General features: G+C 44.6%; 51 protein-coding genes and 1 pseudogene. 19 read left to right on the top strand and 33 right to left on the bottom strand.

What is annotated here, in order from left to right; all coding sequences use genetic code 11:
• Nucleotides 1–7: 7 nt before the first annotated feature.
• A complete protein-coding gene (locus ACED46_RS12255) occupies nt 8–649 on the bottom strand; it encodes a hypothetical protein (protein WP_371721554.1) in 642 nt (213 codons plus the stop codon).
• Between the two features lie 346 nt (nt 650–995).
• Between ACED46_RS12255 and ACED46_RS12250 the strand changes: the two genes are divergently transcribed.
• The 4 genes from ACED46_RS12250 (at nt 996) to ACED46_RS12235 (ending at nt 5,616) form a co-directional block, all read left to right on the top strand.
• On the top strand, nt 996–1,952 hold the full coding sequence (locus ACED46_RS12250; protein WP_017067063.1) for an integron integrase: 957 nt from the start codon (nt 996–998) through the stop codon (nt 1,950–1,952).
• 109 nt (nt 1,953–2,061) lie between these two features.
• Nucleotides 2,062–2,961 carry a homocysteine S-methyltransferase family protein gene (locus ACED46_RS12245; RefSeq protein WP_371721552.1) on the top strand — a complete coding sequence of 300 codons (900 nt, stop codon included), beginning with the start codon at nt 2,062–2,064 and terminating at the stop codon, nt 2,959–2,961.
• A 113-nt stretch (nt 2,962–3,074) separates the two neighbouring features.
• The gene (locus ACED46_RS12240; protein ID WP_371721551.1) at nt 3,075–4,085 is read left to right on the top strand and encodes a Gfo/Idh/MocA family protein; all 1,011 of its coding nucleotides are present in this window, start codon (nt 3,075–3,077) and stop codon (nt 4,083–4,085) included.
• Between the two features lie 10 nt (nt 4,086–4,095).
• Complete coding sequence (locus ACED46_RS12235; RefSeq protein ID WP_371721550.1) at nt 4,096–5,616, top strand: SgrR family transcriptional regulator; 1,521 nt, start codon at nt 4,096–4,098, stop codon at nt 5,614–5,616.
• A gap of 96 nt (nt 5,617–5,712) precedes the next feature.
• Here ACED46_RS12235 and ACED46_RS12230 read toward each other — a convergent pair whose 3' ends face one another.
• From ACED46_RS12230 to ACED46_RS12215, 4 genes are all read right to left on the bottom strand, one after another.
• Complete coding sequence (locus ACED46_RS12230) at nt 5,713–6,807, bottom strand: HDOD domain-containing protein (protein WP_371721549.1); 1,095 nt, start codon at nt 6,805–6,807, stop codon at nt 5,713–5,715.
• Between the two features lie 234 nt (nt 6,808–7,041).
• On the bottom strand, nt 7,042–8,097 hold the full coding sequence (locus tag ACED46_RS12225) for an alcohol dehydrogenase family protein (RefSeq protein WP_371721548.1): 1,056 nt from the start codon (nt 8,095–8,097) through the stop codon (nt 7,042–7,044).
• Nucleotides 8,094–8,612, bottom strand: coding sequence for a TetR/AcrR family transcriptional regulator (locus ACED46_RS12220; RefSeq protein WP_371721547.1), 519 nt, complete (start codon nt 8,610–8,612; stop codon nt 8,094–8,096). Before ACED46_RS12220 ends, ACED46_RS12225 begins: the two co-directional genes overlap by 4 nt.
• Nucleotides 8,613–8,767: 155 nt before the next feature.
• Nucleotides 8,768–9,901: a multidrug effflux MFS transporter gene (locus ACED46_RS12215; RefSeq protein WP_371721545.1), complete on the bottom strand. Its 1,134-nt coding sequence runs from the start codon at nt 9,899–9,901 to the stop codon at nt 8,768–8,770.
• Between the two features lie 97 nt (nt 9,902–9,998).
• On the opposite strand from ACED46_RS12215, the gene ACED46_RS12210 reads away from it, so the two are divergent.
• Entirely contained in the window at nt 9,999–10,772 is a 774-nt protein-coding gene (locus ACED46_RS12210) for a helix-turn-helix domain-containing protein (protein WP_102394444.1), read from the top strand.
• Nucleotides 10,773–10,856: 84 nt separating this feature from the next.
• Here the strand turns inward: ACED46_RS12210 and ACED46_RS12205 are convergent, their stop codons facing one another.
• Both ACED46_RS12205 and ACED46_RS12200 read right to left on the bottom strand, forming a co-directional pair.
• On the bottom strand, nt 10,857–12,311 hold the full coding sequence (locus tag ACED46_RS12205) for a glutathione synthase (RefSeq protein ID WP_371721544.1): 1,455 nt from the start codon (nt 12,309–12,311) through the stop codon (nt 10,857–10,859).
• A 118-nt stretch (nt 12,312–12,429) separates the two neighbouring features.
• Complete coding sequence (locus tag ACED46_RS12200; protein ID WP_371721542.1) at nt 12,430–13,377, bottom strand: LysR substrate-binding domain-containing protein; 948 nt, start codon at nt 13,375–13,377, stop codon at nt 12,430–12,432.
• Nucleotides 13,378–13,497: 120 nt separating this feature from the next.
• Here ACED46_RS12200 and add point away from each other — a divergent pair, with 120 nt between their 5' ends.
• A complete protein-coding gene (gene add, locus ACED46_RS12195) occupies nt 13,498–14,496 on the top strand; it encodes an adenosine deaminase (protein ID WP_371721541.1) in 999 nt (332 codons plus the stop codon).
• A 118-nt stretch (nt 14,497–14,614) separates the two neighbouring features.
• Entirely contained in the window at nt 14,615–15,181 is a 567-nt protein-coding gene (locus ACED46_RS12190) for a sugar O-acetyltransferase (protein WP_102321248.1), read from the top strand.
• Nucleotides 15,182–15,409: 228 nt separating this feature from the next.
• Here the strand turns inward: ACED46_RS12190 and ACED46_RS12185 are convergent, their stop codons facing one another.
• A complete protein-coding gene (locus ACED46_RS12185) occupies nt 15,410–16,033 on the bottom strand; it encodes an HAD family hydrolase (protein ID WP_371721540.1) in 624 nt (207 codons plus the stop codon).
• A gap of 365 nt (nt 16,034–16,398) precedes the next feature.
• Between ACED46_RS12185 and ACED46_RS12180 the strand changes: the two genes are divergently transcribed.
• Nucleotides 16,399–17,106 carry a GntR family transcriptional regulator gene (locus tag ACED46_RS12180; protein ID WP_017061088.1) on the top strand — a complete coding sequence of 236 codons (708 nt, stop codon included), beginning with the start codon at nt 16,399–16,401 and terminating at the stop codon, nt 17,104–17,106.
• A 203-nt stretch (nt 17,107–17,309) separates the two neighbouring features.
• Here the strand turns inward: ACED46_RS12180 and ACED46_RS12175 are convergent, their stop codons facing one another.
• Nucleotides 17,310–18,509, bottom strand: coding sequence for an enolase C-terminal domain-like protein (locus tag ACED46_RS12175; RefSeq protein WP_004732372.1), 1,200 nt, complete (start codon nt 18,507–18,509; stop codon nt 17,310–17,312).
• Nucleotides 18,510–18,769: 260 nt separating this feature from the next.
• Between ACED46_RS12175 and ACED46_RS12170 the strand changes: the two genes are divergently transcribed.
• The 3 genes from ACED46_RS12170 (at nt 18,770) to ACED46_RS12160 (ending at nt 21,930) form a co-directional block, all read left to right on the top strand.
• Nucleotides 18,770–20,203, top strand: coding sequence for a PTS transporter subunit EIIC (locus tag ACED46_RS12170; protein WP_371721539.1), 1,434 nt, complete (start codon nt 18,770–18,772; stop codon nt 20,201–20,203).
• Between the two features lie 113 nt (nt 20,204–20,316).
• Nucleotides 20,317–21,285, top strand: a complete 969-nt coding sequence (locus ACED46_RS12165; RefSeq protein ID WP_371721538.1) for a sugar kinase — start codon at nt 20,317–20,319, stop codon at nt 21,283–21,285.
• Nucleotides 21,286–21,300: 15 nt separating this feature from the next.
• Nucleotides 21,301–21,930, top strand: a complete 630-nt coding sequence (locus ACED46_RS12160) for a bifunctional 4-hydroxy-2-oxoglutarate aldolase/2-dehydro-3-deoxy-phosphogluconate aldolase (protein WP_371721537.1) — start codon at nt 21,301–21,303, stop codon at nt 21,928–21,930.
• Between the two features lie 109 nt (nt 21,931–22,039).
• Here ACED46_RS12160 and melR read toward each other — a convergent pair whose 3' ends face one another.
• The gene (gene melR / locus ACED46_RS12155; RefSeq protein ID WP_371721536.1) at nt 22,040–23,044 is read right to left on the bottom strand and encodes a transcriptional regulator MelR; all 1,005 of its coding nucleotides are present in this window, start codon (nt 23,042–23,044) and stop codon (nt 22,040–22,042) included.
• Nucleotides 23,045–23,371: 327 nt separating this feature from the next.
• On the opposite strand from melR, the gene ACED46_RS12150 reads away from it, so the two are divergent.
• Both ACED46_RS12150 and melB read left to right on the top strand, forming a co-directional pair.
• Nucleotides 23,372–24,724, top strand: coding sequence for an alpha-glucosidase/alpha-galactosidase (locus ACED46_RS12150; protein WP_371721535.1), 1,353 nt, complete (start codon nt 23,372–23,374; stop codon nt 24,722–24,724).
• Between the two features lie 70 nt (nt 24,725–24,794).
• Nucleotides 24,795–26,222 (top strand): melibiose:sodium transporter MelB, encoded by a 1,428-nt coding sequence (melB, locus tag ACED46_RS12145; RefSeq protein WP_371721534.1) that lies wholly within the window; start codon nt 24,795–24,797, stop codon nt 26,220–26,222.
• Between the two features lie 201 nt (nt 26,223–26,423).
• Here melB and ACED46_RS12140 read toward each other — a convergent pair whose 3' ends face one another.
• On the bottom strand, nt 26,424–26,684 hold the full coding sequence (locus ACED46_RS12140; RefSeq protein ID WP_371721533.1) for a DUF5062 family protein: 261 nt from the start codon (nt 26,682–26,684) through the stop codon (nt 26,424–26,426).
• A 439-nt stretch (nt 26,685–27,123) separates the two neighbouring features.
• Here ACED46_RS12140 and ACED46_RS12135 point away from each other — a divergent pair, with 439 nt between their 5' ends.
• Complete coding sequence (locus tag ACED46_RS12135) at nt 27,124–27,348, top strand: hypothetical protein (protein WP_371721532.1); 225 nt, start codon at nt 27,124–27,126, stop codon at nt 27,346–27,348.
• A gap of 131 nt (nt 27,349–27,479) precedes the next feature.
• On the opposite strand, the gene ACED46_RS12130 is transcribed toward ACED46_RS12135, so the two are convergent.
• The 8 genes from ACED46_RS12130 to ACED46_RS12095 all read right to left on the bottom strand — a co-directional run bounded on the left by ACED46_RS12130 (nt 27,480) and on the right by ACED46_RS12095 (nt 34,495).
• Complete coding sequence (locus ACED46_RS12130) at nt 27,480–28,226, bottom strand: phosphatase (RefSeq protein WP_371721531.1); 747 nt, start codon at nt 28,224–28,226, stop codon at nt 27,480–27,482.
• A 15-nt stretch (nt 28,227–28,241) separates the two neighbouring features.
• A complete protein-coding gene (locus tag ACED46_RS12125) occupies nt 28,242–28,976 on the bottom strand; it encodes a nucleoside/nucleotide kinase family protein (RefSeq protein ID WP_017065845.1) in 735 nt (244 codons plus the stop codon).
• 10 nt (nt 28,977–28,986) lie between these two features.
• Complete coding sequence (locus ACED46_RS12120; protein ID WP_048609996.1) at nt 28,987–29,505, bottom strand: MltR family transcriptional regulator; 519 nt, start codon at nt 29,503–29,505, stop codon at nt 28,987–28,989.
• A gap of 52 nt (nt 29,506–29,557) precedes the next feature.
• Complete coding sequence (locus ACED46_RS12115; RefSeq protein ID WP_017065192.1) at nt 29,558–30,829, bottom strand: zinc-binding dehydrogenase; 1,272 nt, start codon at nt 30,827–30,829, stop codon at nt 29,558–29,560.
• A gap of 48 nt (nt 30,830–30,877) precedes the next feature.
• Entirely contained in the window at nt 30,878–32,284 is a 1,407-nt protein-coding gene (locus ACED46_RS12110) for a PTS mannitol transporter subunit IICB (protein WP_371721529.1), read from the bottom strand.
• Between the two features lie 29 nt (nt 32,285–32,313).
• Nucleotides 32,314–32,748, bottom strand: coding sequence for a PTS sugar transporter subunit IIA (locus tag ACED46_RS12105; RefSeq protein ID WP_371721528.1), 435 nt, complete (start codon nt 32,746–32,748; stop codon nt 32,314–32,316).
• Between the two features lie 539 nt (nt 32,749–33,287).
• Nucleotides 33,288–33,719 (bottom strand): GNAT family N-acetyltransferase, encoded by a 432-nt coding sequence (locus ACED46_RS12100; protein WP_102497200.1) that lies wholly within the window; start codon nt 33,717–33,719, stop codon nt 33,288–33,290.
• 119 nt (nt 33,720–33,838) lie between these two features.
• Nucleotides 33,839–34,495 (bottom strand): Qnr family pentapeptide repeat protein, encoded by a 657-nt coding sequence (locus ACED46_RS12095; RefSeq protein WP_108110772.1) that lies wholly within the window; start codon nt 34,493–34,495, stop codon nt 33,839–33,841.
• A 319-nt stretch (nt 34,496–34,814) separates the two neighbouring features.
• Between ACED46_RS12095 and ACED46_RS12090 the strand changes: the two genes are divergently transcribed.
• Nucleotides 34,815–35,405 carry a TetR/AcrR family transcriptional regulator gene (locus tag ACED46_RS12090; RefSeq protein WP_371721527.1) on the top strand — a complete coding sequence of 197 codons (591 nt, stop codon included), beginning with the start codon at nt 34,815–34,817 and terminating at the stop codon, nt 35,403–35,405.
• A 108-nt stretch (nt 35,406–35,513) separates the two neighbouring features.
• On the opposite strand, the gene ACED46_RS12085 is transcribed toward ACED46_RS12090, so the two are convergent.
• The 14 genes from ACED46_RS12085 to ACED46_RS12020 all read right to left on the bottom strand — a co-directional run bounded on the left by ACED46_RS12085 (nt 35,514) and on the right by ACED46_RS12020 (nt 52,625).
• The gene (locus ACED46_RS12085) at nt 35,514–36,761 is read right to left on the bottom strand and encodes an anaerobic sulfatase maturase (protein WP_371721526.1); all 1,248 of its coding nucleotides are present in this window, start codon (nt 36,759–36,761) and stop codon (nt 35,514–35,516) included.
• A 119-nt stretch (nt 36,762–36,880) separates the two neighbouring features.
• Complete coding sequence (locus tag ACED46_RS12080) at nt 36,881–38,626, bottom strand: arylsulfatase (protein ID WP_371721525.1); 1,746 nt, start codon at nt 38,624–38,626, stop codon at nt 36,881–36,883.
• Nucleotides 38,627–38,734: 108 nt separating this feature from the next.
• Nucleotides 38,735–39,166: a tetratricopeptide repeat protein gene (locus ACED46_RS12075; protein ID WP_371721524.1), complete on the bottom strand. Its 432-nt coding sequence runs from the start codon at nt 39,164–39,166 to the stop codon at nt 38,735–38,737.
• A gap of 194 nt (nt 39,167–39,360) precedes the next feature.
• Complete coding sequence (locus ACED46_RS12070) at nt 39,361–40,566, bottom strand: iron-containing alcohol dehydrogenase (protein WP_108193810.1); 1,206 nt, start codon at nt 40,564–40,566, stop codon at nt 39,361–39,363.
• Nucleotides 40,567–40,793: 227 nt separating this feature from the next.
• Nucleotides 40,794–41,237, bottom strand: coding sequence for a hypothetical protein (locus tag ACED46_RS12065; RefSeq protein ID WP_017095796.1), 444 nt, complete (start codon nt 41,235–41,237; stop codon nt 40,794–40,796).
• Between the two features lie 72 nt (nt 41,238–41,309).
• Nucleotides 41,310–42,725, bottom strand: coding sequence for a coniferyl aldehyde dehydrogenase (locus tag ACED46_RS12060; RefSeq protein WP_102496314.1), 1,416 nt, complete (start codon nt 42,723–42,725; stop codon nt 41,310–41,312).
• Nucleotides 42,726–43,001: 276 nt separating this feature from the next.
• On the bottom strand, nt 43,002–43,484 hold the full coding sequence (locus ACED46_RS12055; protein WP_004732429.1) for a MarR family winged helix-turn-helix transcriptional regulator: 483 nt from the start codon (nt 43,482–43,484) through the stop codon (nt 43,002–43,004).
• Between the two features lie 362 nt (nt 43,485–43,846).
• The gene (gene choV, locus ACED46_RS12050) at nt 43,847–45,061 is read right to left on the bottom strand and encodes a choline ABC transporter ATP-binding protein (protein ID WP_017081366.1); all 1,215 of its coding nucleotides are present in this window, start codon (nt 45,059–45,061) and stop codon (nt 43,847–43,849) included.
• A gap of 2 nt (nt 45,062–45,063) precedes the next feature.
• Nucleotides 45,064–45,906 (bottom strand): choline ABC transporter permease subunit, encoded by an 843-nt coding sequence (gene choW, locus ACED46_RS12045; protein WP_009845976.1) that lies wholly within the window; start codon nt 45,904–45,906, stop codon nt 45,064–45,066.
• A 95-nt stretch (nt 45,907–46,001) separates the two neighbouring features.
• Nucleotides 46,002–46,973, bottom strand: coding sequence for a choline ABC transporter substrate-binding protein (locus ACED46_RS12040; RefSeq protein ID WP_004732435.1), 972 nt, complete (start codon nt 46,971–46,973; stop codon nt 46,002–46,004).
• Nucleotides 46,974–47,118: 145 nt separating this feature from the next.
• Nucleotides 47,119–48,831, bottom strand: a complete 1,713-nt coding sequence (betA, locus tag ACED46_RS12035) for a choline dehydrogenase (RefSeq protein WP_371721523.1) — start codon at nt 48,829–48,831, stop codon at nt 47,119–47,121.
• A gap of 72 nt (nt 48,832–48,903) precedes the next feature.
• Nucleotides 48,904–50,364 carry a betaine-aldehyde dehydrogenase gene (betB, locus tag ACED46_RS12030; protein WP_371721522.1) on the bottom strand — a complete coding sequence of 487 codons (1,461 nt, stop codon included), beginning with the start codon at nt 50,362–50,364 and terminating at the stop codon, nt 48,904–48,906.
• A 130-nt stretch (nt 50,365–50,494) separates the two neighbouring features.
• Nucleotides 50,495–51,097 (bottom strand): transcriptional regulator BetI, encoded by a 603-nt coding sequence (betI, locus tag ACED46_RS12025; RefSeq protein ID WP_004732441.1) that lies wholly within the window; start codon nt 51,095–51,097, stop codon nt 50,495–50,497.
• Between the two features lie 430 nt (nt 51,098–51,527).
• Entirely contained in the window at nt 51,528–52,625 is a 1,098-nt protein-coding gene (locus ACED46_RS12020; protein WP_371721521.1) for an alpha/beta hydrolase, read from the bottom strand.
• Between the two features lie 288 nt (nt 52,626–52,913).
• Between ACED46_RS12020 and ACED46_RS12015 the strand changes: the two genes are divergently transcribed.
• The 4 genes and pseudogenes from ACED46_RS12015 to ACED46_RS12000 form a co-directional block, all read left to right on the top strand.
• The gene (locus tag ACED46_RS12015) at nt 52,914–53,618 is read left to right on the top strand and encodes a response regulator (protein ID WP_029235682.1); all 705 of its coding nucleotides are present in this window, start codon (nt 52,914–52,916) and stop codon (nt 53,616–53,618) included.
• A gap of 36 nt (nt 53,619–53,654) precedes the next feature.
• Nucleotides 53,655–54,974: a sensor histidine kinase gene (locus ACED46_RS12010; protein ID WP_371721520.1), complete on the top strand. Its 1,320-nt coding sequence runs from the start codon at nt 53,655–53,657 to the stop codon at nt 54,972–54,974.
• 100 nt (nt 54,975–55,074) lie between these two features.
• The gene (locus tag ACED46_RS12005) at nt 55,075–55,350 is read left to right on the top strand and encodes a hypothetical protein (RefSeq protein WP_017065177.1); all 276 of its coding nucleotides are present in this window, start codon (nt 55,075–55,077) and stop codon (nt 55,348–55,350) included.
• A 572-nt stretch (nt 55,351–55,922) separates the two neighbouring features.
• Nucleotides 55,923–57,617, top strand: a pseudogene (locus ACED46_RS12000) (M4 family metallopeptidase); the annotation flags it as partial.
• Nucleotides 57,618–57,671: the final 54 nt, after the last annotated feature.

Here is a 57,671-nt window from a genome sequence, read left to right as displayed (position 1 = left end):
TTATTTGTTAACTTGCTATCCACTGTAGTAGCACTGTAATTTGACTCGTGAAGAATGCTAACAACCCTACTATGGATTTAATGGACTCTTTTAAACCAAACACAGCCTCAATTACGGTAATGATTGTTAGTAACAAAATTAGATTATTTGTCCTAGTTTGAAGTAGCTGCTGCTGACTTTGACAATAATAATCTTGCCACCATTTGTTTTTCTCTTTGTATGGCTCATCAAAATCATGGTCTCTATGATGTTGATATGTAAGAATTACTTCCCCTTCTAGATCTGGTAGCAATGTACAATGAGTACCTATTGAGCCTTCGTGCCAAAAAGTGTAGCGGTCAAAATATAAGTCGAATTCTTCGCCTGGGTTCAGTGCTTTGATTTTTGGAGTCGATAGAGCTTTTTGCTCAAGACCTCCCATAAATCCATCGCCATTCGTAATTTTAAATTCCGAAATAGTAGCCCCAGAGAATGGCTCTGAACCAATATTTTTTATTCTTAAGCCGTACTCAAAGGGTTCGTTTTGAATAAGAAATGGATATTTTCTGGTATACCACTTTTTCTTAACTGGTTTGTGAATAAACTGGAGGCGTAAATCAACTTGCTTTTTAGGAAGCAGCTCCAGTTGTTCTTCTTGCTTATTATCCAAAGTTTTCTCCTAAGTTGAAGGCAAGTTAACATTTTAATATTGTGCAAGCACGAATCCATCCGCTTAACATATCAAAAAGGTCACTCATAACCAACTGAATGCTATGCATTTAATATAAAAGTGGGTCTAAACAATAAGTGTGAAAACGTGCAAGCACATATTGCCGACTATGTAACGCTCGGCCTCATTCTTAACCACCCATAAATCTGCAGTATAATCAATAATTTAAAATAAGCCTCTCGTTAAATTCGTGCTCAATCAGAGTTAAAAACCACTCTTTTTTAAGTCATTAATTATTCAACAAGCAATAAACTGTCTGTATGTACAGATTTTGTGAGGGGAATATATGGCGAGTCAATTCATGCAGGCAATTTGCGAACATATGACGATGCGAGGCTATAGTCGCAAGACAATCAAAGCCTACTGTTACTGGATAAAATACTTCATTCATTTTCATAAGCTTAAACACCCTGAACAGATGCATGCCGCTGAAGTTGTCTCCTTTCTTTCTCATTTAGCTAATCAACAAAAAGTAGCCATCAATACTCAAAAGGTAGCTCTCAATGCTCTAGCCTATTTATACAATCAATTTATTAAGCAACCTCTAGGAGACTTAGGGTTTAGCTATGCGACTCGGTCTCGAAAAATTCCTAGCGTACTCAATCATGCGGAAGCTATCTCGGTGATCAATGAAATAGATCCTAAATATCAACTGTTTTTTCGCTTGTTGTATGGTTCAGGTTTGAGAGTATCGGAATGCCTGAGGCTTCGAGTACAAGATATAGATCTAAAACAAGGGTCTCTCACTGTTCACAATGGGAAAGGAAATAAAGACCGAGTGACAATTTTAAGTTTTTCACTCACTGAAGCTATACAAGACAAAATTTCACAAGTTGCAGTTCTGCTCGCTAAAGATAACTTGAATGGGTTTGGGCCATCTTTGCCTCACCGATTAGGTAAAAAATACCCTAGTGCCTATCGACAACTTGCTTGGATGTACCTATTCCCATCAAAATCCGTCACTCAACACTCTGAGTCGGGGATCGTATGCCGACACCACCTACATGATTCGGTACTCCGAAAAACGCTGAAGAAGGCGACTAACTCTAATAAATTGCGCCACAAGCGAATTAGTTGTCATACTTTCAGGCACAGTTTTGCTACGCAACTTCTAAAGTCAGGCTCCGATATCAGAACGGTTCAAGAGCTACTGGGGCACAGTGATGTTAAGACAACTCAGATTTACACTCACGTTATTGGGCAACACTTTAGTGGCACGACTAGCCCGCTAGACGGCTTATAACGAAACTCCCTCATCGATAGTTGAACCTTGGCTTGATGGCTTCTGTCTGGCAAGGTTGTCTGATATGGTGACGGCAGAACTTCAGCAACTGTTTTAGATAGTATTAAATATGAAAACACTAACCATACTTGATGGCGGCATGGGCCGAGAACTCAAAGAAATTGGCGCGCCATTTTCTCAACCGCTTTGGAGTGCTCAAGCGCTGATTGAAGCACCCGAATTTGTTAGCCAAGCGCATCAAAACTTTGTCGATGCAGGTGCTGAAATCCTAATCACCAATAGCTACGCCTGTGTGCCTTTTCATTTGGGTGAAGAGCTGTTCGAGCAACGCGGTTTTGAACTAGCCACACTGTCTGGTGAGCTGGCTAAAGCAGTTGCAGACAATGCTACCCACACGGTGAAAGTAGCAGGCGCGATTCCACCGCCATTTGGCAGCTACCGACCAGACTTATTTAAGGTAGAAGAGGCGGCGCCAATCATCCAAACGCTTTACGATGCCCAGGCTCCAAACATCGATCTTTGGATCGCGGAAACCATCTGTAGCCTGCAAGAATTCGAATCCATTCATGCGGTTCTTAAGCAGTCAGATAAGCCGTGTTACTACGCGTTCAGTTTGGAAGACACCAAGGGTGATTCTGCCAATATTCGTTCTGGCGAGAGCGTAACAGACGCCATCAAACTTGCCTGCCAATCAAACGCGACAGGCATTATGTTTAACTGTTCAGTGCCTGAAGTGATGGATCAAGCCATTATCGATGCCAAGAAAGTGATCGATGAGCTAGGCAGTGATTTAGAAGTTGGTGTCTATGCCAACAACTTTGCGCCTATCAGCAGCGAACATAAAGCTAATGACATGTTTCAAGAAATGCGTGAACTGGATGGCCAAGGTTACTTAGCTTACGCAAAACGCTGGCATGCACTGGGCGCGAATATTATCGGTGGCTGTTGTGGCATCGGGCCAAAACACATTAAAGCCCTAGCCGATTGGAAACACTCAATACAGAGCTAATCCTGAGCTTCAACTAGAATAAAATAAATAGAGAACAGGTTGAGAAATCTGTTCTCTATTTGTATGTGACGTCTCTGAGTACACTGATACAAAACAACGATTTGGAGCAACAGATGAGCGACACGCAACGAAAAATTAAATGGGGTATCGCAGGGCTAGGCAATATCGCCAATCGATTCGCTACCGCAGTCACAGAGCATTGTCTGCATGGTGAATTGTATGCCGTTGCCGCAAGAGATCACTCACGCGCAGCCACGTTCGCCAACAAGTTTGCTTGCGACAAGGCGTATGGTTCTTATGAAGAGATGGCGAATGACCCAAGTGTTGAAGCGGTTTACATCGCTACGGTTCACCCATACCACCAGCCACTCGCCGAACTGTTTCTAAAGAACAATAAGCACGTATTGGTCGAGAAGCCGGCTTTTACCAACCTTGCTGACTGGCTTGAGATGAAAGCTCTCGCGAAGCAAAATGGCGTGATGCTGTTAGAAGCAATGAAAACCGTGGTGTTTCCCGCATATCGTGAGCTCCAATCATTCTTGGTCGATAACAACATTCAGATAGATTCAATCGAAGCCAGCTTTGGTAACCATCATGACTATGAGCCCGATTTGTTTATCTTCAATCCGGATTTGTCAGGCGGAGCAACATTCGATGTTGGGGTCTATGGGCTTTGGTTCTTTTACGATATGTGCCGAACGCTGGGTGTAAACCCTTCAAAACCTCAGGTAGAGATGTCGTGTCTTTATGAGGGAGCGAATGTTGATACCAATGCATGCTTTACATTCTCTGGTGATATAAGCGGTAAGATATCGGCATCAACAGTGCAAAACCTTCCCCGATCAGCACACTTGAGTGGACCTGAAACCAAAATCACCATTCACGAAAAATGGTGGAATCCGGCCTTTATTGAGATTGAACATCAAGGCAAAAAGTCGACCATTAACTACCGAGTGACAGGGAATGGATTCGAGTTTGAAATCGACCATTTTTCAGATTTGGTGCTTCAAGGCAAAACTGAATCGAATATCCTAAGCTCAGAGATAACCTCTCGAGTTCTCGGCACGATGGAAAAAGCACTGATTGACTCTGGCTGTCCACATTTAACTCAACCTCGTCGTTAGGAAAAGCAAATTGGGCAACCTTAAGCGCAAGCTTGAACTGTATGAAAAGATATTTCAGGCTTTTGGGCCTGGAGTATCACATTGTCAGGTCAACCAACTGGCCACACTGCTGCACGTGAGTGAACGTCATGTCCAGACCTTACTCAAAGCGATGACAGCGCAAGGCTGGATTGAGTGGCAAGCTAGCTCAGGCCGCAGCAAGAAGGCACAACTCACGTGTCTGGTTGAACCCATTGAGGCGTGTTACCAATACGCACAAACCCAAGCTGACGCAGGCAACATAGAACAGGTGTTTAGCACCTTGAGCTTCAACGGCCGCAATGCTGGCACTGAGTTGCAAGCCTTTCTAAGCAATACCAATCCGTCGACGCAGAATATCGCGTACATCCCGTTTCACCGAGAACTCGAAGCGCTTCACCCTCAACGCGTGCTTAGACGCACCGAACGTTTCTTAGTTATGCAAGTTTGCCAACGCCTAACCTCCGTTAAGCACAGCAAACTCAGCGGCGATCTGGCTTATCATTGGCAGCCTAATCAAGATGCGACACAGTGGCACTTTCAGATTCGCAATGGTGTTCACTTTCATAACGGAAGAACACTCGAACCTCAAGACATAGCACACAACCTTAACTCGCTCTGCCAAAGCAAAATATGGCGTCGCTGTTATCAGCATATTGATGAGGTCTCTGTCTCGGCAGGCAATGTGGTTGTCGTAAAGTTGAATCAACCTGATTGGCATTTACCGCGCCTACTTGCTAGGGCTGAAGCCTCCGTATTCGATCACTCATCACCGACTGATAGGCTGATTGGATCTGGCGCGTTCTCATTAGACATCTTCTCAAGCAAGATGTTGAGATTGAGCCGCAATAGCGCCTATTCACACAGCACGCCGATTCTGAATCGAGTCGAGTTGTGGGTCTATCCTGAATGGGCACAGAGCAAAGCCTGCGCTCAAAATCAGGTGTGCGTGAAACTGCCCGAGAAAACGACCAGCGTGCGTGGCGATGACCATTCTTCCCAACCGGATTTCGGCTCAACCTTCTTTAAGATTCAAAGCCCGATGTTGTCTTCAACCGTTCGTGAGTTCACCGTTGAAGACACCTCTGAATGCCAAGCCCTTTTCGATCAGTTGTCAGTGTCTGGCGACCACAAAACCAGCGTGGAATATGGGCACTACCTAACTCACTACCTAACTACCAAAGACGCCGCGCTATGCAGCATTATTGATGAGAACGACACCTTCACTTCGTGGTTAAGCTTTTTCACTCGCTTCCCGTTTGAGGAATTAACTTTACCTTCTGAGATGCTAGAGACAATCGAACAAGGCTTAGCCTCAATAACAAACCAGCCCAACTTTGAGTTAGCAATGAATGCACTGTTGGTGCTTCGGCATTGGTTGCATGAATCTGGAGTTGTGGTTGAGCTCAAGCAAGAGGCGTTCAACTTAGAGGTTTCTGAAAAGATACACGGCGCACAAGTAAATGGTTTCGGTTGGTGCGAACTCGACAAGCTGTGGATTAGCCATTTGTAAGCGTATTTCGTAGCTGAATGTATTTCACAACCTAGCCCAACCAAGCTGCAACCAATCATTATGTTCAGTCACAGCGTAGGTCGAATAGGCTAAGGGTTAGCTCACTAGCGATAATTCAGACTCTTTATAGATACGGTTAGCCACTTTGTATGCAGCCGGAGACATCAGTGTCTCTTTGCATCTACGCTTAAATTGCTCGACTTCAATCGTTTGTTCTTCCCGTAAATAGCACAATTCACTCAAGTAGTTAGCTTCAAACACAGCTTGACCAAGTGGTGTGCATTCGTATCGGCTAGACTCTTGGTAGCCAATCGCGGTCAACACTGATTCTGGCAGTTCCCAGAACTTAGCAATGGTGTAAGTCAGGCGAATGGAGTAGCTGTTCATCAGGCGCTTCAATGCTAACGAGTTAGGTGGAACAGAAGGATCAACATGCTTGAAGGCTTCTACCATCATCTGGAAAATGATCATCTTGCCTAAGTTGCGAATTAACCCAACAAAATACGCCGCTGCTTGCTCTTCTTGAGATGAAGAGTCTTTCATCAACTCCTTAGAAAACGACGCGGTTTGAACACTGTGATTCCAAATTTTCTCACCGAAGTGACGCCAGTAAATATTGTTCCCCGGCGTGAAGTTCTTCATGTAGCTATTCACCACCCCTTCAACGAGCCCTTGAGAACCCATATTTAAGAATGCTGTTTTTAGGTCGGTAACCTGTTTTTCATTGCGTTTGTAAAAGGCGCTATTTGCCAGTTTAATCACATCGGCAGCCATACTCGGCTCGCGCTCAATCACTCTTAACAGAGTATCGACATCAAACTCATCGCTCTGTAATTCGCCCATTAACGTGGTCACAGAGGCTGGCATCACTGGAAGTTCATTAAGCAAGGCTTTTGGAGAGCGAATCAAGCGTTCGATTTGGCAAGCGACAAAATCACTAAATGGGTCTGACTCCGTTCGAAGGCGAGACTCTCCAAACAAATAATCAAGGAACTCACCATCGTGAAGGCTAAGCGTCTTATCGACGATTAATGATGATGGCTGAGCGGACGACGGCGGAACAAAGATTGAAGACTGAACAGAATCAGTAGCAACGGTTTGTTGTTGCTCTTGTTGGGCAGGCTCTGCAGAGGGTTTGTTTTTTGAATAAACAAAAGGTGAGAATAGTGCCTGCAATACCCTTTTAAACATCAATACGGCTCCTAGATGAATACAACATAGATAGGGATATATAACGGCGGTGATTATCGCACAGTTAATTCATAAACCACACAATGATAAATGAATCATTAACTTTTCAACTGTATAGGATCTGTTACTCAACAGCCTGCGAGACTAGGCCTCCTGTATTCGCCAGAAACAAAAAAGCGAGCACATGATACTGGCTCGCTCTTACATAAATCTAAACCGTGAAGCTGACTAAAACTAGCGCTCTGCCACTTCCAACACGATCTTACCAACGTGTTTTTTCTTTAAAAACTCATCTTGCGCTTTATGAATATCGGCTAACGGATAAGACTCTGCGACGATGGCGCCAATCTGCTGCTTCTCAATACGGTTGACTAGGTTCTGGAATACTTGTGGTTCTAAAACTGTGCAACCAAAAAAGCTGAGATCTTTAAGATATAAAGTGCGAACATCAAGCTCAACCATAGCGCCACCAATCGCGCCTGATACGGCATAACGGCCATGTGGTTTCAGCACTTCAAGGAATTCCGGCCACTTATCACCGGCGACTAAATCGATAACCACATTCACGCTGCTTTCGCCTAGCGCGTTAACCAAATCTGCATCACGGGCAATCACTTCATCTGCGCCAAGTTCAAGTAACTGTTGGTTCTTGCTTGGGCTAGTGATGGCAATAACATACGCGCCGCGAGCTTTTGCTAGCTGAATAGCCGCAGAGCCCACACCGCCCGATGCACCTGAGATAAGCACGCGATCAGCTTCAGCCACGTTGGCGCGAGTCAGCATGTTTTCTGCGGTCGAATAAGAGCATGGGAAAGACGCCAGTTCAACATCCGACATTGTGCTGTTCACCGCGTAAGCGTGCTTAGCTGCTACTTTGGTGTATTCAGCAAAACCGCCATCGCACTCAGAGCCGAAATACCATGGCTGTGGTAGATCTCGCCCGTACACTTCGGTTAAACAAGGTTCAATCAGAACACGCTCACCAATACGATCAGCCGAGACTTCGTTACCAACAGCTACAATAAAACCGCACACATCGGCACCTTGGATGCGAGGGAATTTCAACGCTTCACCCGACCAACTGGCATCGTCTGAATCATCACTTTTTGCATACCAACCGATTCGCGTGTTGATGTCAGTATTATTAACGCCTGCTGCCATGACTTTGATCAGCACTTCATTAGGCTCAATTTTTGGAACAGCAATGTCTTCACGGTAGCCAAGCATTTCTGCCCCGCCGTGCCCTAGCATCTCTGCGCCTTTCATTGTTTTTGGTATCTCGAAATTCATACTGTTTCCTTGAGTAATTTTGTCACCATATTCTGTGCCGATGCCACTGCTTCTTCGCCTAAGACTGGCCACGCGCTTGATACGCCTTCATGAAGTAAAAACAGCGGTGTCGCGAGATCCTCTCGCAGGCTCTGCTTGCCTATTAGCAAACGAACTTGTTCTTTATGCTGTGTAACCGCTTGGCTGATAAGCTCATTATCGGGAAACGCGGCCATCGCATTCATCGACATGCACCCATGTGGCGCATACTCTTCTAACCATTGTTGGAGCTTGTTGAAGATATGAGTAACCGATGCGAGCCCCTTTTCAGGCGACGTTTCCAACAAGAAATCTAAGTAGCGTTGGTGTCGATATTCCAAGGCACCAACGATCATCGCTTCTTTTGAAGGGAAATGTTTATACAAGGTTCTTAGGCTTACATCGCACGCCGTTTTCAGCTGTGCAACGCTCGGATCAGCAAAACCTTGCTGGCTAAATGCCACCTCTAAGCTTGCTGCAATCTGTTCTCTCAACATAGTGCTCTCTCAATACCCGACAAAGGGTAGAATGATTGTTCTACCTACAGGGTAGAACGATCACTCTACCCCTGTCAATATCCAAATTTACAAACCAAGAAATGATAAATTCCGCGCCAAACAGGACACGGAATTTATCAATACAGATGAGAGACTTAGCGTTTAAGCTGGAGTCGACTGCGTATCGTCACCAGAACAGATAACGCGCCACAAAGTACCAACACTACACCTAGATCTTGGAGCATTCCCGCTAAAGCGAGCCCTGAGCCGATCAAGGTGTAATACATCAAACCAAACAGTGCGCCTGCACTTCCTGCTTGAGATTGGTAACGTACCAACGCTCGGCTCAATACATTGGGAATCGCAATGCCAAACGCCATAACCACCAACATCATTGGAAGCAAGAACCAGATCGTGTGTTGTGAAAAATACACACCCACCGCACCTAATGTTTGAAGCCCTGCTGCGATACCAATCAGAGACATTGAAGACACTTGTCTCTTCAACAATGTCTTGTTCACCAAGCTTCCCAACAGAGTCCCGAACCCAAGCACAATGCCGCTGTAGCCAAACTGCTCAACGCTAAATCCAAGTTGAATGAAGGCAAATGAACCCAATTGATAATAGGAAAATAGCGCAATATTGAACGACGCAACCAGCAACGCAGACATCCATATATCGCTATCTTTGATCATGTGAATACTGAGTGACTTTAACTGCAATGGCTGCTTAGATTGTTGCGTTTCAGGCAATGACCATAGGCTATGTGCCAACAACGCTAACACCATAATAAACAAGGCAATAAACACATATTGATGCCCGCCCGCTTGGCTTAATTGACCGCCAAGAAGCAGCCCGATGATTGGGCTAATCGACAGCCCCATTCCCATGTAACCAAACACCTTGGCCAGTTCAGCGCCGCTAAAAGCATCTCGCAGCATGGTTTGTGTCACAACCGAACCAACCGCAAGCCCGAAAGCGCCCATGGCTCTGGCTATCATCAACCAAACAAAGCTATTGGTTTGCATAGCAATGAGTGCTGAACAAGCGAATAACCCCAAGCCCAATAACATGGTTGGCCGGCGCCCCCATTTGTCTGCCAATATGCCCCATACCACCACACCGAGCGCAAACGCTGAGAAGTAGATCGAGAGGGTTTGCGCCGCTTGTGCGTAACTGACATCAAAGGATTTCGATATTGAATCCAGAGTCGGGCTATAGATGGTTTCTGCGATTTGAGGGAACATCAGCAATAGCACCATTTGCCATAAAGAAGGTTTTGTTTTCATCATTTTTCCAAGACCAGTGAACTTGACGAGGAGTCTAGGGGAAACTAACCTTGGCTCGTTAACAACATTAAAACCAAAAACAACAAGATTAGGACAAATGGCATTAATCAGCGAAACGATTGAGTTTGATGCAGACAGCTTACCTGCGCCCGTAATAGGGATTGCGGCAGAGCTAGGTCAGCATGATTCAGGAATACATCACCACGTAAAAGGACAGTTGCTGTATGCTCCGCAGGGTTGCATCACCTTGACCTTAAAAAACGCCATTTGCATTTTGCCGCCGACTAAAGCCGTGTGGATCCCGCCTTATACCAAACATCGCGCGCAGATGACCAATGTGGTTGCTTATCGGTCGCTCTATTTTGATAGCAGTATTTACACCTGCCCAGAAGCGATTGAAATTGTGGAAGTGAATGAGCTTTTAAAAGCCCTGATCAATAAGATGGCTTTCTGGGATTGGGATGTTGCCCGCGAGCAAACCACCAATACCGCCAACCTATTCTGGGAAGAGTTTTACAGTGCTAACCAACACTCGTTTATCTTGCCACTACCGACAGATCGCCGTTTTAAAAGCTTTTGCAAACAAGTCCGAACCGCTTCCTTTCTTGCCCCAGCCCTCTCGACATTAGCGAACTCGGTTGGCGCAAGTACCAAAACGATTACTCGATTATTCAAAGCCGAAACAGGCATGACTTACCAAGAGTGGCGACAGCAATGGCGCTTGTTTAAAGCGATTGAACTGCTCTCAGAAAACCGACAAGTCGTTGATGTGGCTCATCTGCTAGAGTTCTCATCCAACAGTGCGTTTATCGCTTTTTTCAAACAGCAAACTGGACAAACCCCGTTGGCCTTTACCAAGTTAGGGGCGTGATTGTTGTTATCCAAACTCTGAAGTTTTACTGAGCTCAGATACAAAAAACCAGAACATGAGTTCTGGTTTTTAATGCCGATTCAACTAATCAATCAACACCAACGAATCGAGAATCCCTTTGCCACTGTGGATTCCACCTTCATTTTCGCTGGCAGGTTTACTGCGGATCAAGTAACCCGCGTAGCCGTCTAGCTCTGTTACTGGTTCACCTTTGAAGTAAACGGTGAACAAACCCACTTCGCTGACTAAGTCTGTCACGAGCGTTTGGTGAGTGTCACGCACTGCAATGGTCGGCACGTCACGTTCATGCGGGTACAAGCGCTGCATCAATGCCCACGCGTCGTACTCTTCTGGTTTAAGCTGGCTCAGTTGTTCGCTGATATCGTCACCAAAGACACAATGACCACCGCCCTCACCTTGGTTTTTCAGCTCCCATTCTTGCTTATCAGCTTGTGTGTTAAACCATTCAATTGCTTCATTGGTGATAGGCTTCATATCAGCCAGAACACTCTTGACCAGTTCGGCTTCTTCTCGCGTTAAACCCCAGCGGGCGTATTCTGCTGCTGACATCATGGTCAGCAGCATTTGCATGGTTTTGCTGGTCGCTAATTGCTGGCTGATAGTCGCGTTCATTGCGACATGGTGTTGCTCCATAAACAAGCGAGTCTGACTTAACGTATGGCAACACACCGATTCATTTAGCTCTGGAGCCCAATAATCTGAATACTGGTAGCCAGCTCTTAGATACACCACATCGACAGCTCCGACATCTTTCAATAGCAGGCGTTGATTATCGCCCGATGAAAGCTGACAGCTCAACTGTTCAAAAGTACGACGCACCGTGCGAATGCCTTGCTTTTGCAGTTCAACTTCAAGCAAATGTTGGTCATATACGTTGTCTTCGTTCTTCTGCACCACCATCAAGAAAACTGGTTTATCTTGCTCATTAAAATCGGTTTTCACTTGCCTTGCAGCGTTAGCTATACCATAAGCCAACTGCGTTAAGCCTTGGTTTTCAGCCGGTGTTGCTGACAATTCTTCCAACCAATTGTTATAAACGTTTGCCCACTGATTTTGCATGAACGCATGAAATTCCGTTGCGCGTTGACCAAAAGGCGCCATTCCTGCAGCAATGCCATTAAACTCAATCACTTTTGCACCGTGTTGGCGATCATCCATGAAATCAGTGCGCATCAACAACAAAGGTTGTCGCGCTGGATTCAAGCGCTCATCCGCACTGCCGTGTGCTTGTCGGTGCAACTCCATCAAGCGACCAAAAAACGGATCGGCTTTCGCCATATCGCTCAATGATGATTGTAAAAAGTCGTGGTCTTCAGAGACATTATTGATGAGCTTGGTGATCAGCGGTGTCACCTTCAACAGGTGTTCAAAAACCTCACGCTCAATACTCATTGGAGCAAGGCTAAACGGGCAATGTCTCGCGGTATTGTCAGACTGACGAAAAGCGACACCGTGCATAATTGCCCACTCACAAGCATCTTCAATGACTTGTTGCGGAATCGATGGCATTGGATTCATTTAGATATCTCATTCTTGGCGGGCATTTGGCACCCGTAATAAGACAATGCTCATTCTAAAAAGACGAAATAAATTTAAAAAAACTTATTTCGCCGTTTTGATCATCGTAGCTCGCGGTTTACAGCTGAGGTTCTTGGGTCTTATTGACTATGAGGTCGCGAAGCCATTTGTGGCTTGGTTCAGAATCAAAGTAACGGTGCCAAAGCAAAAACAAACCACCGGGAACCAACTCAATAGGAATCGGCTTCATCACCAGTTCGCCACTCTCAATATAGTCACGAACCGAGTTGTACGGATAACACATCAGCAAATCGCTTTGTTTGCACAGCTTTACTGCGCTGGTGATGTCCGACACGTTGGCGGCTTTGTTAATTTGAAGCTGTTTGGCTTGCAAGATTTCCAGTAGCAACCAGTCGCCAACGCCACCGGTCACCAACTGAATATGACGGTATTTAAGGAAGGCTTGCAGATTCCACTCTTCTTGAAGTACTGGGTGATCATTTCGCATCAAGCACACAGAGTAATCTTGCAGCAACTCGACGTGGTTTAGCTCGGCAGGGATATTTTGAATGTGGGTGCTAGCCCTTTCATCGAGCTCAAAAATTCCAATCCCGAAATCGACCTCACGCTTTAGTAAGCGCTTGAAGCTATCGCTGCTCCACGTTGAACTGTTAACGGTAATGTGAGGCGCATCCGCGAGCGCAGTCGGCATAAAGTGCGGATAAATCGCGGTGTAGGCGGTTTCGACAAGGTCTATAGTGAAGGTACGCTCACTGTCTTTAGGGTCGAAAACTTCGGGAACGGTCAGCTTTTCGATTTGCAGTAGGATTTGATGGATCTTAGGCGCTAACGCGAGTGCTTTGGGTGTGGGAAATAGCCCTTTGGATTCTCGCTCAAACAGCGGGTCATCAAACAAAGCTCTCAGCTTAGTGAGCTGTTTACTTACCGCAGACTGGCTCAAAAAGAGTCGCTCTGCTGTTTTACTCACACTTCGCTCTTCAATAAGAACATGTAGGCAAAGCAGCAAATTCATGTCGCATTTAAGTAAGCTTTTAACATCTACCATGATATTCCCTAAATTCAGGTTAATGATGATTAATTGTCACTTTAAATCATATCATGGTCTTGGTAAATTTAGCGCATGTGAGTTAACACACTCAAAGAATAATAGAATTAAGGAATACTCATGGATTGTCTAGCACTACCAAAGATTGATTTACACTGCCACCTAGACGGAAGTGTTCGCCCAGATACGATTATTGATCTGGCGAAACAGTACGGAATCGAACTTCCAGAAGACCGTGAAGCGGTAGTAAAGTCTCTAACAGTGCCTGAAGATTGCAAAAACCTTGATGAGTACCTAGCTTGCTTTAGCCTGCCACTGCAAGTGATGCAAACGGAAGAAGCAATTGAGCGTATTTCTTTTGAGCTTTACGAAGACGCAGCACTAGAGAACGTTAAATACCTAGAAGTTCGTTTTGCACCGATTCTTCACGTAAACAAGGGCTTGTCTCTTGATGCGATCATCGCAAGTGCGGTTAAAGGCATGAAGCGTGCAGAAGAGAAATACGACATCAAGGGCAACTACATCATGTCTGTACTTCGTATGTTCCCGAAAGACTCAATCAAAGATGTAATCGACGCTGGTAAACCATACCTTGGTAAAGGCGTGGTTGCGTTTGATATTGCAGGCGGTGAAAAGCCGGGCTTCTGCGCTGAATTCCCTGAGTACACGCAATACGCTATTGAACAAGGCTACCGTGTGACGGTTCACGCAGGTGAGCAATGGCATGGTCAGAACGTTTACGATGCAGTTACTCTGCTAGATGCTGAACGTATCGGCCACGGTGTTCACATCCAAGGTAACGAAGACGCGTACAACATCGTTAAAGAGAAGCAGGTTGCGCTTGAAACTTGCCCAACAAGTAACGTGCAAACTAAATGTATTCACAAATTCAGCGACCACCCAATTGCTGAATTCAAGAAAGACGGCATCGTTGTAACGATCAACACAGACAACCGCACTGTGTCGAACACAACCATGACTAACGAAGTGAAGCGTGTATGTGAAACGTTCGGTCTAACACAAGAAGACTACGCAGAGATCTACAAGTACTCTGTAGAGAGCGCTTTTGCTTCAGACGAAGTGAAACAGCACCTAATGGGTTTCGTTGAGCAAATCTAATTTGAGCAATCTTGATTGCTAAGTAGAAAAACAGGAAGAGAAAGGCTTAGGCTTTTCTCTTTTTTTATGTCCAATTATCCGTATTCTAATATCGATGTTGACGAATGGGATGCAAACAATGAAAACAGAACTCGAGAAAATGCTGTCCGGCGAGATTTTTGATGGCGCAGACCATGAGGTAGACCACATGCGCACTCACGCCAGCAAGGCGCTATCAGACTTGAATCAATGTTCAGACGATACTCAACTACCAAGTCTTCAGGCTAATCTGTTTGGTAAAGTAGGAAGCAGCGTTGTCCGTCCTCCTTTTCATTGCGAGTTTGGCAAAACCATCGAGATCGGTGACGACACCTTTATCAACATGAACGTGGTGATGCTTGATGGCGCGAATATCAAGATTGGTAACAATGTATTGATAGGGCCAAGTGCCCAGTTTTACACAGCCTCCCACTCACTGGATTATCTCAGCCGCCGTAAGTGGGAAACTTTCTGCCTACCTATCACAGTCGAAGACGATGTGTGGATTGGTGGAAACTCAGTCATCAACCAAGGCGTTACGATTGGCGCTCGCTCTGTTATCGCAGCGAACTCAGTGGTTAACAGTGATGTACCACCAGATTGCCTGTACGGCGGCACTCCAGCCAAGTTGATTCGGCATTTGAATGCCGAACAAACTCGCGATTAAACAAGAAAGCGCGTATCCAAATCTAAAAAAGAGCGATGTTTCAATAGCATGGCTCTTAATCTAATTATCAGCGTTGTTTTATCGCACACTTGTTCACCGCGAATTTGGAGCACGACAGCCGGGACTAAAACCAGCGCCGATATAGTCAAAAACAAGAATGCAACGATAGACTTAGGTGGGTATCTTTTCATTTTCTACACCCTCAAATTTAACTCACTCGCCAAGGTGTCAATCTAATAAATTAACGCCAAGCGCCTGCAAGCTGTTTTCACACTGAACGGCATCGGTAAACTGGATAGCAGCCATACCCACAGATCTCGCACCTTCAACGTTATAAGGCATATCATCAATGAAGACGGTTTCTGAAGCTTTAAGCCCATAATTAGATAACAGCACTTGGTAGATTTCAGGTTGTGGCTTAAGCAAACCAAGTTCAGCAGATACTGCCGCACCATCAAACAACGCCCAAAATTGATAAGTATTTTTTAAGTATTCAACAATCTCGACCACATTGTCGGTAAGCGCGTACACACCATAACCTGCAGACTTTACTCGCTCGATGAGTTCAACTGAACCGTGCAATAAGATCTGCGTTTGCTTAACGTAATAGAACAGGCGATCGCACTCTAACGGGGACAAGTCGAGTTCTTGTTGATAACGAAGCTTGGCCTCACTTTCGGTCAAGAACCCTTTGTTCAAATCCATCCAAATCGTACTTTGAAAAATAGAACGAGCTCGAGACTCCAATTCTTCAGTATCACCAAAAGTAAGCCGGGCAATTTCCAGAGGTGCCCAACGCACAATGACATTGCCTACATCAAACACCACATTTTTGATTTCATTAGAACTCATACACACTCCCGTATCACCATGTCATTGATGGAAAAACGACACAAAGTGCCGCACATCAAGATTCATAGCGAACGTTTATAAATTTAAAACCTTGGTTAGAATATACAATCAATAGAGTACAAAAAAGGCCATCATTACGACGGCCTTATTAATATTCAAAACGATACAACCATCAACATAGATCAGCTGTAGATGACACGATTGTCGATGCGCCGTCAGAAGTATTTAAACGATAGAACACGGCTCATTTCCCATCATCTAATTGGCCTTCTATGTTAGAATTATCGGCCAGTTCGGAATGCGCTGAGCATCTGATTTAGTTAACTATAATTTAACCACCATGAGTGCTTTTTTAAGTTTTTAGAATGAAAAAATATGAATTAGTTGTTCAAGATATTGTGAGCAAAATTTGCCAAAACAGTATCAGCCATAAGCTTCCTGCAGAAAGAGAACTGTCTGAAATATATGGATTATCTCGTTTCACGATTCGTAAAGCACTAGCCAAGCTAGAGGCTATTGGCATGGTGAAATCTAAGGTGGGGTCTGGCTACTTCGTCAACACTTCTCTCATTGGTACACCACTGGTGTACAACTCCATCACTGAAAACAGTTTTGAAGAGATCTCTTATAAAAAGCTCCAGTTGAATAAAGCGCTACCCGATAACCACGAACAGCAGATTTTTTCTTTAGACGACAATGACTACATCTGGAAAATTAGACGGCTTCGATTGATTAACAACAAAGTAGTTCAGATTGAAGAAGCCAAGATCCCTGTCAGTGTCTTCCCAGAGATGAATGCCGAGATCATTGAAAGCTCAATCCAGAAACATGCATTGGCGAAAGGTCTTCAGATCGATAGCTACTTAACGACGTATCAAGCGATCAACGTATCTAAAGAAGACGCGGAGTTGCTCGGCTGCAAAAAAAATGCCGCGGCGATGAATATCACCAACCGAGGTTTCTTAGCATCGGGGGATCTATTCATCGTCAGCGATATCATCGACATCAAATATCAATGCACCTATCACACTCCTTTTAACAATGAGAGCATGAGCTTCCGAGATAAGAAGTAACCTTTTAATTAGATTTAATATGGTTAATTTTTATAGATATAAGTTAATTACTCTATAGATTAGCCACTAATATTATTTCACATCTAATATTATTAATTTAATGATACTAGAAATATACTTACCAGATAATACGTAATATCTGGTAAGTATATTAAATAAGAAAATGGCCGCTTATAGCGACCATTTGATATTAAAAATACGAGTTAAGGGGTATGAATCGCGCCATCAGGAAGGCGACTTTGAGTCCACTCGTGGGGGCGATACATAACAGGGAACTCGGCTGCAACCTCTCGGTCGATTTCAACACCAATACCTGCGATTTCAGAAGCGTATAAGTAGCCATTAATTGGCTCTGCAGCGTTCGGGAATACCTTGTGTGTATTCTCGTTGTACTCGACATGTTCTTGAATGGCAGCATTGTGTAAATGCACATTCAAATGCGTGTTTACCGCTGCGCCAATTGGCGTCATATCTGGCGGGCAATGCCATGCAATACGAACACCGAAGTTCTGACATAGATGGCCGAGTTTCAGAGCTGGGGTAATACCACCAATCTGTGAAACATGGCAACGAATGAAATCAATGCGGCGGTTAGCAATCAATGATTTCCACTCTTCAGGGTTATTAAATAACTCCCCTAAACCTAATGAAACTGAGCTCTGGCTGCGAATATTATCCAACCATTCCGTTTGATTTGGCGGCAGAATATCTTCAATGAAATACGGCTTATATTGCTCGACTTCCTTCGCAAATTGTATCGCTTGGTTCGGGAATAGGCGCTCATGAACATCATGAAGAATATGGAATTGGTTACCATATTTCTCTCTCAGCGACTTAAACATCGTTAGAGTATTGTCCATGTACTGATCTTGGTCGTAGTACGAACCTTCAGTCGGGTTTTGAGTGGTATGCAAATCCGTTGGAACGCCGCCATAGAAACCAAGCTGACAACGAATGTGCTTGTAGCCTTTGTCTAGGAAAGATTCCACCAGCTCATAAATCCCTTCCATCGTGTCGCTCGTCGCGTGTGTGTATACAGGAATAGCATCACGAGACTTACCACCAAATAACTGGTGTAACGGCATACCCGCCAATTTGGCTTTAATATCCCACAGTGCCATATCAACACCGGAAATTGCATTATTGATAACAGGGCCATTTCGCCAATAAGCGTTGACCATCATCATTTGCCATAAGTCTTCAATATTATTGGCGTTTTTACCAATAAGAATAGGTTTTAAATATTCATCGACCATTGTTTTTACAGCAAGCGGTCTTTGTTGGAATGTCGCACAACCAAACCCTGTCACGCCTTCATTCGTTTCAACTACCACGGTAATGAGGTTGTGTCTGTCTGGTTTAGTAATAATACAATGGATATCAGATATAATAGTTTCTTTCACAATTAAATAACCTAAACTTAAGTCAACTCCTATTATCTAACCGCTTTAAAAACCACATTTCAAGCGCTAATTTTGCGTAAAAATAATTGGTACGTTAAGTGATTTTTTTTGATAACCAAAACATACCAATTGGCCAAAAACGGTGAAAAAATAATTTTTCGGATTTTAAGTGTGATTGAGATCTCTTTTTACTCCGTTGGATTTAAATTGGTTGTCGTTATGATTGCTCGAGTTAAATATATTCCAATAACAGGTGTAGTATGCAAATGGTAGAAAAAAGTGATGCCGTTATTAATAACTCGAAGTCATCATCGAAGAAGAAAAATTTCAAAGAAAATATACAGTTATTAATCACTGCACTTGGTGGTGAAGACAATATCGTGAGTATCACGCACTGTATGACAAGGCTGAGATTCAAATTAGCAGACGAGTCGCTGGTAGACGAAGAAGCAATCAAGCAGATCGCAGATGTGAAAGGTGTGGTACTTCAACAAGGCCAAACTCAAGTCATCATCGGTGTTGAGGTCGAGAAGTGGTTCAACGCGCTATCAAACACTCAACAAGCTGACGCTAATCCGGCTGATGAACTAGAGAAAGGCAAGCTGTTCCAAGGCGTGATGCGTATTGTCGCAGGCATCTTTGGTCCGGTTGTACCCGCAATCGCTGGCGCGGGTATGTTGATGGGCCTGTTGTCTGGTCTTATTGCAACCAATGTTATCTCTGAAACCTCAGACACAGTTTATTTCTTCCGCTCGATCTCTGTTGCTGTGTTCTTCTTCTTACCTATGCTGGTTTCTTTCTCTGCCGCTAAGGTATTCAAAGTAAACGAATACATTGCGCTTGCTGTCTCTTCAGCAATGCTAGCGCCTCTGCTTGTTGATAAAGCAACAATGCTAAAAGACGCAGGCGCTGCTCCGGAGCTGACCGTTCTTGGCGTGGTTCCTATTGAGCTGCTCAACTACGGCGGCGCGATTGTTCCTGCGATTCTAGCAATCTGGTTATTGTCTAAAGTGACTCCGTTAGTTGACCGCCTAGTTCCTTCTTCTGCGAAGCCTGTATTTACACCACTGCTTGCCTTTACGGTAACTTCGACCATCACGCTATCATTTGTTGGCCCTGCTGGTATCTGGCTAAGTAATGGCGCAGGTTGGGTGATGAGCTCACTACTGGAAATCTCTCCGACGTTAACAGGCTTTGTGTTTGGTCTAACTCGCCCGATCACCATCGTATTTGGTATCCACCACAGCATGACGCCAATCAGCCTGAACAACTTTGCACTGTATGGTAAGGATCTACTTATGCCAATCATGTGTTTGGGTAACATGGCAATTGCTGGCGCGACAATGGCTATCTGGCACAAGCAATGTAAAACGGTTTCTAAAGAGCAATCTTCAATTACGATGGGCTCAAGTGTTACCGCTATCTTAGGCATCACGGAACCGGCTCTATTTGGTGTACTCACGAAATACACCAAAGCGATGATGACCGCGAGCTTGGCTGCAGGCGTGTTCGGTGCTATCTCGGTAACAATCGATACGCACTTAACAAGCTACATTCTTTCTTCTGTATTCAGCTTGCCAGCTTACCTTGCAGGCGGTACGCAAAACTTCATTCAAGCACTGATGGGCGTGGTGGGTGTATTTGCACTGTCTTTCGTCCTAACGATGTTGTTCGTAAAACTAGACAACAAGTAATCGGCTAGTCTCACTCCCGTAAGATTAGAATCGAAAAAGCATGACCATATCTCATTATGGTCATGCTTTCCTCAATACGAACAAACCCAACCTTTCCTTTCTAAGGCTATATTATGACCCACATCGCAATCATCGGTGAGTGCATGATTGAACTGAATGGGGCTCCATTTGGCGACATGCATCAAAGCTATGGTGGAGACACATTAAACGCGGCAATCTACTTGAACCGCAGCGCTGCGGTTAGCAACCCCATGAACTGCAATAACACTGCGAATCCAGCGATGCGAACTAGCTATGTCTCGGCGCTTGGCTCTGACGCTATCAGCCAAGAGATGCTTAACCGATGGCAAGATGAAGGACTATCAACCGAATTCGTGCTTATTGACGAGCAGCGTTCACCCGGGCTCTATCTCATTCAACTCGACGATGTTGGTGAGCGCACCTTCCTATACTGGCGCAACGATTCGGCGGCTCGCTACATGGTACAGCACCCCGATTTCGATAAGATAGCCAACCAACTTCACGATGTTGATATGGTGTTTCTGAGTGGCATTTCCCTCGCGATACTGCCACACAGCGATCAGCTAAAGTTGCTCACTATCATTGAAGGCCTGCGTGAACGTGGCGTTACCATCGCCTTTGATAGTAACTACCGGCCAAAGCTGTGGAGCTCAGAGGCCGCAACTAAAGAATGCTATCTATTAGGTTATAAAACGACCGACATCGCCCTAGTCACGTTCGATGATGAACAACTGTTGTGGAGCGATCAAACGCCACAAGACACCACAACAAGGCTGCATGCACTCGGTGTCAAAATCGTTGTTGTCAAGCTTGGATCTGAAGGCTGCTTGATCAGCGAAAACCCCGAAAATGCTCCCGTAAAAGTCACAACGACACCTGTCGAAACTGTGGTAGATAGCACCTCTGCTGGCGACTCTTTTAACGGCGGTTTCTTATCTTGCTATCTCGCTGGAGGTTCTATTGAAGAAGCCTGCCACCAAGGTAATGCGTTAGCCAGATTGGTGATTCAACATCATGGCGCAATCATCCCAAAATCCATCACCGACACTCTTTCAAACTGATATTAAGAAGTACACATGTCTACAATTAACGAACAGCTAAAAGCACTTAAAGTTATCCCTGTTATCGCCATTGATAACGCAGAAGACATCATCCCACTAGGCAAAGTATTGGCTGAGAATGGGCTGCCAGTGGCTGAAATTACGTTCCGTTCAGACGCCGCTGTTGAAGCTATCCGACTGCTTCGCCAAGCACAGCCTGACATGCTGATCGGCGCGGGCACCATCTTGAACCATAAGCAAGCACTCGCAGCAAAAGAAGCGGGCGCGACCTTTGTAGTATCACCGGGCTTTAATCCGAACACAGTTAAAGCATGCCAAGAGATCGGCATCGATATCATTCCAGGTGTGAACAATCCAAGCACCGTTGAAGCAGCACTTGAGATGGGACTAACGACTCTCAAGTTTTTCCCTGCCGAAGCTTCAGGTGGAATCAGCATGGTTAAGTCACTCGTTGGTCCATACGGCGACATTAGACTCATGCCTACAGGCGGTATCACGCCATCAAACATCGATAACTACTTAGCGGTGCCTCAAGTATTAGCCTGCGGTGGTACATGGATGGTCGACAAGAAACTCGTTGAAAATGGAGAGTGGGATGAGATTGCCCGCTTAACACGCGAGATTGTCGAGCAAGTGAATCACTAGTCGAAAGCTAGTCGAAAACGTTCTAGAAAGGACAAACTCCCTTGATTCCATAGCAACAAAGCCACAGCACATGCTGTGGCTTTGCTTGTATCGGGTTATATCAATACCGCTAACTGTCTGTCGTCGTTAATGGCCTTTTGCCATCACACGCACCTTTCTCAAGGTCGTATAGCGGGCTGGCCCCATGACTGCTCCATCGGTGATCTTCTCTCGCTAATTTTCTATATTGAGTCGGCGTGACACCAATGTACGTTTGGAAGGTTTCATAGAATCGGCTGCTCGAATTGAAGCCCACCGTGAGTGAGATATCGAGAATGGTTCTATCCGTATCGCTCAGCAAAGCACGAGCGTGGTTGATGCGCATCGCTGTGATGTACTGCTTAATGGTCATCTGCATCGTTCGCTGAAATACGTTCATCGCGTAGTTGCTGTGTAACCCAATATGTTCAGCGATATCTTTAACGGTTAATAGCTGATTATGGTGAGTCGCAATGTATTCCAACATCTGGCTGACATAGAACTGGGAGTGTTTCGATACCCCTTTCTTGGTCGACTTATCCTGTCGATTTACCAGCAGTTGTTGCCAACCATCAAGGCAGATTCGTTTAAGCATTAAGCCAATTTCATCCATAGCTAACTGTTGACGGCTTTCGGACGAATGTTTTATCTCTTGTGCCCAACGGGAGATTTCAAACTCACTGATCAACGCACAGGAATTCGATTGCAATACACTACCGTGAGTTATCTGATTGATAAAATCCCGACTGAGAGCCCACGACATAAAATGGTGAATTGGTATGTTGATGATCCCCATATTATGGCATTGACCTGGATTGGTAAGTCGATGCGGTACCGATGCCCAAAACAAGCCAATCGATCCGCTCTTAACCACAACCGGACTGCCGTTAATGATGTACTCCACATCATCCCCAAAGGGAATATTCACCTCAACTTGACCATGCCAGTGATAGCCTGGCATGGAGTGAGGCGCTCTGAGTTCGATATCGATTTTCTCATAGGAAGAATAGAGAGAAAGCGGACTTACCGACACGGTCTCGGATGAGTACTTATCTAAAGTGATAATTCTCACCGTATCTGTGGCTGATTGCGGCATATCTCGCTCCTTAGGAAATCGTATAGCTGAGTTTTAGCAGTTCCTCGATAATAAAACTCTGAAGGCGATCATAGAGCCGCAGTACCCCAATTCATAAGATCATCACGATGTGATTAGAGTCAGTATCTTAAGTGAAAAACCCGCTTCATTGCATAAACTCTCTCCTTAAAAGCCAGCAAGTTGTCCCATTTCCTAAGATTTCTATTTAGTGATTTAAAAATATTAGAAAACAGGAGAGCTATTCGATTAGCTGAGACGAATCGACATGGGTTCTAGGTGTAATTTATCTGCATCAACAAAGAACTCAGAGAAATAAAGGATTCCACTATGCAAAGCCCTAAGATCACATTCATCGGTGCTGGCTCAACCATTTTTGTTAAGAACATTCTTGGTGACGTTTTCCACCGTTCGGCATTACAAAACGCTCATGTCGCCTTGATGGATATTGATGAGACCCGATTAGAAGAGTCTCACCTTGTCGTCAGTAAGTTGATGGAATCATCAGGCGCTACTGGCTCTATTTCATGTCACTTAAATCAGAAAGAAGCGCTACAAGACGCAGATTTTGTCGTCATCGCTTTCCAAATCGGCGGTTACGAACCTTGTACCGTCACCGATTTCGAGGTGTGTAAGCGCCATGGTCTGGAACAAACAATCGCAGACACACTTGGTCCGGGCGGCATAATGCGTTCACTGCGCACAGTCCCGCATCTTTGGAGTGTCTGTGAAGATATGACGGAGGTTTGCCCGAACGCCACCATGCTCAACTACGTCAACCCAATGGCAATGAACACATGGGCAATGTACGAGAAGTATCCGCACATTAAACAAGTCGGTTTATGTCACTCTGTACAAGGTACTGCTGAAGAACTAGCTCGAGACCTAGACTTAGATTACGCAGACCTTCGCTACACCTGCGCTGGCATCAACCACATGGCTTACTACCTGACCCTCGAGAAGAAAACAGCAAGTGGCGAGTACGTCGACATTTATCCTGACCTACTGGAAGCCTTTGAGAGTGGCCAAGCACCGAAACCGGGTATTTATCACAATGGTCGCTGCACCAACTTAGTCCGCTATGAGATGTTTAAGAAGCTTGGCTACTTTGTGACAGAGTCTTCTGAACATTTTTCTGAATACACCCCCTACTTTATCAAGCCAAATCGTCCAGATTTAATCGAACGTTATAAAGTACCACTGGATGAATACCCTAAGCGTTGTGTCGAACAGATTGCCGATTGGAAAAAGGATCTTCAAGAGTTCAAAATGGCCGATAAGATCACCGTTGAAGAATCTCATGAGTACGCTAGCACCATCATGAACTCCATCTGGACAGGTATACCGAGCGTCATCTATGGCAACGTTAAAAACGAAGCCTTAATCGATAACCTGCCGCAAGGTTGCTGTGTTGAGGTCGCTTGTTTAGTTGATGCGAATGGTGTGCAACCGATCAAAGTTGGTCGCCTACCAAATCACTTAGCGGCATTGATGCAAACCAACATCAACGTTCAAACTCTATTAACCGAAGCCATTCTCACTGAAAACCGCGACCGTATTTATCATGCTGCGATGCTTGATCCTCATACCGCCGCAGTACTTGGAATAGAAGAGATATACGCGCTGGTTGATGACTTAATTGAGGCTCATGAAGGTTGGTTACCAGAGTGGGTTAACAAGTAATCTCATACTAATAAAAATACAATAACGTGAATATTAACGCCTTCTTATTAAGGAGGCGTAAGGAGTGGCAATGAGTATCTCAATGAATACCAAGCTCAGTTATGGCTTTGGCGCATTTGGTAAAGACTTCGCAATCACCATCGTCTATATGTACCTAATGTTTTACTACACGGATGTGGTCGGTATTTCTGCCGCTGCAGTCGGTACTATTTTCCTCGTCGCACGTATCTGGGATGCGGTCAATGACCCAATTATGGGATGGCTGGTCAACAATACCCGCACTCGTTGGGGTAAATTCAAGCCTTGGATTTTAATCGGCACGCTCGCCAATTCAGTCGTTCTATTGATGGTGTTTAGTGCTCACTATATCGAAGGCCCTTGGCTAATCGCTTACGCTGCTGTCACCTATATTCTTTGGGGCATGGCCTACACATTAATGGATATTCCTTTTTGGTCATTGGTTCCAACACTCACCTTGGATAAGCGTGAACGTGAAGAGCTCGTCCCATACCCTCGCTTCTTTGCTAGCCTAGCTTGGATTGTAACTGCGGCTATCGCGATGCCTTTCGTGAATTACGTAGGTGGTGACGACAAAGGGTTAGGCTTCCAGATTTTTACACTCTTGCTGATCGTTTGTTTCTTGGTATCAACTTTCATTACATTGCGTAATGTGAAGGAACGTTATTCAACCGCCAACCTAGACACAACTCAACCTGAAGAAAAGGTTTCACTGAAAAAGCTGCTGTCACTTATCTACAAAAACGACCAACTGACCAGTGTTTTGTGTATGGCGTTGTCTTACAACCTTGCGACCAACATCATTACCGCCTTCGCGGTTTACTACTTCACTTATGTGGTCGGCAATGAAGAACTGTTCCCGTACTACATGGCGTATGCAGGTATCGCGAACCTTATTACTCTAGTGTTATTTCCTAAGCTAGCGAAAATGTTCTCACGCCGAGTTTTATGGGCCTGTGCATCCACTTTCCCTATCTTAGGCAGCGCGGTACTCATCTACGTCGGCATGTATGACAAACAAAGCATTCTGCTGATATCAACGGCAGGCGTCTTCCTACAAATCGGTACCGCTCTGTTCTGGGTATTGAACGTGATTATGGTGGCAGACACGGTCGATTACGGTGAGTTTAAACTAGGTTCTCGTTGTGAAAGTATCGCCTACTCAGTGCAAACCTTGGTCGTAAAAGCAGGCTCTGCGTTCGCCGCTTTCTTCATTGGTATCGCACTCACCGCTGTTGATTATGTGCCCAACGTAACGCAAAGCCCTGAAACCGTATTCGGCATGCAATGCATCATGGTCGGCCTACCTGCTTTCTTCTTTGCCATTGCGTTAATCATCTACTTCCGCTTCTACAAACTGAACGGTGCATATCACCAAAAGATTCAAGATCACTTAACCGAGAAATACGACCACATTACAAACGATGGCTCAAACACAGGAGAAGCTTCGGACCCAACCAAACCAGTACAAGCAATTTAGATCCAAGTAATAAGTCAAAGAAACTGGGGACAGAAAAGTCAAAACAATCAGCACATCATCGATACAAAAAATCCCGGAAACTAAAAAGCCTAGCAAGTAATCGCTAGGCTTTCGTACATTAAAACAATAAGTGAGATTAGGGGAAAGGTTGCCAATCATTCAGTTCAAATCAGGAGAACTGCACCAGTATTCAGAACTTCTTTATTTTAGCGGGTCATTATCCGGCAGTGCCTTATGAAGCCAGAGTGCTAAACGCTTCTTAATGTTCGCGCCATCAAGCTTATCGTCCGGTAACGGTGTGATCTGATTGACTTCAACCAGGAACAAGTACACCGCTTCAACCTTTATCGGTTGGGATGAATTTGGCAAATCAAAACCTTGTAGCTTTGCCATCTTAAAACCGACTTCAACTGCTTTTTTTACCAGCTTATCTTCATTAATGATCTTCGCGGTTTTCGACATATCATCTCCATCATCTTTTTCGAATGAATACTGAGTATATCAAACCGAAAAACTCACAAGATTACTTCGATCTCAATTTGAGGAGTCGCTTTGATAAATAACATAAAACTAATAATAGGCTCTAGACTGATTCTAATTCGGTTGGTATTTATGGCATCAATGGCTATACGCAAACGATCTCTTAACAAAACACTCAGTAAATGAGATCTTAAGTCAAGAAATCAAAATTGAACAAATTTTAGCTTAATATCCAACACAATACCGAATACTATGTTTTTTTATAAAAATGAGAAGCAATCTTTTTTCTATTGATAAACCCCTGTTATTTAACTAGTTTTACACAATGATGACTTAGTTCATATTTATAGGCTCTTGTTATAGAATATTATTTACAAAATACTCATTAACAAAATAGAATAAACCCTCTAATGTTATACTGGTGTTAAAAACGCGTTACCTATGGGCTTCATTCTGTCATAAAAACCCAATCATCGGACGAATCGTTCATATCTTGGTTATGTTAGTTGCATTAGCTTCTATCGTTGTTCCATTGATATCAAAAGACGCAACAACAATCATAGCTTCACTGTGTGTTGCTCTAGTATGCTTCGTCATTTTTGTCTTCTTTGCACTCGCCGACAAGATGCGTTCAGGCATGCACTAATCAGTTCTCTATTCACCAAGCATTCTCTTTTCTACAATTCATTATAAAATGCTGGTTACCAAATACGGAAAAGCCCAAAGTTATTAGCTTTGGGCTTTTTGATACCAGTAATCATTAACTCAACAACACACTTAATATAAGTGTGAAAATTCTTCGATTCGACTCTTACCGCGCAATAATAAAAAGTTCAAAAAGCGGGATGTTGAGGTAGTGATTATTTTGTCTTCTTCCACATCATGCTTTTCAAGGAGCGCTATGGCGAGATCTACACGCCCTATATCTTCACAAAAATGGGCATCTGAGCCTGTCGAGAAATAAACCCCGACTTGCTTTCCAATCTCCACAATCTTAGAACAGCGTACATCACTCCCCTTGCGGCTTTTTCCCGTCAAAGAGGTATTGTTCACCTCAATCGCCACATTGTGCTGTTTAGCACACTCGAGCACGGCTCGAATATCAAATGGGTAATTTGGGTTACCAAGGTGCCCAAGCACATCAACCTTTCCCCCCTCAATTATATTAATGAGGGCTTGGGTATGTATCTCTTCAGTGGATGGAGGAAACACAGGTTCGTGGAAGCTGGCAATAGTCCAGTCAAGGTGCTGATAGGTTGAAGGGGATAGATCTAAGTCTCCTTCAATGTTGGTGATGTTTGCTTCCACTCCACGCAGGATTCCAACATAGTGAAGAAAGCGGGGCAAAATTCTTTGATTGTTGAAAAACCAGTAGTGGGGGGCACCCGGCATTTCAGGAGCATGATCCGTTGTACAAAGAAGTTTCAGCCCCTTATGCTGTGCTGCTTTAGCGTTCTCAATAATAGTGCTGTAAGCATGGCCGCTGGCAAGAGTATGAGTGTGGCTGTCGACGACGATCTTCATAGCGACCTCCTAGAATTAATTGATATCAAAAGAACCATCTTGGTTCATATATAGAGTTAGGTCCGCTTTTACAGAATGATTTAAAACCATGTCTACATTCTTTGAATCTGAACTTTTATAAAAAGCGAGAGCCTCTTCAAGCGTTGAGCCACCACGAATCTTGCGGTTCACTAAACGCTCTTCTAAAAACTTAGGAGCGGTATCGATGAAGATGGTGAAATCAGCAAGCTCATTCAACCCACTCCATACTGGTTCATCGAGCAGAAGCCAATTTCCCTCAATCACCACAATCTCTTTTTCAACGGTGATTGCGTCATCAACTGGATCATGCAGGTTACGATCGTAGTAAGGCCACTTTGGGTCTTGAACTTTTAGCTTCTTGAGTTTGTCGATAAGAGATGTGAGGTTAAAGGTTTCGTGTGCGCCTTTAATACTACGCAGCTTTATCTTCTCTTCACCGCGGATGGTGTAATTCGAATCGAGGATCTCGTTCGGGTAATGAAAGCCATCGAAAGGCAGCACCTGCAATGGTTCAACATTTGGGATTGTGTGAGATAGGTACTCCCAGAATGCCGCTAGGGTTGATTTTCCACTGCCAGGAGGCGCAGCTAAGAATATAACCGTTCGTTCGTTCTTTTCTTGGTAAAGACGAGAAAACTTTTCAACCAATGGCTTATGAATTTGTTCGATATTGTTATCTGAAAACACAGCTTCGGTCTCAAAGCCACTGACATTTAGGGAAACTTTCATATGAAAAGCCTTAATCTAAAATTTCGTTCTCCACGGTTTCTAACAAACCTTCGCAAGCGAGCTTCAACACGGTTTTGACCAGTGACTCATAGCGAGCTTGAGAAAAGGAGTCGAATGATGAAAATTTTAATTGGTTAATCGAATCAAGATAGATGCTGCCGTCGCTCTTTGAGAGCGTCGCTTGATTAGTGATGAAGTCGTAAATGACATCATCACTAAACGAAATTGGCTCTTGTTGCTGAGCGACAAAACCGTGCATTTGGTCAAACAAGTTAATATCTGCGTAACTCTCTAGTGAGATCTTACCCATCGCAAACATCAGCTTTGATACCACATCAATCTCGACCAAAGGACCATCCTCTTTGAGTAGAGGGGTCACGGCATACTCAATCACCAAAGGATCTTGAACAAATACCCTTGGTAACAAATGCTTTAACTTAACGCTAATCAGCTTATGAGATGCTTGGATAAAACAAGTGGCGGTTTCGCACTCTTCTAAGGCATCTAATAATTCGTCTTGCACCGTAATAACATGTTCCTTATTGGTCGTGGCAGCAGTGTAGCTGCCACGAAATCATCGATTACGCCGTTAGGCTAACGCCGTAGAACTCAAGCAGTGCTTTCTCTGCCAGTTCGTTCCAAACGTAGTTGTTATCTTTCAAAATTCGGTCTAGTTCGCCGAAGAACGGGTCTTGCTCTGCTAGCTTATGGAACTCATCAATTGCCGTCAGTGGCAGGTCAATATGCGGGTAGATTAGCTTTTTACCACCCGGAATATCCAGTTGATTTAGGATAGTGTGAGGTGCCGCCTCTAAGCCACCAACGTGAGTTAGCATAAATGATGGGTTGATCTTACCCGCTTCCGAAAGTTCAATGGATTCAACCATATCCCCTGTTGAACCGCCAGAGGTTCCTACAATATGCGTAGATTCATAATGCACATTGTAAAAGTTGAACGGTACTTTAAATTGCTTATCTGTTGGACCAGCAAAGAAGTTCAGGCAGCCATCGTTACCTAATAGCTCATCAGCTTGCTCAAGCACCTGTGCAACCGCTGCATACACCATGACATCGTCATAGCCATTGCCGTCATTCAGTTCTTTTAAGTACGTAACAGGGTCATCAATTTTCGCTGTGTTTACGTAATGGAGTTCAATACCATTCTCGGTCGCTTTTGATACCGGGATAAGGCTTTCTGCGCGCGAGAGACGAGCTTCATCGATATCAGTCACCACAATACGGCTTGGCTTCACAGGGCCGTTAATCGCGTAATCAATCGCGCCAATACCCATAGGGCCAGCACATGCAAGTAGCGCTAACGCTCCGCCCTCTTTGATGCCCATTTGATGTTCATACACGTATGGGGTTGTGTGGTAGCTAGCGTGGAACGCACCGATGATGCAAGACATTGGCTCTGCAAGCGATGCGTTTGCATAGTAAGAACTCTTGTATGGCAGCACACAGTCTAAATCAATCGCTACTTTAGGGATGATTGAGTACGTCGCGTTACCACCGAATGTCTCGTAGCTGTAGCCTGCTGAGTAGCCTGTTGGCAAGCCCATTGCGGGCTGCAGTACAAATGGTTCGCCCGGCTTAAAACGGTCTTGTAAGTTAGCACCTACTTCTACAATCACACCTGCGTATTCATGGCCTGTCATTACAGGTACTTCAGCAATATTTTCAGGCACACGTTTGTGGTTACTGCCGAGGAGTGCTGCTTTGTAAGTCGATAGACAGATGCTGTTTGAAACGTTTTTAACCAGCAGTTCATCATCTGAAATCTTTGGTAGATCGAAGGTTCTTAGTTGAACGTCTTTCTCACCACAAATTACCGCTGCAGTTGTTTGAACCATGATTTTATCTCCGAAAAGTGGGGCCAATACCTGACCCCAGAATATTAATTAAGCTTGCTGACCGATGGTGTCCATTAGGTTGTCTAATGCTGGGTCATGTAGGAAGTTCTTGATGGTCACCACAGGCAGGCCTGTTGCTTTGATTGCTCGACTCTCTAGACTCTCGTGGGTCACCACCACGTCCGCGTTGCTCGGCACTTTTTCGATTGCGAAGTTCTTCACTTCAACGTTAAAGCCGGCTTTTTCGAGTTTGCGCTTAAAGGTTGATGCCCCCATTGCGCTTGAGCCCATCCCTGCATCACATGCAAAGGCGACAAATTTAATGTCTTTCGCTTCTGCTTTTACCGCTGCTTGTGCTGGCGATTTTGCTGCTGCACCTTCAGCTTTCATATCTTTCATGTCTGTGATTGATTGCTCAAACTCTTCTTCAGACTCCTCTTTCTTGCTTACTTTGAGGATTGCGCTTGCGACTAAGAAAGAAACAATCGTTGCTGTTGTTACACCGGCGATGGTCGCGAAGAAGCTGCCTTTTGGTGTTAGAGCTAGGTAAGAGAAGATTGAACCTGGACTTGGACCTGCAACCAGACCACCATCAAGTAGATTGAACGTTGCGATGCCTGTTGCCGCACCTGCAATCATCGCTAAAATCATGATTGGCTTCATTAGCACGTATGGGAAGTACAGCTCATGAATACCACCGAAGAAGTGGATGATGATTGCACTTGGTGCTGATTTCTTACTTAGACCTTGACCAAACTTAGCGTAAGCCAGAAGCATACCTAAACCAGGGCCAGGGTTAGACGCCACCATAAAGAAGATAGATTTGCCTGTTTCAGCTGCTGCTTGTAGGCCTAGTGGGTAGTAAATACCTTGGTCGATAGCGTTGTTCAGGAACAAGACTTTTGCTGGTTCATTAATAATTGCAAGTAACGGTAGGTAGCCAGTCGCTACAAGCGCTTCGATGCCCGATTTAACGAATAGGTTCGCTGCAGTTACAGCTGGACCAACAATCGCGTAAGCAAATAGACACATCAACATGCCGAAGATACCTAGCGAGAAGTTGTTTACCACCATCTCGAAACCAGAAGGGATCTTGTCTTGCAGGCGTTTATCGATTTGAACAATCACCCAGCCACTTAGTGGACCCATGATCATTGCACCAACAAACATTGGAATCTCGGCGCCGGCAATAACACCCATAGTACCGATAGCACCAGCTACAGCACCACGCTTGTTACCAACAATCTGACCACCGGTATAACCAATCAATAATGGTAATAAATAGGTAATCATCGGACCAACAAGCTCACCGAAATACTCATTCGGCATCCAACCTGTTGGGATAAATAATGCGGTAATGAAGCCCCAAGCAATGAAGGCTCCGATATTTGGCAATACCATGGCAGTCAGATGACCACCAAAAGCTTGCACTTTGGCTCTTATATTTGTAGACACGTTATATTCCTTATTTTCAAAGGTTATTATTAGTAACTTTTAATAATTTCAAGCACTTCTGCTTTTGAAGAAGAAGCAGCCAGTTTGGCAATGTTTTCTTCATCAACCAGCATTTCGCTAAGCGCTTGAATAACCTCAATGTGTGTATCTGAATCCTTTGCAGCTAATGTTAATAAGACATTGGCAGGCCCCATATCAGACCCAAAATCCACCGGGTTAGAAAAGACATGAATACCAAGTCCAGTCTTTAGTACACCTGCTTCTGGGCGGGCATGAGGCATAGCAATACCTGGACAAAGAACGTAATAAGGTCCATTATCATGCGTTGACTGAATGATCGCGTCTGCGTAGTTATCGGTAACGTAGCCCTTATCTTGTAGGTAACGAGTCGTTTCCTTAACTGCATCTTCCCACTTGTATTCAGAGTGGTTAATAACATCAATTAGGTCGTGGTCATAAAGCATAATATATCCCAGTTATTCTTTGTTCGTTTTTGTTGGGATTATTATCAATGGAAGTAGAAGAATAGAGAAATGGCAACAAAGTGAGAACCAGGTCACTTAAATATCAGAGTCAAACGATTAGTTATTCTCTACCTCTCATATTTATCATGAAATTTAATTACAATTTTATTATTAACAACAAGTCAATAGTTTAAATTTGATAGCAAGCCCAGTTATAGGATTTAAATAAGATTACACAAACGTGATAAAGATCTATTTATACGTATTGACCAAGTATTAATTGTGATGATGGTTACATTTAATTTGGGCGTTTGGGTAATGTTAAGCGCTAAGATCAGTGACCAAGATCCCGTATGAAATACAAACACCACCACTTTGTAAGTGAGTAACACCTCGTTCACGCACCTATTCAGATCTGCCTCATATTGGATAATTTGGTTATCATTGGTTCAGATACGGAAAAGCCCAAAGTTATTAGCTTTGGGCTTTTCTTCTAGCGACTGTGGTTGATTACAACCGAGTGATACGACAACCGAGGCTTACAGCGTCATATGCAGAATTGGAAATGGTTTTCCCATGTCATCAATTGGAGATCGTGATTCAATTTTGAACCCCATGTGCTGATAGAAACCTACCGCTTGTGGGTTTTGCTCATTAACGTCAACTTTAGTGGCTGCTAACTGCTTAATGGCATGTTGCAACAACACCGTACCTACGCCTTGCCCTCGAACTTCATTTAAAACGAAAAGCATCTCAACTTTTGCATCATGGACACCCACGAAGCCAACAATCGAACCACTTTCATTTTTAACGCATTTCAAAGAAACCGCAGGGAACGCATGTTCCATGATGATAGGTTTAAAAAACTCAATATCTTCTTCTGTAATAAAGTCATGAGTTGCTCGGACCGAATTCTCCCAAACCTTAAGCATTTCTGCGTAATCTTCAGGAAGCACATTTTCTATAGTCATAATTTTCTCTTGATTAAATTGAATATAAACATGTGCAGCCGCGAGCCAGTAGTTTATCAATGGTTAGAAAAACAATACAACCGCATTCTCTATACCATTTACTCGCTTCGCTAGCCCTATCAATCGGGCATCACCACAATACCCATGGTTTCAAGCAGTTGCTCTTGCTGCCACGCAACAATTTTGATTCCTGTTGTATCCACTTTTCTTGGGTCCAACCCTTCTAATTCTGCATGGCATAAATTAGCACCTTGCATACTAAATTGCCCCCATACGTCTTCCGAAAACACACCTCGGCTGAGATCAGACTCTTTCAGAGACGCCCCACCAAGATAAGTGCCTATCCAACGGTTCTCAAATAGCTCGCACTTCTCTAAACAAGCCTGTTCAAAATTAGCGTAAGACAGGTTGCAACCCGTGATGTATGCCGAGCAAAAGTACATTCTATTGCTTACCTGATTGGCAAAATTCGCACGAGTGAAGTTCGCCCCTTTCAGGTCGCATTCACGTAGCTCAATACCATAACAATTCGCGTTACTGAAATTCGCCATCGCCAACTGACAATTCTGAAAGCTTGCATCTCGTAAGTCGGCAATATCAAAGTGGCATCCCTCAATATCGCCTTGCTCAATAAACTTACAGTTAATAAACGTTGCATCACGTAAGTTAGAACGTCTGAAATCACAACGGATAAACGTGCAGGCTATAAATGTAAGCTCTGATAAGTCTTGCTGAGCAAAACTGTGGTGATGATAAGTGCTGTTATTGGTGTCCATTTAGCCCCCTAAAGAAATTACGCTAAGACTATCATTGCGATCTCAAGAAAACACTAAATTAAAAACCAATAAAAACAGCAACTTAAAACACCCCAATTTAGCCATTTTAAGGCACCAAACAAGCCCTTTAAGGTTGTTATTTTCGATTTATAGGATGTGCTTATCTTGAAAAAATTTTGCCGCTTAGAAGTACCAATAAGAGAAAAAGTTACTTTGACGAAACGAGTCAATTATTGACCGCGTCCTAACGCGCTAGACTGGACGGTTGGTATGTTGCTCGTTACACTATTCCTCATTCTCAGCATAAAGAGTAAGAACAATGAAAGACATGCGACAAGCTATGCTCGATGCAGGGTTTAGCCTTATTAATGAACACGGTTTTGCTGGTGTTGGCCTGATGAAGATCATCAACCAAGCGGAAGGCACGAAGGGTTCTTTTTACCACTACTTTAAATCCAAAGAGCACTTTGGTGAGATCCTTCTTACTAACTACTTTGATGAGCATCTCGCTAAGCTGGATGACTTTTTAAGTGATGAGTCGCTTTCTCGTCGTGACCGCGTTAAAGCCTATTTCGAGTTTTGGTGTGCGTCGAAACTGACTGAAGACTTCAATATCCAATGTCTTGTCGTAAAACTGGCGGGAGAAGTAGCTGGTTCTGAAAACCCGTTGCAATCGACCATGGCAGAAGGTGCAGAAAAGATCATCCTGCGTATGGCAAAGCTGTTTGAAGAAGGTAATGCCGATGGTGATTTCACTATCGCAGAGCCAGAATCGCTATCTCGAACGCTTTATGGCTTATGGCTAGGCTCAACGCTTATGGCCGCTATGCAGCGCAACCGTTCGATTCTAAACAATGCCATGGATGAGACCATTCTTGCCATGATCTCGGCACAAGAATCGGCTGACTAAATACCCCCGTAACCAGAAGCCAAATACCAAATACCAAAAGGCTCGCACAATTTAGTGAGCCTTTTATCTAACTTTAAATCTTGATTGAATCCATTCACGCCTACTCCATTACCCCAGACGAGACGCAATATTATTGGCTTTGAGTAAACCCTTAATAACCGGGTCGACATGCTTGAAGAAGCTCAGCCAACCTTCACAGAGATAATTTAACCCCGCTTCACCATCTCGGCTTGTGATGATACGGTTTTTGGGGCATTCGCCATGACATGCAAATTTAAACTCACAGGCTTGGCATTGTTTCGGCAGAGACTTTTGTTTGGCGAACCCAAAACGCTGCTGCTTTGGCGAAAAGGCTAAAGTTGAAAGTGCTTGTTCCTGAATATTACCCAGCTGAAATTCAGGAAAGACATAATGATCACATGAGTACACATCGCCATTGGGCTCAACTGCTAACCCTTTGCCGCAGATCTCACTCAAGGTACACATGGTGCTTTCTCTGCCCATCCATACGCCGATAAAATTTTCAAAGTACGGCACTAATACCCGACCAAAATCATGCTCGAACCATTCGTCAAAAATGGTAGTGAGGAACTCTCCCCATTGCGCAGAGCCGACACTCCACGGTTCAACCTCACCTGATACAGGAATGATCGCTTGTTGGTTGCTCAACCATTTATTGTTGGTATGAGCCTCACGCTTATCGACGACAGGAATAAACTGCAATTGCTTCGAACCCACTTCATCGCGTAGAAAGCGATAAACCTCGAGTGGATACTTACCTGTCACATCATTCACGCAGCTTAGAGTCGCGAACTCGACGTTATGTTGTTTCAAGTAGCGAATGCCACGCATTGTTTGAGAAAAAGTGCCTTTGCCTGCACGGTTAGTTCGGTAGTGATTATGTAGGTGCTCTGGTCCATCAATACTGACGCCAATGATAAAGTCATTCTTCTTGAAGAACTCGCACCACGCATCATTCAATAACGTTCCGTTGGTTTGAAGGTCATTGCTGATCTTACTGTGGTTGGGACAATATTTTTTCTGCAGCTCGACGACCTTTTGAAAGTACTCAATCCCCAACAAGGTAGGCTCTCCACCATGCCAAGAAAAGATGATTTCAGGCGTGTTCTGCCCCTCTATGTACTGTTTGATATAACGCTCTAACAGGACTTCATCCATCGTATATTGAGAGCCTTTTGGGTATTCAAGCAGCTGCTGTTTTTCTAAGTAATAGCAGTAGGTGCAGCTGATATTACACACCGCCCCAATCGGTTTTGCTAACGCCTGAAGTTTGCTGTGTGCTTTGCCATTGAACTGTGGAATTGAACTCAAGTTTGATAGCGATAATGTCGTCATGAAGAGTGCCTCGATGTAAAAGTTATTGTATTAGCCAAAACAATTCGTAATTCCTTTACACGGTGTTCATCGACCAACCAAGCTTAATGGCATTAGGTTGGCCGAGTGGTTCATTTCCTCTATTTCACGTTTTCAAACGGATTCCACGCTTCGTCAACCGGGACGATGTTTTGCGCTTTTTCGTACTCTTGATATTCAGCGACCATTTCAAGGAACAGACCTGGCATTTGATTTCTCAAGTCATGTTGCTCGGCTGGGTCTTTCTTGGTGTTGTATAAGTGCCACTCACTGTCGCCACCCATTCCCGTAGAGATTCGAATGATCTTATGATCACCTTTTAGCAAAATCCCGCTACCAAACAATTCAAATGGAATCGCATTATCGGCACTGTGCACCTCTGCCGTTTCACCTTTGAAGTAAGGCAACAAGCTCACGCCACTCATTGGTGCGACTTCTCGACCTTGATATTCCGTTCCTGGATGCTCTACCTCTGCAATCTCGAGAATCGTGGCTGCAATGTCCTTCACTTGAGATAAGTCGTCTGTCTGAGTTCCCGGCTGTAACGCATCTTCACCCTCTAGAAGCGCTTTGGCTGGCTTAACGATAAACGGCACACGGATACCGCCCTCTGCTGTGTAAGCTTTGTACCAAGATAGGCCACCGGTTGAAGCGCTTGCCCACTCAGGGCCAAGTGACACACTGGAGTTCGCCTTGCCCAAGTTTTCAGTCGAATTATCAAAATGATGAGCAGTCCACGTTCGGATCAAATCACTGATATTTTCACCGGTAATATCCGCCGCTTCTGGGCCGTTATCCGCTAGGTACATGATGTAAGTATTATCGTATTCCCCGATTTCTTTCAGGTAATCGACTATCTGACCGACTTGTTGGTCCTGCATTTCCATCATGCCCATCGCGACAGCCATTTTCTTGCCGTACCACTTTTGTTCTTTCTCAGAAAGCGAGTCCCAAGGGCGGCTTAATGCGTTACGATCTGAAATATCGGCGTCTTTTGGAATCACGCCCATCTCTTTCATGCGTTGGAAACGATCTTCTCGAACCGAGTCCCAACCATGTTCAACGTAGTAATCGACTTTATCTTGATAGGCAGACTCAGGCGCTTGCAATGGCAGGTGAATACCGGTGAATGGGACGTAAGCGAAGAAAGGCTTACCGTCGTCTTTTTTGCTGTCGATCATCTTGATGATCTCGTTGGTGTAAACTTGGTCTGAGTACTCGCCTTTGTACTTGTCCTCAACCACTTCACCGTTACGGTAAGTTGGCTCAACTTCGACGCCGGGAATATCCCCTTTTTGCAGCGCATCCGCTGTCGCGGCATTTTTGGCCGGGAACATCATATCTCGATTAAAGTGATTCGAGCCGCCCGCTAAGATACCGTAACTCTCTTCAAAACCTCGATCGTCAGGTAAGAAACCATCGTCGTGCCCCAAGTGCCATTTCCCAGAGAGGTAAGTGTTATAACCACTCTCTTTAAGCAGCGTTGCGACCGTAACCCCTTTCTTGGTGAGGTAACCTTCATAACCCGGCTTGCCAATCGCACCCGGATAGACAGCATAGTCGAAGGTGCCTAGCCCAACCTCGTGGCTATTTGCTCCGGTTAACATCATAGAGCGCGTTACCGATGAGGTTGGTGACGCGTGAAAGTTAGTAAACTTAACCCCCTCTTCAGCCAGCGCCATTAGGTTTGGTGTATTGGCTTCTGAGCCATAAGGCTGAGTATCGGCAAAGCCCACATCATCGCCAACAATGACAACAATATTCGGTTTTTCTGATTCAGCCGCAAGAGCAGCACTGCTTGCCGCGGCCATTGCAGTGAAGACTAAAGATTTCTTGAATGTCTGCATAAGACGTTCTCCAATTTCTGTGATTAACTTGTTTCAGTAATTAACTTTTCTGCGAATAACTTTTTCTGTGGTTAACCTTTCTGTGATTAACCTGAGTTAGGATTTGAATTAGTGCGCGGCTTGCGACATCCAATGTAATAAGTCGAGCGCAGGGTCATACTCTTGAGCTGCTGCCATGCCGATCCAGATGACAGCTTCCGCTTGGCTGGCTTGAACGCCACTTCCAGAGATATACATCAACCCAAGCTGTGTTTGAGCTTCAGGGCTACCGTTATTGGCTGCGGTGACGAACCACTCCGCGGCTTTTTCATCATTCTGTTCTACGCCATCTCCGCTCAGATATAAGTAAGCAACAGAGAGCTGGGCATCCAATTGCCCTTGGTAAGCTTCATCCAACAATTGCACGACATCTTGATGCTGCTGCGATTGATCCATGGTGGCTGCATTCTTAAAGCTTTCGCTTCCAACGCTTGCTTTGGCAAAAAACAGAGCAGCCAAAACACCAGTCAGAATCACGGTAGTTAAACGTTTATTGATCATTTATTTCCTCCTCGGGAATAAAGGTCACAACGTCCCTGTTGAATGAGTTAGGTGAAAAGTAGGAATGGCGCGATGATGCACAAACTTGATAGCAATACGTTTTCAATTTTCATAATTGGCTCTCGAGTAATTGTTGTGAGTGAATCAAGGACTGAACTAAATGGTCATAAGATTCAGTCGATTAAGACAGAGACTTAAATCGCTTTCTCTATGATGGTTTCAATCGTCTGTTTCGAGATTGGGTAGAACTGAAAACAGATGTCTTTTTCAATCGCTTCTGCAATGTTGCTCTTCTCTTGCTCATCAAAGTCCCAGCTACTGAAACGCTTCATCGCACCGACACGGGTTTGGAAGTTGTTTAAGAAATCCAACACTCTCTGGTAAACCATCTCATCGGTTCCCGTCGTGTCGACAGAGAAAGCTTGAGCTAACTTCGCCGCATTCGGCATATAGAATTCAGGCAGTGCTTCAATCACAACCGGCATCAGCACTGTGTTGGCATCGCCATGTGGAATGTGGCTAATCGCACCAAAGGCATGAGCACAGTTGTGAATCGGAATACCGCCCAAAGACGAATAAAATGCAGAGATCGCCATGGTGCTTGCTTGAAGAAGATTGCCACGTGCGGTTAGGTTTTCTGGCTCTTTCAATGCCAAGGGTAAGTTTTCAATAATCAGTTTTGCTGCCTGAATGCCGTAAGCGTCAGTGAATGCATTACTCATTGGCGAGACAATCGCTTCAACAGCGTGTGTTAGTGCATCCATAGCGGTAGAACGAGTAAGGTGAGCTGGCAGCTTAGTGGTCACCGTTGGATCAAGAATTGCGATATCGGCTTCCAATCCCGATGCGACTAGGCTTGCCTTAATGTTTTCATGTTCGTTGTAAAAAACAGCAATAGGAGAAGCTTCTGCGCCCGTACCAGCCGTTGTCGGAACCGCAATGTGGGGCACTCGAATATCTTCATTGTTTGGCCATACATCCATATGACCACCACCCGCAATCACCGTACGGATATCATCTATCTGTTTATGAAATGCGTATTTCACACCTTTAGAAGCATCAATTACGCTGCCGCCGCCAACAGACAAGATCGCATCAGCATTGACGCTGTTTGCAAACTCAATGGCTGCGTTGATGTTCTCGCAAGTCGCGTCTGGCGCGATATCGGTGTACACGCCAACAAGCTGAACCGCTTGTTCATTGCCTGGCTGGTTCACCTTTTCGTTTACAAACAACGCCGAGAACTGCTCAACAAAGCCAAGAGACTCCAAGCCTTTATCAGAAAAGAGCACGACTCTTTGCGCACCTAAGCGACCAAAAAGAGAAGGGATATTTTCAATGCCATTCTCTTGAGCATGAACAATGGTTTTAAGTTGAAAGTTAAAATTATTGGTTGTCATGGTATTTACCTCATTTCTAGTTGATGACTAAACAATAACCAATACAAACCGGTCGGTCTAGAGTGTTAATGTCAAAGATATGTCAATTAAGATCTTTATGGATCATTGCCCCAAAACGAAAAAAGCCCGCAAATGCGGGCTGTAGTAATAAGTAAGCTAGTGAGTGATCATTAAATAAGTGTCATTGACTCACCATGAGCAACTTATTAACTATTAACTATTAACTATTAACGAAGATGAGCTGGCACCTTGCTTTTGTCTCTAGTGAGGTAGTAATACAGGTAAACTAAAGAGTAGACAGTCACAAATCCATCGAGCGCAAACACACCGCTCCAACCATAGAACCACTCATAATCGTTGATACACACGTTGTATAAGAAGATGCCAACAAACATCGACTTCTCAAATGCACTGTAAATCATGGTCGATGTACGCAGCGACTTATATTTGGCCGAGAACATGAGTAGGATGCCAATACAGCCAACCATAACGCCCCAGTGCTGGTAAGTTCCCATAAGGTACTCTTTGTTCACCATCATGGTTTCGTTGTACGAGAACAGCGTTTGCATGCTCCAATCAGGCGCAAGAAAAGTAGAAAAAGCGGTTGCGGTTAAGAATCCTGTAACCATCAAATACGCTTTCATCGTTCGTTCAAAAAATCGTTCCAACATAAAAATAACGTCGTAAAAATAATTTCTTATAAATAACTTCTTGTAGATAAATTGGGTAATGACAGAAATGGTTTACTTGCCAAGCATGCTCATCACTGCGGTCTTTAATTCGTTGTCTTCTTTTGAAAACAGATGCTTAACTCGATGATCTAAGCCCGTTTCCAAGACTGTTTTGGCATGGGAGAAAGTAAGGAAACCTTCTTTACCGTGATAATTGCCCTGCCCTGATTCACCAATGCCACCAAACGGCGCGTCATCAACCGCTAAATGAAAAACACAGTCATTGATACACATTCCACCGGAATGAACTTGGTGTTTAACCTGAGCTTGTAAGCTCAAATCAAAGCTCATTAGATAGAGCGCTAACGGCCTTGGTTTGCTATTGATGACTTGGAACGCCTCTTCGATATTGCTATACGTAATCAAGGGTAATAGTGGGCCGAAAATCTCTTCGTTCATCACCTTGGATGACAGGCTTGGTTCAACAATCAGATGTGTCACCAGTCGTTGGCAATCTAAGTCCATCGCTTCGTCATGGCAGGCCACTGTTCGAGTTCCAGCTTGTCGTTCTTCATTCAACAAACCAACTATGCGGTCGCATTGACGAGGATTGATTAGGGACGTCAAACTCTCGGAATACACCCCTTCATCGAACAGCAATTGGTACTGTTTTTTATACTCTTGAATGAAAGATTCAACTTTCCCTTCAGGTAGCAATACATAGTCAGGAGCCACACACACCTGCCCGTTATTAAGGCTCTTACCATAAATGATTCGCTCAACCGCGATATCAATTGGCATGTCTTCTGCAACGATAACTGGTGACTTACCACCTAGCTCTAGCGTGACTGGAGTTAGCGTGTCAGCCGCTGACCTCATCACTTGGCGACCCACTTGGGTTGACCCCGTAAACAGAAGATGATCAAACGGCAACGCCGAAAATGCGGCTGCGATCTCTACCTCACCTTCAACCAAGCACACCTCATCGGATTGGAAGACTTCCGCCAATAGCGCTCTTAATACTTGGTTCGTCGCTGGGGTAAATTCACTCATCTTGATCATGGCGCGATTGCCCGCTGCCAACGCCGAAATAAGCGGGCCGACGGATAACATGATCGGGAAGTTCCACGGAGCAATGATCCCGACAACGCCTTTGGGTTGATAAACCACTTCAACACGAGAGGTTGAAAGCAAAGGGCCGGAATGACGAATCGAAGATGTCGACCAATGAGGTAAACACTCAATGCTGTGATCAATATTTCCGATGCAAGGCAATATGTCGGCCATCAAAGTGTCTTGTCGACTGCGGTGACCATAGTCCTCACTCACGGCTGAACACAAACGATCTGTGTAATCGATAAGCGCAGATTTCAGTGCAAGCAACTGCTCAATTCTCACCGATACCGCTGGCATCGGGTTCTGTGCAAAAGCTCCCTGCATGTTGTTCAACGTCATGGTCATTTGTGTTGGCGTCAATTCGTATTTCATACATCACCTCGTGGTTAAGATGAGCACACAATAATACAAAGCAGACCGGTCGGTCTATACTTTTATTGTCAGAGAATCGTCAATGCATTTTTGAATACAAATAAATAGGGTGGTTACAACGTAGGGTCAAAACCCAGGGCGATTTAAAATAGGAGGGTGTAACGAACAGGCGGTATAACGAGAAATCTCACATGGTGAGATCAAAAATGGCCGCTTAATGCGACCATTTAATAACTCTTTAAGTTTTTGTTTTAAATAAATAATTTAAAACTAACGTTAGCTTTTGGCTACGTTTGCAATGCCTTCAAGCTGAAGCACTGGAGCAGCGTCGATGTCTTCTGCGTTCATCATTGCTGATACACGCTGCATCGAAGAAAGCAGTAAGCTTTGCTCCCACGTCTCTAGGTTTTGGAATTTTTTAACGAAGTTATCTTGCAGCGGCGGTGGCGCATTGTTTAGCAACTCTTGACCTTTTTCAGTCAGGTTCGCGTGTACTTTGCGGCGGTCCGATGAACTGCGTACTCGTTGTACATAGCCATTTAACTCAAGACGGTCGATGATCGTCGTCGTCGTTGCTTGGCTTACATTGGTCTGATTAGACAATTCTTTGATCGTCACATTACCCATTTCTTGGATTGCTCTCATTAAGATTAATTGAGGGCCAGTCAAACCATACTCTTTACTCAGCTTCTTCGAGTGTAAATCGATAGCGCGAATAATTTGGCGAATAGCGACCAGGATTTCGTCATGTTTGTCCAAGATGCAGACCTTTGTACTAATATACTGTGAATGGTTTTACAGCGTCGAAGCGATGAAATGTCTCGAGTGATTACGTCACGCGCACTCGAATTACACTGTAAATTGATAAATTACTTCATTGATTTTTCCGCATTGTACTGATGTTCATACTATTCTCAATCTTTTCTATACCACTAAACTTGCGTGGTACGGCACTTTTGCTTAATGAAGGGGGAATGAAAGCTTCAATGAAGACAAAAATAATGAACCAGAGAATACAAACTCAAAGAATAATATATTTTAATAATCATAGAGGTAGAGAGATTTAACCCTCTCCACCCAATAAAAAACCAGCCTCAATAGCTAAGCTGAAAAACGAAATTTTACGCAGCGGTATTCATCTGAAAGTTACCCGTTAGCGCATTGTAAAACTCGCTGTTATCCAAAATCCCTACCAATTGATTGTTTTCAACCAACAGAATTGGGTGGTTACTGATCTGCTTAAGCTTAATCGCATCACGCATACCAATCTCCGGGCTTGTCACTACCACACTAGACGCGTTAATCGCGGTTAGGTCGTCAGACTCGCTCCACTCAACAAGCGCCAAAGTAGATTCACCTTTCACTGATAAAGCACCTTCACTCTGTTCAATCCAGAGATCTTTAGAATCGCAGATCTTCCAGCTTTCATTCTCTTGCGTCAGTGAATCAAGAGGCTGCATTAAAGAGCGACCTTTTAGCACATTCAATGGATTAGTGTGAGCAACGAAGTCTTTTACGTATTCGGTTTTTGGCGTCAGTACGATCTCTTCAGGCTTACCGTGTTGAATCAGTTTGCCTGACTCCATGATCGCAATGTTATTACCAATCTTCAGTGCTTCATCTAGGTCATGACTCACGAACAAAATCGTTTTGTTAAGCTTGTTTTGCAATAAAATTAGCTCATCTTGCAACTGCGCACGAATCAGCGGATCAAGCGCTGAAAACGGTTCATCCATAAGAAGAATGTCGGTATCCATCGCAAACGCGCGCGCTAGACCAACACGTTGCTGCATACCGCCAGAAAGCTCATGCGGATACTTGGTTTCCCACTCTGCCAAACCCACCATTTCAAGTTGTTCACGCGCTTTAGCACGACGAACATCTTTGGCTACGCCTTGCATTTCTAGACCAAACGCCACGTTGTCTAACACGTTTAACCAAGGCATTAGGGCAAATTTTTGGAACACCATAGAAACGCGGTGAGTACGAAGATGACGCAAGGTCGCTTCGTCGCACTGTTCACCTAAATCAACCTGCTTGTCTCCATCTTTGATCGCCAATGAGCCACGGCTGATCTCATTCAGGCCGTTAACTGCGCGAAGCAAAGATGATTTACCAGAACCAGACAACCCCATCAGCACACAAATCTCGCCTTCTTCAACGGTCAGCGACACATTATCTACGCCAACCACTTGGCCAGTCTCATCAATGATCTCTTGGCGAGTTTTACCTTGGTCGAGTAGCTCAAGCGCTTGTTTCGATTTATTACCAAACACAACATCGAGATTCTTAATGGTAATCGCGTCCATTGTCTTTTTTCCCTGAGAGTTAGACATGATTAAGCTTCCTTCTGGTTTGGTGTTTTGCACAAGCGATCAAGAATGATAGCGACTAATACAATCGCCAACCCGGCTTCAAAACCTTGTGAGATGTTCACTGTGTTCAATGCACGAACAACAGGTTTACCAAGTCCGTCAGCTCCGACAAGGGCGGCGATAACCACCATCGAAAGCGACAACATAATACATTGAGTTACACCCGCCATAATGCTTGGTAAGGCAGCCGGTAATTCCACTTTCATCAGCAATTTCATGCGGCTTGCACCAAACGCTTTACCCGCTTCAATCAACTCTTCAGGCACTTTGGTGACACCTAAGTAGGTCAAGCGAATTGGCGCGGCAATGGCAAATATGATGGTCGAGATTAAGCCAGGAACGATGCCCAAACCGAATAAAACCAAAGTCGGAATCAGATACACAAACGTTGGAACCGTCTGCATTAAATCAAGGATTGGACGCAAAACTGTATAGAGCCAAGGACGGTGAGCCGCCATGATGCCAACCGGTACGCCAATTAATACGGAAATCGTTGTCGCCGCAAAGACGAGAACAAAGGTTTCCAGCATTTCTTGCCAATAGCCGAGGTTAAGAATAGTCAGCAGTGCCGCGACCACAAAGATCACTAGCGAAGGTTTACGGTGTAAGTACCATGCAATCGCAGCAGTCATCACGATTGGCAGTGCAGGCGGCATCCACTTAAATACATCGACTAAAAACATAATGACGGTTTCTAGAAAAATCGAAATAGCGTCAAAGAATCCTGCTGCATTGATTGTTAGCCAATCAACACCCGCTTCCATCCATTGTCCGACAGGGATTTTGTTTTCCGTAATAAAATTCACAATATTGCCTTTTATTATGGGTGGGCTACTTCAAACCAATCGATAAATTGGCAAGCCCACCTTTATTATTTATGTAGCTGTTGAGATAGGTAGAACTAAGCTTTAACTTGCTTTAGGTATTCAGTAACGGCTTGAGTCGCTGATTCACCTTTATGCGTTTTTACGTTGTCTAACCAAGCTTCAACTTGTTGAGGGTTCTTGTTCAACCATTGTTGAGCCGCTTTTTCTGGCTTCACTTTTTGGTTAAGAATCTCTTCCATCAACTGGTTTTCCATCTCTAGAGTGAATTCTAGGTTTTGTAGAAGTTGACCGACGTTTGCGCACTCAGACAGGTAGTTTGAACGAACGTTGGTGTAAACATTCGCGCCACCGTAGTTAGGGCCGAAGAAGTCGTCACCGCCAGAAAGGTATTCCATTTCAACATTGCTGTTCATCGGGTGCGGAGCCCAACCAAGGTAAACAATCCATTGGCTACGACGTGCTGCGCGTGACACTTGAGACACCATGCCCGCTTCACTTGATTCCACTAGGCTGAAATCTTTCAAGCCAAACGCGTCTGAATCAATCATTGATTGGATTAGTCGGTTACCGTCGTTACCCGGTTCGATGCCGTAGATGCGGTCTTTAAATTTGTCGGCATGTTTTGCTAGGTCTGCGAAGCTTTTTACGCCAGAGTCGTACACATATTTTGGTACAGCTAGTGTGTATTTTGCGCCTTCAAGGTTGGCACGAACGGTTTCAACCGTGCCCGCTTCACGGTACTTAGCAATATCGCCTTCCATGGTTGGCATCCAGTTACCTAGGAATACATCAATATCGCCGTTCGCCATTGAAGAGTAAGTCACCGGTACTGAAAGTAGGTCGGTTTTGGTTTTGTAACCAAGGCCTTTTAATAGTTCAGAAGTAACGGCGGTTGTTGCGGTAATGTCAGTCCAGCCTACATCAGCGAAGCGAACGTTTTCACATTGCTGTGGTTCAATAGAAGCGTTAGCACCAAATGCAAATGAACTAATGGCTAGTGCTGTTAACGTTTTAGTGGTCATGTTCTGAATATTTAGAGTCGTCATAATGGTTCCTTTTTATCTTTCCTTTTTCTGCTCGATATCAACACCGATAGAGAGCAGTTCTTCTGACTTTTGACTAATTTTTGTTGTTACTTTTTGCTTTTTCTATTTTTGAACTACTTTCTATTTTTGAACTAATAACAGAGGCTTACGCTTCTCTTACTGGTTTATTTATTCTTTGCTTCTCTTGCCACTCAGGTGCAATCCACACTGGAACGTCCTGCGCTTTGAGCATTGGCTTACCCAAAATCAAATCGGAAGCACGCTCGGCAACCATAATGGTCGGGGCGTTCAAATTACCGTTTGGAATGATTGGGAAAACCGATGAGTCGACAACACGTAAATTATCGACACCGCGAACGCGACACTCTTCATCAAGCACCGCCATTGGGTCGTTATCTGAACCCATTTTGCAGCCACAAGAAGGGTGATATGCACTTTCAACGTTCTGCTTAACCCATTCATCAATCGCTTCATCAGAAGTAATATTTAGACCCGGCTGAATCTCTTTTCCTCGATACACATCCATCGCAGGTTGAGACAAAATCTCACGCGTCAGACGAATACAATCACGCCAATCTTGGCGATCTTGTACAGTCGAGATGTAGTTGAAAATGATCTCTGGCTTGGCATGCGGATCAGCAGAAGTGATCGCTACCGTACCGCGACTCTCTGGCTTGTTAGGCCCAACGTGTACTTGGAAACCGTGACCATCAAAGGCCGCTTGCCCGTCGTAACGCATCGCTGCTGGCAGGAAGTGATATTGAATGTTTGGCCACTTCAATCCTTTGCGAGAACGAATGAACGCGCACGATTCAAAGTGGTTAGTGGCACCAAGGCCTTTACGAGTCAGAATCCATTCCGCGCCAATCATGCCCTTGCTGACCAAACCAAGCTTGCTGTTGAGCGTGATGGGTTCGTTGCAGTGATATTGGAAGTACACTTCTAAGTGATCTTGAAGGTTTTCACCGACACCGCTCAGTTCGTGTTTCAGCTCAACGCCAGCCTTTTCAAGCACCGCTTTCGGGCCGATACCAGAAAGCTGCAGCAGTTGAACAGAACCGATAGAACCCGCAGAAGAGATCACTTCTTTGTTCGCCACAGCCACCTGGGTATTTCCTGACTTTTCAAACTCGACACCGACGGCTTTCAAGCCCGATTGACCATTTGAGTCTTGTCCTTCAAGTAGGAAACGACGCGCCACGATACCTTTCTTCAAGGTCAGGTTTGAACGCTTCAATGCTCGACGTAGATAAGCGTTAGAGGTTGAGGCTCTAACACCCTTGTCTACCGTCATATGCATAGTGCCGAAGCCTTCTTGCTGGTAGCCGTTGTAGTCGTTGGTTTCTGGGTAACCGGCGTCTTTACCTGCATCGATGAACGCTTGGTAAAGCGGGTTGAGCTCCATATCGTTACCATTACAAGTGCCGACAGGGCCATTGTCACCACGGTATTCATCACCGCCTTTGTTCCATGATTCAGCGCGGCGGAAGTAAGGCAAGCATGCTTGATAGTTCCAACCCGCTGCACCCTCTTCTTCCCATTGGTCAAAATCACACGCGTGGCCACGAACATAAACCATGCCGTTGATCGATGAGCTGCCGCCTAACACTTTGCCACGTGGGCAGTGCAGTTCACGTCCATCAAGGCCCGGTTCTTTCTCTGTTTCAAATTGCCAAGCGTACTTTTCAGTATTCATTGGGTAAGAAAGCGCGGTTGGCATTTGGATAAAAATACTCTTATCCGTGCCACCAGCTTCCAGTAATAAAACGCTATGTTCACCGCTTTCCGTTAGCCTATCCGCTAACACACAGCCGGCCGAACCCGCGCCGACGATAATATAATCGTAGCGTTGTTCCATGTTTTGATTTCCCTGAGATGAGTCAGTAGGGCTAGCTCTGTTAAGCTAACCCATAAAATTGAGTGTTACGCGTTAGGCATAAGGGCTGGCGTAGTCGCCAAGTTCAATAAGAATGCTCTTAGTCTGCGTATAGTGAAGTAGAGTTTCTGGTCCATTTTCACGGCCAATACCCGAAAGCTTGTAACCCCCAACTGGCATTTCTGCTGGTGAGTCACCCCACGTATTAACCCAACAAATACCCGCCTGCATTTGGTGAATAACACGGTGCGCACGAGAAAGGTTTTGCGTGAACACACCAGCCGCAAGGCCGTATTTGGTGTCGTTTGCACGGCGAATCACATCGTCTTCGTCCGAAAACTTCAACACTGACATCACAGGGCCGAAGATCTCTTGTTGAACGTGAGGCATGTTGTCTTCGCAATCCACAAACACGGTTGGGATAACAAAGTTACCGTTTTCGAGGCCGTTATCTGTCACTTGATAGCCGCCCGTCAGCAAGGTTGCACCCGACTGTTTAGCTAGCTCAATGGCTTCAAGAACTTTTGAAAGGTGTTCTTTAGAAATCAACGCGCCGATCTGAGTATCCATGTCCATTGGATCACCAATGATCAGCTTCTCAGTGCGTGTTTTAAGTTGGTCGATGAATGCGTTGTAGATGTTTTCGTGTACATAAACTCGGGTACCGTTAGTACACACTTCGCCTTGGGTGTAGAAGTTAGCAACCATCGAAGCGGAAACTGCATCATCCAATTTCGCATCATCAAACACGATCATCGGTGACTTGCCGCCAAGTTCCATGGTGACTGATTTCAGCGTCTTAGCGCTGTCTGCCATTACCGCTTTACCGGTACCGGTTTCGCCCGTGAACGACACTTTTGCGATCTCTGGGTGCGCCGTTAGCATTTGACCAACACGGTAATCACCCTGAACCACGTTAAACACGCCATCAGGAAGACCAGCTTCAGTAAAGATTTCTGCAAGCTTGAGCGACGTTAGCGGCGTTTCTTCTGAAGGTTTGAAAATCATCGCGTTACCCGCGGCCAATGCCGGAGCCGATTTCCACATCGCGATTTGAATGGGGTAGTTCCACGCGCCAATGCCCGCACAAATGCCTAGCGGCTCGCGGCGAGTGTAGAAAAATTGAGATTCGCTCAGCGGCTGTTGGTCGCCTTGTAGCGTTGGAGCCAAGCCAGCAAAGTATTCAATAACATCAGCGCCAGACGCCACATCTACTTCAATCGCTTCTTGCAGCGGCTTGCCCGTATCAACAACCTCAAGGTTTGCAAGGTCATTATTTCGAGCTCTAAGTATTTCCACTGCCTTCAAAAGAATACGGCTGCGTTCCACGGCGGTCATTGCTGACCATACCGCAAATCCGCGCTTCGCAGATTCAATAGCACTGTCGACATCCGCTGAAGATGCTTGGCCTAAAGTCGCGATAGGTTCGCCGTTTGCAGGGTTAATGCTATCAAAGGTTTCACCAGAGGTTGCTTTAACCGCTGCGCCATCAATGTATAACGAGTTCATTTCCATTTGAGATTCTGACTTAATTATTGTTATTAGACTCTACTGGTCTATATGTGAGTATTGGGTGCGAATAGTGGTCGTTCTAGCTCTAGGTCTGCTCTAGGTCTAGGTCTAGGTCTAACGCTACCACTGCGATCTATTTGCTGTGACACGAGTAGAACGTAAGTTGTTTATCTAGATAATCATTGATGATGGCACGCGCCTTTTGAGCATCGATACCATCTGGGTTTAATGTGCCTCTCAGCCACAAACCATCAATCAGAGACGCAATCCCGTGAGCAACGAGATCCGCTTGTTCATGATTCAAAATACCTTTCAACTCAAGACGTAAGTGTGAAATCAAACGTTTTTCATTCACACGTTGCAGTCTTTTCAGCTGCTCGTCATGCATTGAATATGACCAAAATGCCAACCACGCCTTCGCGACCTTATTTTCTGCTTGATAACCTTCGAAGTTGCCATCGATGATCGCGTTAATTCTCTGTTGGTGAGCATCAACAGGAAGTGCTTTTAGTGACGTGGTGATGGTATTGGAAAGTTGACGAAGGATTTCACGCATGGTCTCTTCGAGCAGCCCATGCTTTCCGCCAAAATAGTGATTAATAATGCCAGTGGAGACTCCCGCTTCTTTGCTGATCAACGCAATACTCGCGGCATGCAAACCCACTCGATCAATCACCGTCATGGTGGCTTGAACAAGCTGTGGTTTACGTATATCGGGCATCCCAACCTTCGGCATTTCTCAGTCCTTTTATTTTATATTGAACGTTCAGTTAAATATAAAATGACAGAAATTTAGTTAGGGTTCAAATGATTATTTAAAACAAACCCGTAACAATACAGCATTCAAAACAACAAAAATCATTATGAAACAACAGCTTAAATATCATTTAGAGCACTAACGAAAACAATTAAAGATTTGAGGTGTGATAGTTATTGGTCAAATGTTTTTGCTTAGAAAGTTCAAGAATCAATCAGTGAGAGTCCTTGTAGAAACTTTTTGGGGAGGGAGTGGAAAGTAAGTATCAAGGAATTTTCATACTGAAATTTAAGACAAGGAAATCCACAATCAACACAGGTAACGAATCAAAAAATGAACAAAAAAGGTTGGCGACAACAGCGTCATCACCAACCTTCTCAGTCGTTTCTAATGTTATTGCAAGCCTAAGCTACTCAATGCGTGTGATAAAACCGTATTTATCTGACTCAGCGTTAGTCACCCAGTGTTCGCCAGAAGCCGGAGCAGAATCCAACGTGAAGATATAGAAGTCGATTCCTTTGTCTCCCATTACCTTTTTAAAGTAGGTCGTTTGCTTGCGATGGCTTTCGTTCGTGTATGGGAAGTCTTTGGCTGTTTTATCATCCTCAGCCCAACTGTGCACACCAACCTGCTTATTAAGCTCAATGGCTTTAGTGGTATCTGCTCGTTGCAAAACTCGCGGGTTACCCGCAGCGAAAAGATCCGTGCCGCCAGAGAACACCGACCCCGTAGGCGTTACGATCGTCGTCATGTTGTTACTGTGGATCATGCGACCGGTGTACATATTGATATCATCGTCGGCACTTCCACCAATATGGTTGGTAAACTTCAACGTCATCTCACTGCCTTGATACAATTTCACGATATCAAAAAGCTGAGAATAGGTTGATGCGCCTAGAGTGGAAGTAATGCGATCAACAGCGCCAGTCTCGTTGAGCACATCACGGTAAAAAGCGTTGAAAGCAAACGAGGTGGTTATCGTTACCTTGTTCCCACTTTTAGTGTTACTCAGAATGGTAGACCCAAGGCTAGTCACGTATTGAACCAGTTCATTGTGATACTCAAGCTCGACGGGCTTATGAGTATTCGTCGTCGTGTTAATTAACGTGGTGTCATTGCCGATTGAGCGTTGAGCCGCACCACAATCAAACACGTCCAAACCCTTGCTCTCTGTGTAGATACCGCAGCTATCAAATCCTGCATCAGGGAGGTACAGATCCACACTTTGACCTAAACTATCCGCAAGCCTAACCACTTTTTGCTTATCACTAATATCTTCCGCAAACAGAACGATTTCATACTGCACACCGTTGTAAGCAAGTTTTATGGATTCTTGGACCTCTTGTCGCTCTTTATACAACTCACCCAGTTTCGCTGATGAAAATACGTAATCCGCTTGAGGTTTTGCTTGCACTTTGGTGGCAGCTTTACCTGAGTTAGAGCTTGAATTACAGCCCGCTAACAGAATCAAAGGTAACGCCAGTAATGCATTTCTATAGTCGTTCATACCGTTATTCCCAAAATGTTTGATGGGAAAATTCTATTGTTTAGCGCTGAATTTATCTGCCGTGGAAATGTATGAGAATGTCGAGCCTATTTGAACGATGTTTTTTATTTTCCTATAAATGCCAATTCATCATTGAACTAACTTATAAAGTGTTTAATCATTCGCTTTAGGTATTTGGCGAAGCATCTGAACTTATATGCAATAGCGTATAATCGTAATGGTTCATCACGACGAAGACTCGCTCACCTAATCTCAATAAGTGAAACGCACGACAAGGCTGATAATGGAATGACAAAACCTAAAATGATCATCGTGGAAGACGATTTGAAACTTCAGAAAATGTTGCAGGACTACTTCGTCGCGCAAGATTTTGATGTCACGGTGTTGGACGATGGCAGTGATGCCGCACACACCATCCTCACGGAGCAACCTGACATCGTACTGCTGGATTTGATGCTTCCTGTAACTGATGGACTTACAATCTGCCGACAGACGCGTACGCACTATAAAGGTAAAATCTTGATGCTCACTGCTAGCGATGACGACTTTGACCACGTCGCTGGTTTAGAGACAGGGGCTGATGACTATGTCACCAAGCCAATCAAACCAAGAGTTCTGCTGGCCAGAGTTCGTTCGCTATTACGCCGCCAAGACACCAATACCGCTTCAGTCGATGACTCAGACACCCTTCAGTTCGATCAACTCGTTCTGAAAAACACTTATAAGAAGTGTGAACTTTCAGGTGCGGTTTTATCACTCACTGACAGCGAGTTTGACCTACTTTGGTTATTGGCAAGCAACCCAGACACGCCGTTATCTCGTGACTACTTGACGCAAACATTGCGCGGGATTGAGTACGACGGAATAGACCGGACGATTGACAACAAGGTTGTACGTCTAAGAAAGATTTTGGGCGACGACCACACACCAGCAGAGAAAATTCAGACCATTCGCGGGAAGGGTTACTTATTTGTTTCGACCGCCTGGCGTTAACCTCGCTCAATACGAGCGTAATAAAAGAGAGCGATTATGCGACGTATCTTTTTGGAGTCCTTAATAGGGCTGTTAGTTTGCTTTATGGCCGGCCTTGTCGCCTACGAGATTAGCGTCTATCAGCTCAATACCGACTACGAATATGTACTGGAAGATTACGAAGCAGCTGCCCACCAGCAATTGATCGAGAATATCGCTAAAAATCAAGGTCTTGAATCGGCCCATCAAGCGATAAACCAGTTTGTAGAAACCACACGAAATAAATTGGTTACATTTAGCCCAGACGATGAAATACCTAGCCCCGTTTCAGAGTTCTTCAGCACGAATCCAAATACCTTTGTTTTTCACGATGATGAACGGGACCTATGGTTTCGCTTAGCAAGCAGTGACAATACCTATCACTACCTCCCCAACAGTGAAGCGTTCGTTAGGCAAAAAATAGAGTTGGAGGATGACCTCATTTGGTTATTCTTTTTAGCGAGCTTTATCTTATATGGCTTATGTCATCTATTTATTATCTTCCGCCGAGTCAAAAAGCTTGAGTCTGCCACTCTGCGTTTTGCTGAAGGGGATCTCTCCACACGAGCCGAGACTTCAAGCAGTGTTGCGATTGGTTCACTGAACAAATCCTTCAACCTGATGGCCGACAGAATTCATCGCTTAGTTGAAAGTAATCGCTCACTCACTAATGCTGTCGCTCATGAACTGCGTACGCCAATATTCCGTATTCAGTGGCAAGCTGAAATGTTGAAAGACACTCAGCTAAACGAAGAGCAGGAGCGTACGATAGAGAGTATTGTCGAAGACACGGAAGAGATGGAAAAGATGGTCGATGAACTATTGTATTACGCCAAACTCGATAGCACTGACCTAGAAAACTTAAAAAAGCCATTAGAGATTCGAGACTTTCTCGACCACGCAATGGCGCGTTGGAACAAAGACACTCAGCTCAACATCGACCTATCGCTACCAGAGCAACCTAGCTCAATAATGGCGGATGAAACGCTATTTAACCGAGCACTAGATAACCTAGTGCGTAACGCAATGAAATTCGCACGTTCGCAAGTGTCGATTGAAGCAAGCGTGCATCAAGATAAGCTACAGATCGCGGTACATGATGATGGTGATGGCGTGGCACAAGAACATCAAGCTCGCCTGTTCGAACCCTTTTACGTTGGCGACAAAGCGCGTAACAAGGCCAAGAGCGGCCATGGTTTAGGGCTTTCTATCGTCGAAAAGATCTGTGCTCAACATAGCGCGACCGTAGAGGTTGGTCAGAGCCAAACCTTAAAGGGGGCGGTATTCACCATAACCATTCAGCTATGTAATGATTCAACTGACAAACCCATACAGTAACTACAAAACACCTCTGGAATAATGTTCAACATCGGTCGGGAGATGCTGTCTCCCAATGAACCTATTGAATCTAAATTCCAATCTTTCTTAAGGTGTTTGTATGAAAAAGTTATTAGTTGTTTTAGGCATTGTTTCTCTAGCGGGTTGTTCTGGTATCAGCCACAACGAAGAAGTGTACACAGCGCACGCAGAGAGCTTCAACATTGTCGGTTTCCAAGTGCCAGGTAACACTCAAGACCGCGCAATGGAATTAGTACCTGAAGGTGCAACGGTTGATACGATTCGCTCAACAAACTCTGATACGAGCTCTGTTCTGGGTATCATCAACCGTATTATCGGTATCGACTACGTACAAGTTGGCGGTAAAAAGCAGTAATTCGCTATAGTGACGTTAGCCACGTACCATAATTAAGTGTCGCAGTTGCCTACCTATATTCAGTAGCCTGCACAAACTAAGTTAGTCTAAGCCAGTGACCCGTCGCTGGCTTTTTTCATCCAGCAGATTTTGTGCTCTGTGCCAAACAAGTGCCCGATTCCCCTTCCCTCTTTTAACTAACAATTCGAAAAATAAGCCGAAAAGTCTTCGATTTCTTATCAAAATTGCCCCTAAATTCGCTAAATGGCCTTCTGTTTAAAGTGACACTTTCAAATCGTTGATCCTTCTATCAACCCAGAATCCGTTAATTGAGGCACAGATCAATTTACTCGAAAATCTTAATTTCCAAGAGAAATAAACACTTAATAAAAGTGTCACGATTTTATAAATAAACATATAGGTGCGTTCAAAAATAAACAGAAATGATAACTATCTGTAAATACGAGAAATATAAGTTTCATGAATAAAAGAGATCATTGCCATGCTACTAATTAATCAGATCGAATGATGTAAATTCGCTGTGATTAATTTGTTACGTTTTCTTGGATTTTACATGGAAAGAGAAAACAACAATGAAAATAAGAAAACGTTTAGTTGCCGTTGCTATAGCCAGTGCTATGTCTTTGTCAGTGCATGCAAGTGAATCCGTTCAAATCGATCAACCGATCAACTTTACTAGCTTCTCTGGGTTAAACGCTCAGTTAGGAGTCAGTAACGCCTCTAGCTTCAAGATGGTGAAAGAAGTAAACCTGAAAAAGCGTGGTATCTATAAAGTTAAGATCCAGCAGAACATCTGGGGAACACCGGTATGGGGACATTACCTAAATGCCACCCAAAGTGTCCAAGGTGGCGCACTTAAGTCCGTTCAAGGTCGCTACCTTAAAACAACGACCTTAGAGCGATCTTTTGTTAAGCCATCAATCAACAGCGCTCAAGCGGTTGAACTCGCAAGTAAAGATCTAAAGACTCAAGGCTTAACCAGCAAATCTCTAGACAACGTTCAACATCAGCTATTTATCTATCAAGGCTCTGTGAAGCAAGGCATCGGACAGCAAAGCGTAGATAAAACACGACTAGTGTACGTTGTCTCTTACCTAGTAGAAGGCAGTGAACAGCCGACTCGACCGTTCACCATGCTAGACGCGCACACAGGCGAAGTCATCGACCGCTGGGAAGGTATTGCCCATGCTCAGATCGGTACTGGCCCTGGCGGCAACGAAAAAACCGGCATGTACGAATACGGCACCGACTACCACTACCTTGATGTTCAAGAAGTGGGCACAGAGTGTGTAATGGAGTCTGAAAATGTCGTTACCGTTGACCTTAATGGCGCGACCGACGGCGACACCACTTACAGCTATGAATGTCCTCGTAACGAATATAAAGCCGTGAACGGCGCATTCTCACCACTCAACGATGCCCATTACTTTGGCAACATCGTGTTCGATATGTATAAAAACTGGTTCGACACAGCGCCACTCTCCTTCAAGCTCATGATGCGTGTTCACTACGGTGAAAACTACGAGAATGCATTTTGGGACGGCAGAGCCATGACCTTTGGTGATGGGGAGAGCTTCTTTTACCCGCTTGTTAGCCTAGATGTATCAGCCCATGAAGTGAGCCACGGTTTCACTGAGCAAAACTCAGGTTTGATCTACGCAAACCAATCGGGCGGTATGAACGAAGCCTTCTCTGACATGGCCGGTGAAGCCGCAGAATACTATATGAAAGGCACCAACGACTGGATGGTCGGACGCAATATCTTTAAAGGCGAAGGTGCGCTGCGTTACATGGACGATCCATCACGCGATGGCTCTTCAATCAACAACGCATCCGAGTACTACGATGGCTTAAACGTGCACTACAGTTCGGGCGTGTTCAACAAGGCCTTCTACCACCTTGCAACCACGCAAGGCTGGGATACTAAAAAAGCGTTCGAGCTTTTCGTGCTATCCAACCAAATCTACTGGTCAGAAAACAGTGACTTCTGGCAGGGTGCTTGTGGCGTGAAAAACTCGGCAACCGACCTTGGCTACAATGCCGATGACGTTGTTTCTGCGTTTAACTTAGTGGGTGTATCACCGTGTGGCGAACCACCACTTCCACCAGAACCGGAATATCAACGCCTTGAAAACGGTGTTGAAGCCGCAGTTGCTGGTGAAACAGGCTCAAAAACTTACTTCGATATCAAAGTACCAGAAGGCCAAGACAAGCTAACGATTGATCTTGCTGTGTCTACTGGTGATCCGGATATGTATGTCGGTCTCATAGACAGGATCTTAAGAGCTAACTTGTTTATTTAGATAGAAAAAAGGCTTCAT

Source organism: Vibrio sp. 1S139, from assembly GCF_041439475.1.
Lineage (GTDB): Bacteria > Pseudomonadota > Gammaproteobacteria > Enterobacterales > Vibrionaceae > Vibrio > Vibrio crassostreae_C.
The sequence above is the reverse complement of the archived record's forward strand: the minus strand, read 5'-3'. Positions and strand labels throughout refer to the sequence as shown.

What these genes read in the sequence shown, in the direction of transcription:
- ACED46_RS12015 (WP_029235682.1), top strand. Translation starts at nt 52,914, where the DNA reads ATGACAAAACCTAAAATGATCATCGTGGAAGACGATTTGAAACTTCAG.
- ACED46_RS12040 (WP_004732435.1), bottom strand. Translation starts at nt 46,973, where the DNA reads ATGACGACTCTAAATATTCAGAACATGACCACTAAAACGTTAACAGCA.
- ACED46_RS12100 (WP_102497200.1), bottom strand. Translation starts at nt 33,719, where the DNA reads ATGACTATAGAAAATGTGCTTCCTGAAGATTACGCAGAAATGCTTAAG.
- melR (WP_371721536.1), bottom strand. Translation starts at nt 23,044, where the DNA reads ATGCCGCAATCAGCCACAGATACGGTGAGAATTATCACTTTAGATAAG.
- ACED46_RS12090 (WP_371721527.1), top strand. Translation starts at nt 34,815, where the DNA reads ATGAAAGACATGCGACAAGCTATGCTCGATGCAGGGTTTAGCCTTATT.
- ACED46_RS12005 (WP_017065177.1), top strand. Translation starts at nt 55,075, where the DNA reads ATGAAAAAGTTATTAGTTGTTTTAGGCATTGTTTCTCTAGCGGGTTGT.
- betB (WP_371721522.1), bottom strand. Translation starts at nt 50,364, where the DNA reads ATGGAAATGAACTCGTTATACATTGATGGCGCAGCGGTTAAAGCAACC.
- ACED46_RS12080 (WP_371721525.1), bottom strand. Translation starts at nt 38,626, where the DNA reads ATGCAGACATTCAAGAAATCTTTAGTCTTCACTGCAATGGCCGCGGCA.
- betI (WP_004732441.1), bottom strand. Translation starts at nt 51,097, where the DNA reads ATGCCGAAGGTTGGGATGCCCGATATACGTAAACCACAGCTTGTTCAA.
- ACED46_RS12065 (WP_017095796.1), bottom strand. Translation starts at nt 41,237, where the DNA reads ATGTTGGAACGATTTTTTGAACGAACGATGAAAGCGTATTTGATGGTT.
- ACED46_RS12245 (WP_371721552.1), top strand. Translation starts at nt 2,062, where the DNA reads ATGAAAACACTAACCATACTTGATGGCGGCATGGGCCGAGAACTCAAA.
- ACED46_RS12060 (WP_102496314.1), bottom strand. Translation starts at nt 42,725, where the DNA reads ATGAAATACGAATTGACGCCAACACAAATGACCATGACGTTGAACAAC.
- ACED46_RS12085 (WP_371721526.1), bottom strand. Translation starts at nt 36,761, where the DNA reads ATGACGACATTATCGCTATCAAACTTGAGTTCAATTCCACAGTTCAAT.
- ACED46_RS12150 (WP_371721535.1), top strand. Translation starts at nt 23,372, where the DNA reads ATGCAAAGCCCTAAGATCACATTCATCGGTGCTGGCTCAACCATTTTT.
- ACED46_RS12105 (WP_371721528.1), bottom strand. Translation starts at nt 32,748, where the DNA reads ATGCTTTATGACCACGACCTAATTGATGTTATTAACCACTCTGAATAC.
- ACED46_RS12230 (WP_371721549.1), bottom strand. Translation starts at nt 6,807, where the DNA reads ATGTTTAAAAGGGTATTGCAGGCACTATTCTCACCTTTTGTTTATTCA.
- ACED46_RS12220 (WP_371721547.1), bottom strand. Translation starts at nt 8,612, where the DNA reads ATGTTGAGAGAACAGATTGCAGCAAGCTTAGAGGTGGCATTTAGCCAG.
- ACED46_RS12180 (WP_017061088.1), top strand. Translation starts at nt 16,399, where the DNA reads ATGAAAAAATATGAATTAGTTGTTCAAGATATTGTGAGCAAAATTTGC.
- ACED46_RS12160 (WP_371721537.1), top strand. Translation starts at nt 21,301, where the DNA reads ATGTCTACAATTAACGAACAGCTAAAAGCACTTAAAGTTATCCCTGTT.
- ACED46_RS12070 (WP_108193810.1), bottom strand. Translation starts at nt 40,566, where the DNA reads ATGACAACCAATAATTTTAACTTTCAACTTAAAACCATTGTTCATGCT.
- choV (WP_017081366.1), bottom strand. Translation starts at nt 45,061, where the DNA reads ATGTCTAACTCTCAGGGAAAAAAGACAATGGACGCGATTACCATTAAG.
- ACED46_RS12185 (WP_371721540.1), bottom strand. Translation starts at nt 16,033, where the DNA reads ATGAGTTCTAATGAAATCAAAAATGTGGTGTTTGATGTAGGCAATGTC.
- ACED46_RS12125 (WP_017065845.1), bottom strand. Translation starts at nt 28,976, where the DNA reads ATGAAAGTTTCCCTAAATGTCAGTGGCTTTGAGACCGAAGCTGTGTTT.
- ACED46_RS12130 (WP_371721531.1), bottom strand. Translation starts at nt 28,226, where the DNA reads ATGAAGATCGTCGTCGACAGCCACACTCATACTCTTGCCAGCGGCCAT.
- ACED46_RS12115 (WP_017065192.1), bottom strand. Translation starts at nt 30,829, where the DNA reads ATGGTTCAAACAACTGCAGCGGTAATTTGTGGTGAGAAAGACGTTCAA.
- ACED46_RS12095 (WP_108110772.1), bottom strand. Translation starts at nt 34,495, where the DNA reads ATGGACACCAATAACAGCACTTATCATCACCACAGTTTTGCTCAGCAA.
- ACED46_RS12190 (WP_102321248.1), top strand. Translation starts at nt 14,615, where the DNA reads ATGAAAACAGAACTCGAGAAAATGCTGTCCGGCGAGATTTTTGATGGC.
- betA (WP_371721523.1), bottom strand. Translation starts at nt 48,831, where the DNA reads ATGGAACAACGCTACGATTATATTATCGTCGGCGCGGGTTCGGCCGGC.
- ACED46_RS12010 (WP_371721520.1), top strand. Translation starts at nt 53,655, where the DNA reads ATGCGACGTATCTTTTTGGAGTCCTTAATAGGGCTGTTAGTTTGCTTT.
- ACED46_RS12205 (WP_371721544.1), bottom strand. Translation starts at nt 12,311, where the DNA reads ATGAATCCAATGCCATCGATTCCGCAACAAGTCATTGAAGATGCTTGT.
- ACED46_RS12020 (WP_371721521.1), bottom strand. Translation starts at nt 52,625, where the DNA reads ATGAACGACTATAGAAATGCATTACTGGCGTTACCTTTGATTCTGTTA.
- ACED46_RS12170 (WP_371721539.1), top strand. Translation starts at nt 18,770, where the DNA reads ATGCAAATGGTAGAAAAAAGTGATGCCGTTATTAATAACTCGAAGTCA.
- ACED46_RS12210 (WP_102394444.1), top strand. Translation starts at nt 9,999, where the DNA reads ATGGCATTAATCAGCGAAACGATTGAGTTTGATGCAGACAGCTTACCT.
- ACED46_RS12240 (WP_371721551.1), top strand. Translation starts at nt 3,075, where the DNA reads ATGAGCGACACGCAACGAAAAATTAAATGGGGTATCGCAGGGCTAGGC.
- ACED46_RS12200 (WP_371721542.1), bottom strand. Translation starts at nt 13,377, where the DNA reads ATGGTAGATGTTAAAAGCTTACTTAAATGCGACATGAATTTGCTGCTT.
- ACED46_RS12075 (WP_371721524.1), bottom strand. Translation starts at nt 39,166, where the DNA reads ATGATCAATAAACGTTTAACTACCGTGATTCTGACTGGTGTTTTGGCT.
- ACED46_RS12140 (WP_371721533.1), bottom strand. Translation starts at nt 26,684, where the DNA reads ATGTCGAAAACCGCGAAGATCATTAATGAAGATAAGCTGGTAAAAAAA.
- ACED46_RS12250 (WP_017067063.1), top strand. Translation starts at nt 996, where the DNA reads ATGGCGAGTCAATTCATGCAGGCAATTTGCGAACATATGACGATGCGA.
- add (WP_371721541.1), top strand. Translation starts at nt 13,498, where the DNA reads ATGGATTGTCTAGCACTACCAAAGATTGATTTACACTGCCACCTAGAC.
- ACED46_RS12225 (WP_371721548.1), bottom strand. Translation starts at nt 8,097, where the DNA reads ATGAATTTCGAGATACCAAAAACAATGAAAGGCGCAGAGATGCTAGGG.
- melB (WP_371721534.1), top strand. Translation starts at nt 24,795, where the DNA reads ATGAGTATCTCAATGAATACCAAGCTCAGTTATGGCTTTGGCGCATTT.
- ACED46_RS12215 (WP_371721545.1), bottom strand. Translation starts at nt 9,901, where the DNA reads ATGAAAACAAAACCTTCTTTATGGCAAATGGTGCTATTGCTGATGTTC.
- ACED46_RS12165 (WP_371721538.1), top strand. Translation starts at nt 20,317, where the DNA reads ATGACCCACATCGCAATCATCGGTGAGTGCATGATTGAACTGAATGGG.